Origin of the sequence: Winogradskyella costae (genome assembly GCF_013403865.1) — a bacterium.
GTDB classification, from domain to species: domain Bacteria; phylum Bacteroidota; class Bacteroidia; order Flavobacteriales; family Flavobacteriaceae; genus Winogradskyella; species Winogradskyella costae.
In genome coordinates this window covers 1-57,671 of the sequence record NZ_JABFDK010000005.1, presented here as the reverse complement: position 1 = coordinate 57,671, position 57,671 = coordinate 1, and the positions used below count along the sequence as shown (strand labels likewise).

The window sequence follows — 57,671 nt, the reverse complement described above, 5'->3', positions numbered from 1 at the left end:
GACATTCAGCAAAATTTCGACATTTTAAACAATAATAAATCACACCTATTTAAAATCGGTCTCGATTATTATTTAAATGATAAGAACACGATTTCAATTTTCACTAATCAAAACACATTCAATGGCAAACCGATTGTAAATTCTGAAATTCTTTATCTCACCAACCCAAGTCTAAATGAATCTCAATTTATGAATGGAGAGGTAGATAATGATTCACAACAATACAACTTTAATTACAAACATAGTTTTAATGAAGACGGTCATAATATAGAGCTTGAAGTTGACTATAATACTTACGAGGGCTTAGGTGACACCAACAATATATTTTACAATTCACAACGTCCGAATTTTATAGAAGACACTGATACAGACAGGACAAATACGACTATAAATTTAGATTATGTTAATCCCATATCAGAAACAACAAAATTAGAACTAGGTTTAGAGGCCCGCTTGTTTGACACTGGTATTTTTTATGAATCCGATAGTCGTGAAAGAAACATATTTGGCGCCTATATTCCAACCACCACACAATTTGATTACACGAGAGATATTTATTCTGCTTACGCGACGTATGGCAAAAAAATAGAAAAATGGAGTTATCAAGTAGGAGTTAGAGCCGAAACAGTAAACGTCACTTCTGAAGCCTTTAAAAAAGATTTAGATTCAAATGAAGACTTAACTATTCCTTTTGAAAATGACTACTTTGAGTTGTACCCTTCAGCCTTTATTACCTACACCTCTTCGGACAAAAACTCATATCAATTAAGTTATAGTAGGAGAATAGACCGACCTGGAATTGGACAAGTAAACCCCTTACCAGAATGGAGTACACCATTAATTTCGCAATTTGGAAATCAAGAATTGCGTCCACAATTCACTAATTCTGTTGAAACAAATTATACCAGACAATTTGAAAAAGGAAGCATAACTTCTGGAGTATTTTATAGAATCATTGAAGATGAAATTCAACAAGCCATTCTCATTGACAGAACAGACATCAATCGTTTGATTATGACGAATATGAATTTTGACAACAGTACCTCATATGGTGTGGAAGTGTCTTCAAATTATCGTTTCACAAAATGGTGGAGTGTTAATGCTAGTTTCGATTTATTCTCTCAAACCCAAAAAAGTATAGCAGAATCATTTGATGGCAACCAAGATATTGTTTTAAACACCGTAGAAGTTGATAACGTTGCCTGGAGTGCCAGAGCCTTTAACAATTTTAAAGTAAGTGAAAGTCTAAGCTTTTCTGCTTTTGGAATGTATAGAGCAAAAAGTAAAAATATTCAATTCGAAATGAGCGATATGCTTATGGTTAACCTAGGTCTTAACTATAGCTTTATGGAAAAGAAAGCTAATTTCAGCTTAAGTTATAATGACATCTTCAATACTATGTATGCAGAATTTACAAGTGAAAGACCTTATGCACAAGAGGGACGATTTAATTGGGAAAGTCAACAAATCTCAGCACGCTTATCTTACCGTTTTGGTGGGGGAAAATACAGAGCTAAATCTCGTAAACAGCGTGATAATGACGTTAAAGAAGGGGGCGGCATGTTTTAAATCAATTATTTAATAGTTAAATGAGCCTAGTGTTAATACGTAACTATTAAATAAGGAAAAACCGAAACGCAAATTTAAGGTTTTTGTTAAATGCACGTTAAAAGCCAAATCGGATGAAATATAATTGAACTTTTTACGTCTAGTATAGTATAAGTTTTAAGTAATAGTAATTATAAATTAATTTTTATAATAGTGTTAGTTAAGTTGGTTAATAGCTGAAAAGCCCAAACAGATTCTTGTTTGGGCTTTTTTTAATTTTGACTATAAATGATTAATTAAGGTTATTGAGGTATACTTTTCCATCCCTCATTACAAATACAACATCTTCTATGGTATTTATAAAATCGGTAGTTACATTTCCTTTGACCGCAATTATATCTGCTTTTGCACCAGACTTCAGTGTCCCTATTTCATTTTCTTTATTTAAACTAACCGCAGAAAGGTAAGTGGCCGATTGTAGAATATCTAAAGGTTTCATTCCTGCTTCAAAATAAGCACGAAACATATCTTTTGACGATTCGCCACGCGTACCACCAATATCTGTATAGTTATCCGAGCCGGCCACAATGGTGACACCCTTTTTGATAGCTCTTGTAAGTCTGCTTTTCATTCTATCTAAATAATTATCTACCCAACCTAAATCATCATTGTCATAACCTGCAAGTTTACTATATGTTTGCATATAGGCGTTACTATTTTCGGTAGGGACCAAAAACACCTTTTTATTAGCCATTAAAGTTAATGTAGAATCCGCTAAATTAAAACCATGTTCAATCCCATGGACACCAGCATGTATGGCATTCCATGCCGATTGATTGGTTATAGAATGTGCAACAACGGTAAGATCATATCCATAGGCCGTTTTTACAATAGCTTTCATTTCTGCAATAGATAAATGTGTATTGTTAGGAATGTTGTCTGCGCAGATCTTTATAAGATCAACCTTTTGATTCACGTGTTCTCTTACTGCAATTTTAGCATCTTCTACCCCATTTATAATCCGGTACTCTAAATCGATAAGGTCTTGATGTTTTGGAGACACACCATAAACTTGACCACCTGTTGCGGCCATAATTGGTCCTGACGCAAAAATTCGTGGGCCATCAATAGTCCCTTCATTAATCGCATCACGTAAAGCAACATCTAAAAACAATCCTGAATTACCAAGATCTTTCACTGTTGTGATGCCAACGTCTAAATAAGATTTCGCACGTTTTGAACCTCTGAGTGCCCTTATGGCATCACTTTCCATAGTGAGTGAGTGAATGCTATGTTCTGAAAAATCTTCGCTTGCATCTTGCGAAAAAAGCACATGGGTATGTGCATCAATAAGCCCCGGAAGCACCGTGTATTCAGTTAAATCTAAAATTTCAGCATGCTCTGGAATGGAATTAAGATCACCAATAGATATAATTGTATTGCCTTTAATATGAACTACTTTATCTTTTATAATAACATTTTGTTCACTGTCGTATAGAAGTCCGGCTTTAATGTAGACCTCATTTTGTTGGGCGCATAAACTTGCTAGTGAACAAAGGGCTAGGAATAATAAGAGGAATAATTTGTGCATTGAGAATGAGGTTTAGTTGTTGCTGTTCTTTTTACGTCCATAAAGCACAAAAGAAAACAATAAAATCCCGACGATTAACATAACATATGCCTTGTAATTATCTCCAAAATTTAGATTATCAAAATCTAAATACGTAATTCCAAAAGTCAAAAAAATGATTGCGATAAATCCGACAAATCCCAAGTTATTTTTCATAATTAATCTTTCTCGTTTTTATATAATATTTTCAACCAATAATTTTGATTTAAACTTCATAAGATCCCTTTTCTCAAAGGGATTTGTTTACCACTTCATAATTACACTTCCCCAAGTAAATCCGCTACCGAAAGCAGCTAATACAACAGTATCTCCTTCTTTTATTTTACCTTCTTCCCAAGCTTCAGTTAATGCAATTGGAATAGAGGCTGCTGTAGTGTTACCGTATTTCTGTATGTTATTAAATACTTGATCATCATTTAACTTGAACTTGCGTTGTATAAATTGTGAAATTCGTAAATTGGCTTGATGGGGAATTAACATATCGATATCAGAAACCTCAAGCTTATTTTTCATTAAACCTTCCATAATCACCTCACTAAAACGAACCACAGCATTTTTAAATACAAATTGTCCATTCATATGTGGAAAATAACTAACATCATCAGGATCATTATCAGCTAAAATATCACTTACCCAGCGTTTACCCATTCCTGGAGCAATGAGTACTAATTCTTCAGCATGTTCACCTTCTGAATGTAAATGTGTAGATAAAATTCCTTTTGAGTTATCCTCTTCTCTAGTTAAAATGGCAGCTCCTGCTCCGTCACCAAAAATCACAGATACTCCACGACCTCTCGTCGTTTTATCTAAACCAAAAGAATGCAATTCACTTCCTATAACTAGGATGTTTTTATACATTCCTGTTTTAATAAAATTATCGGCTACAGATATGGCATATACAAACCCAGAACACTGATTACGCACATCTAGCGCTCCAACCGTTTTTATATCTAAAGCATGTTGCACTTGTACACCTGGACCCGGAAAATACATATCAGGACTCAAGGTTGCAAAAATGATAAAGTCGATGTCATCTTTATCAATCCCCGCACGTTCAATAGCCATTTTAGCTGCTTTCACACCCATGGTTGCTGTAGTGTCTCCACTACCCTTTTCTACCCAACGACGCTCTTTTATACCTGTCCGCTCTTGTATCCATTCATCATTTGTATCCATGAGCTTAGATAAGTCATCATTAGTTACAATATTGTCTGGCACATATTTACCTAAGCCTATTATTTTAGAATTGTACATCGAAAATTTATTTTCGTTTCCGAAACATCGGAAAACTTATTATTTGGTTCAGCAATTTAAGATATAAGATACAATTTATTTTTAATAGAATTTAGATTCGTTATGCATGCATAATATAATTCAGAGTTTTACCTCTGCTAAAAGTGTCAAAACGTTTTCAACACTTTATCTGTCATCTTGTCACAAATATTTTATTGGTATTTTATTTGACTATATTTTATCATTCAAATTAATAATACAAAAAACTATATATCATGACAAAAGGAAGTATTAATGTATCGGTAGAGAATATCTTTCCGTTAATTAAAAAGTTCTTATACAGCGATCACGAAATCTTTTTACGTGAGCTTATTAGTAATGGTACAGATGCCACGCTAAAATTAAAACACCTTACAAGTATAGGTGAATCTAAATCTGACTATGGAGATCCACAAATTGAAGTAAAGATTGATAAAGAAGGCAAAAAACTTCACATCATTGATCAAGGTTTAGGAATGTCTGCTGAAGAGGTTGAAAAATACATTAACCAGGTCGCTTTTTCTGGTGCTGAAGAGTTCTTAGATAAGTACAAAGATTCTGCTAAAGATTCAGGAATTATTGGACACTTTGGTCTTGGTTTTTACTCTGCTTTTATGGTAGCAGAAAAAGTTGAAATTATCACAAAATCACATACTGGTGCAGATGCAGCACATTGGACTTGTGATGGGTCTCCAGAATTTACGCTAGAGCCTTCTGATAAAGCAGATAGAGGAACAGAAATTATTCTTCACATTGCTGAAGATTCTACTGAATTTTTAGAAGACAATAGAATCAGTGAGTTACTGAATAAGTATAATAAGTTTATGCCTATTCCAATTAAATTTGGAACAAAGGAAGTAAACGATCCAGAATTTACACCTGCAACGACTACTGATGCAGAAGGAAAAGAAACGATTGAGCCACACAAACAGATTACGGTTGATAACATCATCAATAATCCTAATCCGGCTTGGACAAAACAACCAACGGAATTAGAAGATGAAGATTACAAAAGCTTCTACAGAGAATTGTATCCAATGCAGTTTGAAGAGCCTTTATTCAACATTCACCTTAATGTAGATTATCCATTCAACTTAACAGGGATATTATATTTCCCTAAGATGACGAATGATATGAACATGCAAAAGGATAAGATTCAGTTGTATCAAAATCAAGTGTATGTAACGGATAATGTTGAAGGGATTGTACCTGAATTCTTAACGATGTTACGTGGTGTGATTGATTCTCCAGATATTCCATTAAACGTATCGCGTTCTTACTTACAAGCTGATGGAGCTGTAAAGAAAATTTCATCTTATATCACTCGTAAAGTAGCCGATAAGTTGAAATCATTATTCAACGCTAATCGTGAAGATTTTGAAGCGAAATGGGATGATATAAAAATCGTTATCGAATACGGAATGCTTTCTGAAGAGAAATTCTTTGAAAAAGCAGATGCCTTTGCTTTATACCCAACAGTTGACGGTAAATTTTATACGTATGAAGAGCTTTTCAACAAAACAAAAGCAACTCAAACTGATAAAGACGGTAAGTTAGTCGTTCTTTATGCTTCTAATAAAGACCAACAGCACAGCTATATTGAAGCTGCAAAAGCGAAAGGTTATGAAGTATTAATTTTAGACTCCCCTATTGTACCTCATTTAATTCAGAAGTTAGAATCTACTAAGGAAAATGTTTCTTTTGCTAGAGTTGATGGTGATCATATTGATAATTTAATCAAGAAAGACGAAACTGCAATTTCTAAATTATCAGAAGAGCAACAAACAGAATTAGATACCATTTTAAAAGAAGTAATTCCTTCTGAAAAGTTCTCTGTACAGTTGGAAGCTATGGATAGTGATGCGTCTCCATTTATCATTACGCAACCAGAATTTATGCGTCGTATGAAAGAGATGCAACAGACCGGTGGCGGTGGAATGCAGATGTTTGGTAATATGCCAGAGATGTACAATCTTATCGTGAATACAAACTCTCCTTTAGTTAATGAAATTTTAGAAACAGAAACTAAAGAGAATAAAGAACGATTAATTATACAAAGTTTAGATTTAGCACGTTTATCTCAAGGTCTTTTGAAGGGTGAAGAGTTGACAAACTTTATTAAACGTAGTTACGAATTATTGAAGTAAGTAATATTTGAAACGTCATTGCGAAGACGCAGGACGTGGCAATCTCCTCTATTTGAAACCACTTTGTTAATTCAAAGTGGTTTTTTATTTTCCACAAACTAACTGAAAGCTCTATTTTACTCATCGAAAAGAAGCGTTAGCTAAACCTTCGTTTTCTATTTTTTAATTGATACCTAAATTTGATGTACACTAACATTAAAACTTTATATCATGAAGAATCAATTTAACTTAGACATTAAAACACCATGTTCAGAAAACTTTAACCAATTTTCACCAACTGAGAAAGGTGGTTTTTGCAACTCATGCGAAAAAGAAGTCATAGACTTTACGCAAATGAATGCAGAAGAAATTATCGTTTTCTTTAAAAACAAGTCCTCTCAAAATACGTGTGGTCATTTTAATAAAAATCAGTTAACCGTATACAATAAAAAACCGAAAAATAATAAGCGATTAAGTTTTTTAAGAGGCATAGGATTAGCTTGTGTAACATTCCTCGCTAGCTTTACCTCACAGGCACAAGACACAACGAACACGATTGAACCAAAACAAAACACATCTGAACTTAAAGCCAATAAATTCGAAAAAAATATTATTATAAAAGGTAATGTAACAGAGGGAGATTCACCACTTCCTGGAGCAAATGTGGTTTTACAAGGTTCGACAGTTGGCATTGCTACTGATTTTGACGGAAATTTCACCTTTCCTGAAAAACTAAAAATAGGAGATGTTTTAGTCATTAGCTATCTTGGTTTTGAATCACAAAAAGTGGTCATAGAAAATAAAAATTCAGCTTCAAAAATTGAACTCAATATTGATATGAAAGTTGATTCTTGTATGATTTTGGGTAAAGTAGCTGTCAAAGATATTTACAAATCTAAAAGAGACTAATCTTTTGATGTTATGAAAAATTGGTTTGTCATCTTTTTAGTTGTGTTGTTTAATATTTCTAACGCTCAAGTATCAGATTTTAAAAACATAGATTTTACAAAAGCAGATAATACAGCCAAATTATATGAAGGTCATAGCTTAGAGAATTTATCTGTTTTAGCGCATAAATTAACATCCAATCTCACCACAGATGTTGAAAAATTTAGAGCTATTTATAATTGGGTTTGCACCAATATTAAAGGAGATTCTAATCAGCATAATAAAGTCAGTAAAGCGCGAAAAAAATTTAAAAGTGATAGTTTAGGTTATGTAGAATGGAATAATTACTACAAGAAAATAGCCTTCAAAAAACTACTAAATCAGAAAAAAACGATGTGTACGGGTTATGCGTATCTTATTAAGGAATTATGTTTTATTGCAGATATAGAATGTATAATTGTAGATGGCTACGGCAGATCTTTTGAAACTAACGTCGAAAAACTGGAAAACTTAAACCATTCTTGGAATGCCGTAAAATTAAACAACAAGTGGTATGTATGTGATGCCACTTGGTCTAGTGGTTATATGATTAACAAAAGCTATTTTATTTCGGATTATAATGATGGTTACTTTCTAACTGATCCAGTTTTATTTGCAAAAAACCATTTTCCACTTCAAAAAAAATGGTTTCTTAATGACACTTTAAAAACTACGAAGTTTGTAGCTGAACCCATAGTTTATGGAGAAACATTTGAGCACAAAATAATTCCTATTGGTCCTAAGAAATTGAATACAACAATTACAAAGAATAAAGACATCACCTTTCAGTTTAAATCATTAAAAGACATTTCTACGAATACTATTTCATTAGTTCGCATTATGAAAACAAAAAAGATACCTTATAAAATTTATGATGTTATAAGCAAAAATGGAATTGTAACATTTAAATACAATTTTAAACAGAAAGGTTCCTACGACGTTCACCTAAAAATAAAGAATGATATTGTTGCCACCTACACTATCGAAGTGATTTAAATTTTGGAAACAAATAGTAATCTTATTGTTTTATTTAAAGCTACCACAAAGCCAATAAAATTATATAATTTAAAAAAGTGCTTTTTTCCTACATAAAAAACCGCATCAACATTTTTTTAAATAGAGTACCGAATATAAACCACTCATTAAAAAGTATTTACATACATTACAGCACTAACATAAATTTTAAGTGCTAAACAACAAATCGATAATTAAGCAAATATTTAAAGGACTCTCATTTTCAGATGAAGAGCTAAACATGATTTCAAGCGTATTTAAAAAAATGGAGTTCAAAAAAGGAACTCATATATTTAAAGCGCATAGTGTTGTTGATGACATGTATTACATCCATGATGGTTGCTTAAGAACGTATTACATGGATGGCTCAGGAAAAGAACATACCGTTCAATTTGGGATAAAAGATTGGTGGATCACTGATTTTACAGCCTATTTTTCTACTTCAAAAGCCATCATGAACCTTGAAGTCATTGAAGATGCTACAGTGTACGCAATCTCTAGTGCTGACAAAGAATATTTATACTCAGCATTTCCTCAAACCGAAACTTTTATCAGAAAGAAATTAGAGGTTGCTTTTGCCGCTTTTCAAAAAAGAATACTAGTAAGTTTATCCCAATCCGCCAAGGAGAGATACCTTATATTCCTAATTACCCATCAACATATTGTGAAAAAATTAAAAAATTATCATATTTCATCATATTTAGGTATCACTACAGAAAGTTTAAGCAGGATAAAAAAAGAATTATATAATTCTTAAGCTTTGTATCATTTCTTAACATACATCAATTTTTAGGAGCTTAAAATCTTATAATTTTGCTGCAGTACAAATCCCTAACTAATTGTGCTAATTTATTCCCCCTAAGGATTAATAGCTAAAAAGCGCAAGTTGTACAACTTGCGCTTTTTTTTTTAACCAATATTCAAATTCCTAATACTGATTATAGAGAATGATTTTTTATTTAAATTAGCCCATGGAAGAAATTAAAATACTATTCTTTGTAGTAGGTACTTTTTTCGGTGTTCATCAAAGTAACATCATTTCAGAAAAGACAACAGTTACCGTAAACCCTCAAGAAAAAACGATTGTAATCCGCCAAGAAAACTTAGTTACTTTTATTAAAACTGAAAGTGATAGTTTAAATATTCAAAATGAACTGTCAAAGTTTGTACACCCTAATCAGTCATGGAGCTCTGAACTTAAAAACTTCTCCGTAAAAGAGAAGGAATTCTATAAGTCTGATGATCATAAATCGCTTCATTTAAAACTGAGCCTAACGTATTCAACCTTAAAAGATTTAAAAGTCTTTGGTATCGATATGAATAATGACGGAACGTTCTCTATGACGAACTTCCCAAAATCACATACAAAATCTACGGATGGTATATTAGAAGAACCGTACTGGAATTTTGAAGCTGATCAACCCTTCACGTTTACCGAGGAACCTTTAACTGATTTACCTGAAGCGTTCCAAAAACTTAAAACCAATGTATTACCGTTTTGGTTCGCTCTCAAATAAAAATAGTAAAAACAAAAAAAGACCATCTTCCGATGGTCTTTTTAATTATTAAGTAATTACTATTAATCCAAAATCAGCTTATGTGATACTCTTCCTTGTTCTGTAAATACATTAACAATATAAACTCCAGCAGACATCCCTCCAATGTCTATGGAATTTGTTCCATTCACTATCTTAACTTGCTTTACGATTCTACCAGATAACGCAGTAACCTCAGCTTTTATTTCACCCGACACCGAATTATCAATCACAATATTAAATTGTCCTTTTGTTGGATTTGGATAAAGATTTAAAACTGAAGCAGCATTAAAATCATCTACTGATAAAGCGACTTGCGCTTCTACAGATCCCATATCTCTAGCACTACCAAATACCATCTGACCAATTTGATCTACAAAAGTATCCGTTGCATCACCAGCATCATAAGCTGGAGAGTTATTTAATAACAGGTGTGTTAATGTTACTCCTCCATTGTCTTGTAATGGACCTAATAAAGGATCTACGCCTTCAAGATCATTTATCTGAGCTATAAATACTGACAAATCATCTGTTCCAATTAAATTAAAATCATTTGACGTTAATAGTCCAGATACATCAGTTCCGGTAGTCGCTGTATTTAAAGCTACAATTGTATTCTTTAAAGAAACGGTGTTAACCGCATCGATACCGCCACCAATTCCATCAGTTGAATTCATGGCAACCGTTACCGCATTTAGGTCTAAACTTGCACCATTATTTGTTAATCCACCACCAGAAACTGATGCTGTATTTCCTGAAATAGTACTCGTCATTACAGACGTCATTGATCCTGTGTTGTTATAAATTCCACCACCTTCAGCAGCTGTATTATTATCTATTGTAGACATCAAAACACTCATTGTTGTGCCACCTTGATTCCATAATCCACCACCTTCATTAGCAGCAGCGTTTCCTGTAATTGTACTTGTAGAAATGGTAATCATTCCTGACATTCCTGTTACATGAAAGCCTCCACCATTTCCTGGCGCAGCAGTTCCTGCTAAGCCGTTGACATCATTATTAGACATTGTTGAATTTGAAAACATCAAGTTCCCATCAATCAGTTCAATAGCACCACCTGCTCTGTTAGCTGCATTACCATCAAATGTCGAATCCATAACAGTAACATCTCCAGCCGTGCTCAATAATCCACCACCAGATGCAGAAGCTCCTGTTGCCATATTATTAGAAATTATACTACCATTGGTAATATTTAATGTTCCTCCATTATTGAAGATTCCTGCACCTCCATCATCAGCTCCTCCTCCTAAAGCATTATTAGAATCTACTAGTACATTGTCAGTTGTCATTATTCCTGAACCATTCCATAAACCACCACCTTCACGAGCAGCACTATTTCCATTTACAGTTCCACCTACAACATCAACACTGCTATCTCCACTGACGTGAAGTCCACCGCCATTTCCAGGTGCTCCTGTACCAGTTACAACTCCTGTTATATTATTATTCAAACTAACATCAGTCAATAGTACTGGTCCACTTCCATTAGTTTCAATACCACCACCTGCTCTATTCGATTCATTAAAAGCGATTGTAATTCCGTTCGCCATCAAAGTACCTGCGGCGTTTAAAATTCCGCCACCAGTAGATTGTGCTCCATCAGCTATATTATTTGTAATTTCAGTCATTCCTGAAATATCAAGTGTTCCTCCTTCATTATAAATTCCGCCTCCACCAGCAGCACCTGCAGTCATTGCATCATTTCCTGAGGCTGTATTTCCGTCTACGGTATGATCTACAATAGTCATGATTCCTGATCCATTCCATAAACCACCACCTTCATTAGCGGCTATATTACTATTTGTTGTACCACCTGTAATGTTCGTTGTCGCAGCACCAGATACATGAAGTCCACCACCAGATCCTGGAGCAGCCATTGCCGGAGAAACTCCTGCATTATTCATATCTAAAGTTGTATCTATAAGATTTAAAGTTCCACCTGCATGTTCAATACCTCCACCTGCTCTATTAGCCTGATTCATTGTAATTCTCGAACTCGTTACAGTAACATCACCACCAATAGTTAATATACCACCTCCAGAACCCGAAGCTCCATCTGCGCTGTTATTGCTTATTGTTGTATTGTTTTGAACGAATAAAGTTCCACCATTATTAAAAATTCCGGCACCACCATCATCTGCTGCTGGACCACTTGCTATATTTCCACTAATCATTGTACCATCAACGGTCATTGTCGCTGTGCTGTTCCATAATGCACCACCTTCTCTAGCAGCTACATTATCATTCATTGTACCACCTGTTAGTGTTGCTGTTCCTGATCCACTAATATGAAGTGCACCTCCATTTCCTGGACTTGCTACTGCTGGCGCAACACCTGTATTGTTACCACTAACATTGTAGTTTCCTGAGAAATCAATAGAACCATCTATAATTTCAATAGCACCACCTGCTCGATTAGATTGATTAAAAGCCAAAACAGCATCTGTAATTGTAACAGCACCATCTGTACTTAAAATTCCACCACCAGAACCAGAAGTTCCATCTGCGATATTATTTGTTATTGCTGCTGCATTTCCAACAACTAAAGTTCCACCATTATTAAAAATAGCACCACCACCATCAGTTGCCTCATCTCCTGACGCTATGTTAGCATCCAAAAATGTTAAGCTTACGTCCATAGTTCCTAAGTTATTCCATAATCCACCGCCTTCTTTAGCTGCATAATTATTAGAAACTGTTGAAAACCCAGAAATTGTTGCATTTGTTGTACCAGATAAATGTACAGCACCACCATTTCCAGGATTTGGTGTAATTGCATTTCCTAATCCAATATCTACACCTGCAGCGTTTCCTGTAAGTGTAACACCTGATAAAATTAAATTACCATTAGAGTTATCTTCAATGGCACCACCTGCTCTACTGGCGTAGTTTCCTGTAATTGCCAATCCATTTGCTAGATTTAGAACCCCATCTGTATTATTAAAAATAGCACCACCACGTCCTCCAGGTGTTGCTCCTGAAGCGATATTGCCTGATAATATTGTTCCTGCTGAAATATTTATAGTTCCGTTACCATTGTTATAAATACCACCTCCACCTGTAGCATCACCTACAGCTGAGTTTTCTGTTATCGTTACGTCAACCACATCTAAAACACCACTACCATTCCATAGGCCACCACCTTCTTTACCGGCTACATTTCCAGAAACTGTACCTCCAGTAACAATCGCACTTCCGGCACCAGTAATATGTAATCCACCTCCGTTTCCTGGAGCTGCAGTGGCAGGTGCGACACCTGCATTGTTATCATTTAAAGCGACATTTAATAATGTGATTGCTAATCCTGCTCCAGAATTATCCTCTATACCTCCACCTGCTCTATTTGCTGTATTGTTTGAAATTTCAGAATTATTAACGACTAGAACTCCACCTACATCATTAAAAATTCCACCACCAGAACCAGAGGCTCCGTTAGCTGTATTTCCTGTTATTGAAGAGTCGTTAATTGTGACAAGGGCATTAGAAATATACATAGCTCCTCCATCAACCTCTAAACCATTAATTAAAGCTAAGTCGTTTAATACAACTACTCCTGAGCTGATATTAAATATTCTTCCATTACTGCTAGCGTCAATAGTTATTGGAGTTATTGAATTCCCGCTAATAATTAAATCTTTATCAATAAGAAGTTCACTATTTAATGTTACTGTTGTCACTGAGAGGTCAAAAGTAATTATGCCACCAATTGGTGTATCTGCAATTTCATTTCGCAGTGTTCCGTCTGTTCCATCATCTGCTCCGCTTGTTACGACTTGAGCAAATGCACTTGTCGAAATAAATAATGTCATTGCTGCTGCAATAACGTAAGTAATTTTGTTTTTCATGTTGATTAGTATTTGATTAAACTGGTTAAAAACACTTCCATTTTGGAAAGCACAAATACCTACGAGATTATCTATGAGTGGGTTTTAAAATTTATTTGCTTTAACATTTTATTAACATAATTAACAAGATTTATATAATTTGACAGAACGTATGTACAATTAAAATACCCATTTTAAAACATCCTTCTAAGTGACTATTTTTTTTATACTTTTAAAGGATGAAAATTATCTCAACGAATATTGCACAACCCACCAAATTCCTATGGAATGGAAAAGAAATCACTACAGGTATCTATAAAAAACCTACGGATACTCCAATATTTTTAGGAAAAGAAGATGTGAAAGGAGATGAAGTTTCAGACCGAAAGGTACATGGAGGAGAATTTAAGGCTTGTTATTTATTTTCTGCAAATCAGTATCCATATTGGAAAGATTTATATCCACATTTAGACTGGACGTTTGGTATGTTAGGAGAAAACTTAACCGTTGAAGGCTTAGATGAACGACAACTTTTTATTGGAGACACCTACAAACTAGGAAACTCCTTAGTACAAATTACACAACCGAGAGAACCTTGTTTTAAATTCGCGCATAAGTTTGGTTCCGATATTGTTCTACAACAATTTATTACCCATGGTTACTCTGGTGCTTACGTCAAAGTTTTAAAAGAAGGAGACGTCAAAGTTGGAGATACTTTTGAATTGCAAGAACGCGGAAAAGATAGTATTTCTATTTTTCAATTGTTTCAATTACTCTATGCAGAACACAAAAATATAATGCATATTGACTTACTTTTAGATAATGATGCTTTACCAAAACGCTTCAGAAAACGCTTAAAGTTTTTTGCACGATAACATTAAAATCAAAATTTCAAAACCGTCTCACATGAGAGAAAAATATCAGGTTGAAATTAGTTTTCAATAAGGCTATGAATCTGCCATAAGCCTTTAAAAATCTGAATAGCGTTAAATAATATCATTTTTGCGCAAACGTTGTAGTTAATCTTTTAATACCTTTACATGGTCTGAATACAAATCAAATAAAGATATCCTTCCAATTATGAAAATCAAAAAAATTCTAGTTGCCAATCGAAGTGAAATTGCAATCCGTGTCTTAAGAGCATGCACAGAACTTAATATTGCAACAGTTGCGGTTTACACATATGAAGACCGGTATTCACAACACAGAAATAAAGCTGATGAATCCTATCAAATTGGAGAAGATAATGATCCTTTAAAGCCGTATCTCGATATTGAAGAAATTGTGGCTTTGGCCAAAGAAAAGAATGTTGATGCCATTCATCCAGGTTATGGTTTCTTATCTGAAAATTCAGAATTTGCAAGACGTTGTGCCGAAAATGATATCATTTTTATTGGTCCAGACCCTGAAGTTATGGATGCTTTGGGTGATAAAATTACAGCCAAGAAAATCGCAGTAAAGTGTAACGTTCCTATTATTGAAAGCAATAAAAAAAGCTTAACATCTTTAAAAATCGCGCTTTCTGAAGCCAATACCATTGGTTATCCGTTAATGCTAAAAGCCGCTTCTGGCGGAGGTGGACGTGGCATGCGTGTGGTGAGAAATGATAAAGATTTAGAGCAAAATTTTGATTCCGCGAGAAACGAATCTCTGAATGCTTTTGGTGATGACACGATGTTTTTAGAAAAATATGTTGAAAACCCAAAACATATTGAAGTACAAATTGTAGCTGACCGACATGGTAATATTCGTCATTTGTTTGAGCGCGATTGTTCCGTGCAGCGTCGACACCAAAAAGTAGTTGAAGTTGCTCCTTCTTACAATGTTTCTCAAAGTGTAAAAGATGCGCTTTACAAATATGCCGTTGCTATTACGTCTGAAGTCAATTACAATAACATCGGAACTGTTGAATTTCTAATCGACGAACAAGACAATATCTATTTCATCGAAGTTAATCCTCGAATTCAAGTAGAACATACCGTTACGGAAATGGTTACTGGAATCGACTTGGTAAAAACACAAATATTTATTGCTGGAGGTTATAAACTTTCTGATAAACAGATAAAAATATACGAACAAGACTCTTTAGAAACCTACGGTTTTGCATTACAATGTAGATTAACAACCGAAGATCCTGAAAATAATTTCACACCAGACTACGGAAACATTACCACGTACCGCAGTGCTTCCGGAATGGGAATCCGTTTGGATGCCGGTAGTATTTACCAAGGTTATAATGTGAGTCCGTTTTTCGATTCTATGTTAGTTAAAGTATCAGCCCACGGAAGAACACTCGATGGAGCCGTTCGGAAAATGACACGTGCTTTAAAAGAATTCCGAATTAGAGGTGTTAAAACTAATATTCATTTTCTTCAAAATGTGATTCAACATGATACGTTTAAAGATGGAAAAGTTACTGTCAATTTTATTCAGAATACTCCTGCTTTATTCGAAATAAAATTACCTCAAGATAGAACGACGAAAGCCGTCAATTTCTTAGCCGAAGTTATTGTTAATGGCAATTCTGATGTTAAAAATATTGATCAGACCAAAATTTTCAGAACGGCTAAAGTTCCTAAATACAATCGCTCTGAGGCGTTTCCAAAAGGCACCAAAGATCTATTAACAGAACTGGGTCCTGAAGCTTTTTGCGAATGGTTGAAAGACGATACTAAAATACATTACACTGATACAACGATGCGCGATGCACATCAATCACTTTTAGCCACGCGTATGAGAAGTTACGATATGCTTAAAGTGGCAGAAAGTTTCGCAAAAAACCATCCTAATACCTTCAGTATGGAAGTTTGGGGAGGTGCAACCTTTGATGTTTGCATGCGCTTTTTACACGAAAGTCCTTGGACACGGTTACGAGAATTACGGAAGGCGGTGCCTAACATTTTATTCCAAATGTTGCTGCGAGGTTCAAATGCTGTGGGTTATAAAGCTTATCCGGATAATTTAATTGAAAAATTTGTTGAAAAATCTTGGGAAAACGGAGTTGATATTTTTAGAATTTTTGACTCACTGAATTGGGTAAAAGCGATGGAACCTAGTATTAATTATGTTCGTGATAAAACAGGTGGCATCGCGCAAGCTGCCATTAGTTATACAGGCGATATTTTGGACCCAAAGCAAACCAAATACAACCTCAACTATTATACACAACTCGCTAAAGATTTAGAAAATGCAGGTGCACATATGATTGCAATTAAGGATATGGCTGGTTTACTAAAACCGTATGCAGCTACCGAATTGGTTGGTGCATTAAAAGACACCGTGAATATTCCTGTGCAGTTGCATACACACGATACCTCTTCATTACAAACTGCTACCTATTTAAAAGCTATTGAAGCCGGAGTTGATGTAGTTGATGTGGCATTGGGTGGACTTTCTGGCTTAACATCACAACCTAATTTTAATGCTGTTGTAGAAATGATGAAAGGTCAAGATCGCGCTCACGATTTTGATATGACAACATTGAATCAATTTTCAAATTATTGGGAAGATACACGCGAAATGTATTACCCATTTGAATCGGGATTAAAAGCAGGAACGGCAGAAGTATATCAACATGAAATTCCTGGCGGTCAATATTCAAATTTACGACCTCAAGCCATTGCTTTAGGTTTAGGAGATCGCTTTGATGACGTTAAGAAAATGTATGCGAAAGTCAACATGATGTTTGGAAACCTCATCAAAGTCACACCAAGTTCTAAAGTCGTTGGTGATATGGCGATTTTTATGGTGACTAACAATTTAACACCTGAAGACGTGATGGAACGCGGAGACAGTATTTCGTTTCCAGAATCAGTAATCAATTTCTTCAAAGGAGATTTAGGACAACCTGTTGGAGGTTTTCCTAAGGAACTTCAAAAAATTATACTACGAAATAAGGAAGCCTATACCGATCGCCCAAATGCGCATTTAAAACCTGTAGATTTCACAAAAGAATTTGCTGCTTTTAAAAAGAAATTCCAACAAGGGTTTACAAGACCTATTGAAATGGAAGATTTTCTTTCCTATATGTTATATCCAAAAGTATTTGAAAGTGCCCATGAAAATTATAAGACATATGGAAATATAGCACTCATCCCAACAAAAGATTTCTTTTTTGGTATGAAGCTTCAAGAAGAAACGAATATCACTTTAGAACCAGGAAAAACAATTATTGTAAAGTTACTATCGGTTAGTATTCCTAATGATGCTGGTGTAAGAACTGTATTTTTTAAAGTAAACGGTGAAAACCGATTTGTTGAAATTTTTGACACCTCTTTAAATATAAAAAAGGTTGAAAACGTAAAAATTGATAAAGAAGATACGAACCAAATTGGTGCACCATTACAGGGTTCGTTATACAAAGTTTTAGTGAAGAAAGGTACAACTGTTAAAGAAAATGATCCATTATTTGTGATTGAAGCCATGAAAATGGAAACAACCGTTACCGCACATAAATCTGGAAAAATAAAATCAGTGACTTTATCTGAAGGTAGCATGGTAAAACAAGATGATTTGATTGTTACCTTTGAGTGAGAAAATAGATTTATGTCAACAATATGCAACCAAATAGGAATCAACTATAACCAAACCCATCAAGCAGATCCGTATTTAACCGAACAACTCATTAAACATCTTAATCCTAAAAAAGAAGGTCTGTATTTAGATATTGGTTGCGGAACGGGCAATTATACAAATGCACTTTATGACAAAGGATTTCAATGTGTTGGTATGGATCCGTCTATTGAGATGCTAAAACAAGCACTATCTAAGAACAGAAATATATCATGGAAAATTGGCTTAGCAGAGAGAACGTACTTACCACAAAATAGTGTTGATGGTATTTTTTCAACCTTAACTATTCATCAATGGTCTAACCTAATGCAAGCGTTTTCGGAATTAGCATATGTTTTAAAACCTCAAGGTAAAATTGTAATCTTCACTTCTACTCCAGAACAAATGAAAGGCTACTGGTTAAATCATTATTTCCCAAAAATGATGGAAGATTTAATTGCACAGATGCCAACTTTGGAGCGCGTTGAAAAGGCTATTAGTTATTCAGGATTTAAAATTATAAAAACGGATTCATACACTATTCAACCCGATTTAGAAGATCATTTTTTTTACTGTGGCAAACTTAATCCAGAAGTATATTTTGACGACAGCTTAAGACATGGCATTTCTTCTTTTAGTGATTTAACTAACATGGAGGAGATAGAACTTGGCTTAGCAACATTGAAAAACGATATTGATGACAAAAAAATCAATGATGTAATGAAGTCTTATGAAAATGACTTAGGTGATTATCTCTTCATTATTGCTGGAAATTAAGGTAAAAACGCATTCTAATATTTTTTTAACATTTTATGAAACCCATTTGGCAAGACTTTTGAAATTCATAGTCTGAACAACTAAATCATAACAATGAAACTATTAAAAAACCTTCCAATTATTATACTAGCTACAGTTTTATCTTCTTGTGGATCTTCAAAAAAGACGACATCCACCTATTGGGTAAATAGCTCTAAAGTTGATTGTGATGCTGGCGCAGGAAAAACAACATGCTTGCAAGTAACCAAAGCAGACGATTACGACAATGCAGACTGGTCTAACTTTTATGCACCTATAAATGGTTTTACTTTTGAACCTGGTTACTTACAAAAAATTGAAGTAACTGAGACCGCATTAAACTCAGAAAATGTGCCTGCTGATGCCGCTTCCATTCAATACGATCTTGTAAACGTGATAGAGAAAAAACAAGATCCTAAATTAGAGATTCACGATATTTGGGCGGCAACACATATTAGTGGAGACCCTATTGAAATCGCGAATAACAATATTCCAACACTTGAAATCAACACAACAGAAATGCGCGCATTTGGCACTAATGGTTGCAATAGTTACAGTGGACAAATAAAAAATATCACTTCTGATGCTATTGAATTTGGTGCTATGGCTTCAACCCGAAAAATGTGTATGGATATGTTGATTCCAGATCGTTTTGATAAAGCATTTAACAGTATTTCAACTTATAAAAAAGAAGGACTAACCTTATCCTTTTACAATGAAGCTAGTGATGAAATTCTACGTTTCAAAAAAGTAGATTAATTTCATCGTTATTATTATACAAAATGAATTGGGTTATTTAGGCTAAGGTCTCAATAACCCAATTTCTTTTCCACTATCTTTGCCACCATAAATTATTAAGTATTGGAAAAGAAAAAATCACATCCCGAAGTAAAATCTGAACTTCACCCAAGAAATCAACATAGATCACGCTACAATTTTGATGCACTTATAAAAAGTTCACCAAAATTAAGTCCTTATGTTGCACCTAATAAATACGGTGACGATTCCATCGATTTTTTTAATCCTGCTGCTGTAAAAGCATTGAACAAGGCTTTACTAATTCACCATTACGGATTAGACTACTGGGATATTCCTGAGCATTATTTATGTCCTCCAATTCCAGGAAGAGCAGATTACATTCATAATATTGCCGACCTTTTAAAAGGTGAAGGCAGTGTTATTCCTAAAGGAAATCATATTAAAGGTATTGATATTGGTGTGGGTGCCAATTGTATTTACCCTATTATTGGTCATCATGAATATGGATGGTCATTTATAGGAAGTGATACCGATGAAGCCGCTATTATATCTGCTAAAGAAATTGAACAGAAAAATTATGACTTAAGATCTACTCTAGAAATTAGACGTCAAGACAAAGCGAACAACTTTTTTTATGACATTTTAAAACCTGAAGAAAAAGTAGATTTCTCTATTTGTAATCCACCGTTTCATGCGTCAGCAGAAGATGCTCAAAAAGCAAGTCTAAAAAAACAAAGGAATCTTAAAGGGAAAAGACCTAATAAATCGCTTTTAAATTTTGGCGGACAACATAACGAATTATGGACCAAAGGTGGTGAAGCACGTTTTGTAAAAGACATGATTTATGAAAGCAAGCATTTTGGCAAACAATGTTTTTGGTTTACAAGTTTAATTTCGAAAGAAGTGACGCTAAAACCAACTTATAAAGTTTTAGAAAAAGTAAATGCCACTGTTGTAAAAACAATTGAAATGGGCCAAGGTCATAAAATCAGTAGATTTATCGCATGGACCTTTTTAACAGAACAAGAACAAAAGGACTGGATAAAGGAACGTTGGTAGAACCGTTTTCTTCATTTTAAGTATTCCACTTTTTGTTGGAATTTATTGAGATGTCATTGAATTTGTATAGTTCTCGATACTATTTGCTCATACTACACAAATCACTCGAACTGACGTGGTTTGTAATTTTAATATTTTTATATCAAAGTTTGAATTAACAATTATTCTACCTTTGTTACCTTATTTGCCATTCCTGCGAAGGCAGGAATCTACAATCTACGATTAACAAAGTGGATTCCTGCTCTCGCAGGAATGACAAACTTAATAAATACAAAATCATATGTCATTTAAAGACTTAAGCTTAATAAAACCGATACTTAAAGCTGTTGAAGCTTCAGGTTATGTTGAACCAACCTTGGTACAACAGCGTGCTATTCCTTTTATTATAGAAGGTAAAGATGTTATTGTCTCTGCACAAACTGGAACCGGAAAAACAGCTGCTTTTGCATTACCTATTTTACAAAAATTGTACGATAAACAAGACGCACCAAAAAAGGGTAAAAAGATAAGAGCGCTGATAATAAGTCCGACGAGAGAATTAGCCATTCAGATTCAAAAGAACTTTAAGACTTATGCTGAGTTTACAACGTTGAAATCTTTGGTGGTTTTTGGTGGTGCATCTATAGAACCACAAATTGATGTTTTAAAGAAAGGTATAGATATTTTAGTGGCTACACCTGGTCGTTTACTCGATTTACATAAACAAGATTATATAAATCTCGATTTCATTGAAACTCTAGTTTTAGATGAAGCCGATTTAATGCTTGCCATGGGCTTTATCGATGACGTTAAAAAGATTGAACGTCTTTGCCCTGAAGACAAACAGACCTTATTGTTCTCAGCAACGATTCCTTATAAAATTGAAGAATTAGCAAATACGTTACTAAAAGATCCTGAACGTATTGATGTGACGCCAACAAAATCTGTCACTAAAAATGTGAGTCAGACCTTGTACTATGTTCCTAAGCAAAATAAAATTGAATTGTGTTTACATTTAATGCGTAACACTATAGAAGGTAATGTTCTTATTTTTAGACGCACTAGAAATGGTGTGGATAAGCTTGAAGAAACCTTATTAAAAAATGGGTTCTCTGTAAATAGTATTCATGGTGATAAACCACAAAGTGAAAGACAGACGGCTTTAAATAAATTTAAAAACGGTTACGTTAAAATCCTTATTGCAACAGATGTTGCAGCACGTGGTATTGATATTAACGAGCTAGATAACGTTCTTAATTTTGATATGCCAGGCATACCTGAAACGTATGTCCATAGAATTGGTAGAACTGGTAGAGCCGGACATACAGGTAATGCGTATTCCCTATGTTCTGCCGATGAGAAAAATTATGTAAAAAAGATACAACAAGCTATTAATGTTCAGATTCCGGTAGAAACGGAACATCCTTATCCTTTGGATCCTAAAGCAGAACCTATTGTGCACAAAAGACAAGGAAGTAAGTATAAAAAAGGGAGAAAAAGTGAAGCTTCTAAGAAGAAGAAGAAACGTTGGTATTAGAATAGCTGTTGGCTGTTGGCTGTTGGCTGTTGGCTGTTGGCTGTTGGCTGTTGGCTGTTGGCAAAAAAACAAAAAAGCACTTAGTTAACCTAAGTGCTTTTTGTTTATATCATAATGAAATTACTCAAATTTTATTTCGAAAAGCAGATAATGTTTTATGCCGAACTTCTCTCCCCATTCTTCAACCTTATCTCCAGAGGTACCAACATCGCACCACGATAATGAACCATCTTCTCTTTCGTAAGGTATAATATAAGCTAACAAATAGAATGACTTATCATAGCCTATTTCTAAGTTACTTTCGTCTACTAGATTTCTTAAACTGTAATTATCAGAGTCGATAGCATCATATTTTTTAGTGATACTAAACCTAGGAAATTTAAAAGTCATTTTTAGTTGGTTATCATTGGTTCGTTTTGATATCACTTTCATTTTAAAAACGGTATCACTCAACGTTTCAAACTGTTTAACACCTATACTCTTACTATCAATAACTGTGGTATCAGACACTATTTTACCGTCCCAAATTTCCTTGACTGAGAGCTGATAACTTTTCCCTTTAAGTTGTTCTCCTGAAAATTTCAACTTCATATAATCAATGCCTTCAAAACTTAAAAGATCACTTATCTCTTCAATATCTGATGCATATTCAGTTGTCATTTTTAAATCTGAATCCGTTTTAGAATCAGCTTCTTTTTGTTGTGCTAGCAACCCACTGAAACAATTTAATGCAGCAGCCATAATTAGAATTCTCTTCATAAATTAATTGTTTGTTTTTTTGAATGAATCGTCGTAAGAATATATAATACCATGTATAATATCAAAGAAAATTTCACCTGAAAACTCACCATTCCCTTGTGATTTTCGTTCCATCATATTAAACTTCTCCCCTTTCTTGGTAGGCTGCATTTCAATTTTATATTTACCAATAAAATTCTTAGTGTTATTACCTATCACTTTAAAACTATAATCTAATTTGGGATAAAAGAAATGTATCTTAGAATATTCTGAATACAGATTAAAACGCTTAAAATCTTTAGCCCAATTATAAAAATAATACTCACTATTAAAGTCCGTTATTGTCACATTCTTTTGAATTTCTCCTATTTCAAGCTTTGAGAATTCTGATGTAATTTTAGTATTTTGAATACTTCCTATTTTACTGTTTTTTAAATTAATAAATTCAAAATCACCGCCATCGATCGCTAAGGCTTCCATTGTTGCATTCTCGATTTTAAGCTTATTATAGGGATTTGAGATTTCTTTGGTTTTTAAAGTCCCACCAATTAGCGTTCCTGTCAATTCATTTCTTAGATGTTGTCTTATGTATAATCCTGATTCTTTCGCATTAACTGTTAATTTTAAATACGGTGGAATTTTAATTGTAAAACGACTTCTCATCATTTTTATACCTCCTTTTTTAAAATTAGTCACCTTACCATTTTTGTCGACTTTTTTAAAACGATCGTTAATATATTTCAAAGAATTACCTTGTATACTGTGATTATTCTGTTCTATTTCTAAACGTAATGTGTCTAATGATTTACGACTGACAGAATCCTTTTTAGACTCAAAAAATGATTGGTTTACAGTAATAGCATCTGTTGTTTTAAATTCATAAGTTTCGATTGAAATTTTATTTTTACTACTAGCACTAAGCGTAATATGATTATCAAATTTACCGACCTCTACTTTAATTTCTTCTAAAAACGTATTGATTTCCGTCTTAGAATACCCATCAAATTCCATAATATAATCCACATGGAGTTTTCCATCTGTAGACTCCTCCAACGCAACTGTAATGTTATCTAAATTAAAAATGGCTGTGGTATTTCTATCGGCCGTAAAAGACTCCGTATGAATCTTGTGTTGCTGTGCATTTAGCATAACTGATGTGATGAGCATCAGGGCTAAAAGTTTAAATGGTGTTTTCATACTGTTCGTTTTTTTGATTTAATATGTTGATGTGCTTTTGAATGTCTTTTAAAATTTGAAGTCGCGTTTGAAGATTTTCAACGAGTGCTTCAATGACTAAAATATTATTAGAATCCTCTTTAAACTGAACAGAAATAGCTTGGTAATCTTCATCTAAATCTTTCAGCTTTTTTCTGAAACGTTCTACCAAAACAGAGTCGTCTGCGATAGCTATAAAACTCTGCCATTCGGTTTCAATATCTTTAAGATATGCTGCTTCAACAGCTTCAACTTGTGCTATAATTGGTGACACTTGATTGAGATCTGGTTTTGATTCCATTTCCATAACATTAAACCCTATAGTTAATGCAATAATTAAAATAGCTGCAGCACTTAACCAAGCATAAGGACTTGGTTTTGGTTTGGATTGCTTCTTAAGTTTATCTGCAAATTCACTTCTATGGTTTTCCGGAAGCGTTTTTAAATCATCTTCCTCATTAAATAGGTTTCTAATATCTTGCTTCATTGTACTTTTGTTTTAATAGGTCTTGTAATTTTAATTTTCCGCGTCTTAAATGTGTTCGAGATGTTTTTACGGGAATTTCTAAAATCTCTGAAATCTCTTCATGATCATAGCCTTCCAATAAATAAAGCTTTACTACAATTCTATGTTTTTCTTTAATCTGCTCAATGGCAAATAAAATATCTTGTTTCGTAATTGAAATATCAAATTGCCAATCATCTTCATTTGTAATTTGTAGTTCTGACACCTCAACCGCTTCAAACTCTAATTTATTTTTCTTTAAAACGTCCAAACACTGGTTAATGATAATACGCTTTAACCAAGCTCCAAAAGTGGCTTCGGGTTTATAACTATCAATATGTCTAAAGGCTTTTAAAAAGCCTTCTTGCATCGCATCTTTTGCATCTTCTTCACTTAGATATCGACAGGCAATGGTGAACATAGCTTGACTATACTTATCATAAACTTGCATTTGCGCAACTTGATTTCCTTTTTTGCAAAGCTTAATAAGTTTAGTCTCTAATTTCTGCATTGGGTTGGTTAGCGGTTTTAAGAACTCATATTGACTTTTTCTATTTCCAAAAAATGTCCGAAATTCACACATTCTTCATCTATTTTTTTACGCGTAGCTATGCTATCTCTTTCATAAATAGACTCGTCTGAATAAATTTCTTCTCATTTTCGGCTTAAAATAAAAAATCAAGATGAGTTCTATTATAAAAACGATGGAATTTGGAAAGGGTTTCAAAATAGGATAAAAAAGATTGATTTTAATTGAATATGTCTAAATTTAACCTGAATTTCAATCTACCAATATAAAGATGAGCGACGATTACAAGAAACCTGCGTTTAAAAAATTATTAGATCGATTACAAGAAGAAAGCTGGCAATTAGAATTGCTGATTTCTGGTTTTGCTATTTTTGGACTATTCTCAGCCTATCCAGCTTTAGAAATGAAAATGGCCTATCACCAGTCTCAAAACGATAATAATCTGTTTTTTACGTTGATTTTAATTCTTGCTCTTTCTGCGTGTTCCATATTAATTTTCAACTTACTCCTCCATGTGCTTTTACGAGGCTTATGGATTGGTGCCTTAGGATTGCGGTATGTTTCTGGAGACATTGAATACGACACTTTAAATTACACCAAACGATTTAGCAATTATCTAAAAATAAAAGTAGGCTCGTTTGATAGGTATATTGCAAGATTAGAAGACTACTGTAGCATCATTTTCGCAATCACGTTTTTACTCATCTTTTATTTACTCGCTCTTGTTCTAATCATAGGATCAATTGCTACAATAATTTCAGTGTTTTTTAATGGTCATACCTTTCGTGATTTTTCTACGTACGTTGGTATTATACTTTTAGCATTTGTAGTTATTGGTATGCTACTAACTTTTATTGACTTTATTACGCTCGGTTATTTAAAAAAGAAAAAATGGCTTAGCAAAGTATATTTTCCTTTCTACTGGGTTTTTAGCATTATCACACTTTCCTTTTTATATCGACCATTAATTTATAATTTTCTAGACAATAAATTTGGAAAACGCCTGAGTCTTTTTTTAGTTCCTATTTATATTTTATTGATATGGATGACTTCTTTATATTACAATCAATCTAATTATTTTAATTTTATTGAGGACTCGAGTAATAACATTTCTAATTCTTTAAATTACGAAGATATGTTAGTTGAGGAATCTGATTTTATTAAAAATATTGCTATTAATAGTAAAGTTATAAGCGATCCGTACGTTAAAGTTTTTATAGCTTTTGATAAATATATAGAAGATGAAATTTACCTCTTCAACCCAAGCTTAAAAGTTGAAGAAGATACTAGAGGTATTACATCAGAAATAGGTTCCATGAATTCTGGCTCCAATAATAATTCATTAAAAAGTGACTATTTAGCCACTTTTAATTCAATCTATTCTATTGAAATTGATTCTACACTTTATATAACTGATTTTGTCCTTGGTAAAACTATAAAAAAGCAAAATGGGTTCGAAACTTATATAGGTATTAAAAACATAGAAGAAGGTAAACACATGCTTTATGTAAAACGAAGAGAACTAAAAGAATCAGATACAATATCTAAAATTGAAGCTTCTATACCGTTTTGGTATTATCCAAATTAACATACTGTATAAATAATGTATCTTTAGAATCTATAAACTTAACCATGTATAAAATTTTATTTAGTCTATTATTTATTGGACAAATCACATTTGCCCAAATCACAATTAAAGATAGTATCACAACCTATCCTGTTAGTTATGCCACTATATCCTTTGGAAATGGTAATGGCCTTTTTGCGGATGATGAAGGTCAATTTATGTTTACTAAAAAATTATATCCAGATATAGATTCGTTATTTATATCCGCTTTAGGTTTTAAGGACCTCAATGTTGCAACAAACAATTTACCGCAATATTTATTAATGCAACCAGAAGCACATCAATTAGATGCCGTTATAATTGCGAATAAAATAGATCGAAAATTTAAAGAAGAAGAACTGAAACCCTATTTAGATGATGACTATTATAATTGTTGGTTACCAACGATAGAATCTGAGATTGCTGTTTATTTTTCTAAAACCACAAACAAAGATCAACAACTTTCTGAAGTACTATTCCCTATAGCCTTAGAATCAAAAGATTGGAAACAAAGAAACCGCTCTAATAGTGACAAAAAAAAGTTCTCAACCTTATTTAAGGTGAAATTTTACGAAAATGAAAAAGGGAAGCCTGGTAAGGTTTTAACTTATGAAACGACTGTCTTTAGAGCCACTGAAAAAGATGGGGATGTTTACACTTTAAATGTTGAAGATTATAATCTCTTCATTCCTGAAAATGGTTTTTTTGTATCCTTACAGGTATTAGGCTACACTAATGATGAAGGCAAATTATTACCAAATAAAAAATATAAAGAAATTAAATCTAGACAAGGAGACGTTGTAAAAATACCAACCAATTTTAGACCATTATTGCCTTTTACTGATCAGATGGAAACTAAAAACACTTTTATAAAACGGGTATTCATCAATGAAAATAATTGGGTAAAATTTGATAATGGCAATCAATTTAAATCTAGCTTATTAGATAAAAATCTATTTAACTATGGTATTGGATTGACCTTTAAAACGTATAAAGATGAATGAACCTATGGGACTTTATATCATGGCTGCAATGTACATATTTGCAGGGCTCATACATTTCATAAAGCCCAAAATGTATATGCGGATTATGCCAAAATATATTCCAAATCATAAAGTAATGGTTTATTTAAGTGGTACTGCAGAAATCGTATTAGGGATTGGTTTATGTGTTCCTGTTTTAAAAGCAATTTCTATTTATGGTATTATTGCTATGCTAGCGGTATTCCTTTTAGTGCATTTTTATATGCTTTCTAGTAAAAGAGCATCTGCAGGTATTCCGAAATGGCTATTATTACTACGTCTTCCTCTTCAATTTGGTTTGATGTATTGGGCTTGGATCTATCTAAACTAAGTTACTTTTGAAAAATCAGACTACGATTTCAAAATGGGTGCTCCCCATAATTATCTTTTCTCAATTTTGTTGTACTTCCTTATGGTTTGCAGGCAACGCTGTTGTTAATGATTTAATTGCATTCTTTAATATTAGTCCTGAGTCACTTGGCTATATGAGTTCTTCTGTGCAATTTGGGTTTATTATAGGCACATTTGTTTTTGCAATTCTAACACTTAGTGATCGGTTTTCTCCGTCTCGTGTATTCTTTATCTGTGCTATTTTTGGGGCTGTATTTAATCTCGGCATCTTGTATTCTAGTAATACTATTTTTACGCTATTGGTATTTAGATTTCTCACTGGTTTTAGTTTAGCAGGTATTTATCCTGTAGGCATGAAGATCGCTGCAGATTATTTTGAAAAAGGATTGGGAAAATCCCTAAGTTTCTTAATTGCAGCCTTAGTTTTAGGCACAGCTTTCCCGTATCTTATTCAGTCTTTTGAATTTAATCTTAAATGGCAATCTGTTATATGGGCGACTTCCGCACTAGCATTATTAGGCGGCTTTTTAATTGTTATATTTGTCCCCAATGGACCTTATCAAAGACGCGCTGCCAAATTTGATATATCTAAAATTTTAAAGGTTTTTAAAAATTCTAATTTTCGATCTGCGGCATTTGGTTATTTTGGACATATGTGGGAGCTATATGCTTTTTGGACTTTTGTGCCCATCTTATTAATGATGCACCAAAAGCTTCATAATGTTGCTTTAAATATTCCTTTAATTTCCTTTATCATCATAGCGTCAGGAACGCTATCTTGTATTATAGGAGGTTTTATAGCTCATAAATTTGGGGTTAAAAAAACTGCCGTTTGGGCTTTAACACTATCCGGATTGTGCTGTGTCGTGTCACCACTATTCTTTATGATTGGTTCTACTCCGATATTTATTATGTTTCTTATAATTTGGGGCATGGTAGTTATAGCAGATTCCCCTTTATTCTCAACCATGGTTGCTCAAAATTGCGAAGTACAGTCCATCGGAACTGCCTTAACTATTGTAAATTGTATTGGATTTAGCCTAACAATTATTAGCATTCAATTATTGAATTACTTAATAACAGATATCGCTTTTGCACCTTATGCTTTTGTTGTGTTAGCATTGGGTCCTATAATTGGATTAATATATTTAAAGCGGACTTAATTTATTCTACCTCAAAATCGAAATAAGTCTTAGGAAAAGGCTCCCATCGCAATGTAAAATGCCACCATTCTTTTGAGTAGTTTCTAAAATTATGTTTCAACATAACCGTTTGTAATAACTGTCTATTTTTCTTTTGCTCATCAGTTAAAGCTGCGTAAGCAATCCAAGAAGCTTCGCCAAAAAAGTCATAAGGACTCCCCATATCTAAAGGCTCTCCCGTTTCACCATCGGCAATAGTTAGATCTATGGTACTTCCTCTACTGTGACCAGAACGCGTTGCGATATAGCCAGATTTAAACAGATTTTTCTTTTTGACTTCAGGATAAAAAACAGCTTTATTGACGGTATCGCTAAGCTTGCGTGCCCAAGTTATGAAATGATTCACTGCACGTTGTGGTCGGTATCCATCGTAGACCTTAAGACACAGATTTTGCTGGTATAGCTCATCTTGCACTAGTTTTAATTTTTCAACTGTACCTTTAGTTAGGATTAAGCGATTTGCCTTATAACCATCAATGGTGTCTCCAACAAAATTATTTTGAGAGAAGTATCTCAACTCCACATCTAAATCCGGAATCACTGATTTAGCATACACAAAACCATTTGGCAATGTTTGCTTTTCTTGAAATCCTAAAGTAAAAAGGATCAAACTACCTATATATAGAAGTGTTTTATAATTCATATCGAAGGACTAAATTAATAAAAAATACAGTATAAACTTACTTTAGAGAAGCAACATTTTACGTTACCAAATGTGAAATCAATCTAAAAGGCTATTTTTTTTGAGATATAAGGAATTCTTATTAGTGCGTGTGGAGACCGAACGTAACTGAAGCTGCAAAAACAAAAAACCGAGATCCCTCAATCTCGGTTTTCGTTTATTTGCTTTTTTTATGCTAGTAGATTTAGGGTCTCTAAGTCAACAAAACACAAGGCAAATATTAATTAATTAATCCATTGAACTAAAAACTAAATCTTAGTACGAGTCAAATATATAATTCATTTTGAATTACAACGCTTAAAAACACATTTAATCGATGTAATGCATGTAATTTTAACATTTACAGACGAAATGTTGTATTTCAACGATGAAATACAACACTAAACTTTAACAAATTCTATTAAATAGCATAGTAAATTTCGCATAAAATTTAAAACAATGTAGAATTCAATTCAATATGGAGTAACTTTATACTTCGTAAAAAAATAAAAAAATGAAATACTATTTTATTCTCGTTCTGTGTTTGATTAGCACTTTAGGGTTTTGCCAAGATAAAACTTATAATGAAGAAGAATTATCAATCTCAAAATGGATAGATGGCACACTATTGATTCCTACAACTACAGATAAGCCAGATTTAGCTATTATAATTGCAGGCTCTGGTCCGACTAATAGAAATGGCAATCAGAACTTTCTTAAGAACAACTCCTTAAAAAAATTAGCAGAAGGACTTACAAACAATGGTATTGCAACATTTAGATATGATAAACGTATCGTAAAACAAATTCGTGAAAACAACGTCGATAAAAACATGATGTTTGATGACTTTGTTAGTGATGCCTCAGCTGTTTTGGATTACTTTAAAGAGAAAGGCACGTATAATAAGATTTATATCATTGGCCATAGCCAAGGTAGTTTAGTTGGTATGTTAATTGCAAAAGATAAAGCTGATGGCTTTATTTCGCTTGCTGGTGCCGGAAACAATATCGGAGACGTTATTATAGAACAAGTAGCCAAAACAGCCCCTATGTTTAATAAAGAAACCGAAAGGGTTATAGCGAGTTTAAAAGAGGGTAAAACCACTACAGATTATCCTATTGCTCTAGCTTCTATATTTAATATAGACTTACAACCATTTATGATTAATTGGATATCTCACAATCCTTCTGAAATTATTAAAGAATTAAAAATGCCAGTCCTTATAATAAATGGCACAAAAGACCTTCAAGTTTCAGTGGATGAAGCCAAAGTATTAAAAGAAGCCAATGAAAAAGCCGAAATATTACTTATAGAAAACATGAATCACGTACTATTTGAAATTGAAGGTGGAGATTTAGAAAACTCAAAATCATACAACGAATCGTTTAGAGCAATTTCTCCAAAACTTCTAACTAGCATAACGGCATTTATGAAGTCTTAACCTTTTTTATTCTTTCTACATAACATAAAAAAAGCATCTCAACTGATAATTTTCAGAAACGAGATGCTTTTTTAACTTAACTCACCTAAATAAAATGAAAAGCATCCCAACCACGAGATGCTTTTTCTAACTAACCAACCAATGTAATGTTACGACTTTGTAGTTGCGTTACCTATTGATAACAGCTGTAATAATCATTACAATTACTAAGTTGCAAACCTCGTGCCAAACTTTAATTTTACTTTTATTATTTAAAAAAGTGTAACAAAAAGAAATAGTTGCACACTTATATATTAAACAATATCTTTATGATATCATTTTAATATCATATTGAATAAAAAAAAAGTGATTAACCACCTAAATTCTAAACTTATGAAAGAAGAAAAAATCATCGTTCCAGCCAATGGCTACCTAATGCTATTTTTATTTTTAATATTATTCTTTGGTAGTATAGCACTTATTCTTATAACAAAAACAGGCTGGTCTACACTTGGTATTATAGCAGCTTTAATATTAGCCTTTGGATTTTTAATGGTACAACCTAATGGTTCTAGAGTTTTACTTTTATTTGGAAAATATGTCGGAACAATCAAGCAGAATGGTTTTTATTGGGTAAATCCCTTTTTTACCAAAAAGAAAATTTCATTAAGAGCAAGTAACTTTGATAGCGAACGTCTTAAGGTAAATGATAAATTAGGAAACCCTATAATGATTAGTACCATCTTAGTTTGGCGTGTTCATAATACTTATAAAGCAGCGTTCGATGTAGATAATTACGAAAATTTTGTACGTGTTCAAACTGATGCAGCTGTTCGTAAATTAGCAAGTATGTATCCTTATGATAATTTTGCAGATGAAGGTGTAGACGAAGATATTACTTTACGCTCTAGTGTTAATGAAGTGAGCAATGCTCTAGAAAAAGAAATAGATGAACGTTTATCTATTGCGGGCATCGAAGTTTTAGAAGCACGTATTGGTTACTTAGCGTATGCACAAGAAATAGCAAACGCCATGTTAAAGCGTCAGCAAGCCACAGCAATTGTTGCTGCTCGTCATAAAATCGTAGAAGGTGCCGTAAGTATGGTAGAAATGGCTATAGAACAACTTAGCAAAAAAAATGTTGTAGATTTAGATGAAGAACGTAAAGCTGCAATGGTTAGTAATCTAATGGTGGTGCTCTGTGGAGATAAGGATGCATCTCCAGTATTAAATACAGGCACTTTAAACCATTAAAAAAATGAAAGAATATAAAGTAATAACCCCTAAACTAGGTTTTAGAAATCGCATACAAAATTTTGAAGATCTGCTTAATCAGTATGCGCGAGAAGGATGGGTCGTTAAGAATATAGCCGTTAATTGGGCAACTGTAGTTTTTGAACGCGATAAAAATAGATAATGAGAATCTTTAAAGAAGAACAACGCTTTAACCAAGTATGGGTAATTGTACTTTTAATAGTAACTGCCATAGTTCCTATTTCAGTTTATGTAAAGGAGTATTTAGAGGATCCATCTAAAACTTCTGTTTTAGAATTATTTGGATTAATACTTGCGGTACTATTAGCTACAGGATTGATATTTTTCTTTAAACTAACAACACGTATTGATGAAGAAGGAATTCATTACAAGTTTTTTCCATTTCACTGGAGTTTTCAACTATTAAAATGGGCAGAAATAAAAGAGGCATATCTAAGAACTTATGACCCCTTAAGCGAATATGGAGGTTGGGGATTAAAAGGAGGTATTCTTTGGAATAAATCCAAAGGAAAAGCCGTAAATGTCTCTGGAGATATCGGTATTCAGTTGATCTTAAAAAACGGAAAAAAACTTCTAATCGGAACACAAAAGAAAGACGACGCTACAAGCGTGTTAGCGACTTATAAATCGAAATTAAATTAATTAAACTATAATGTCTAAAAAGAAAGCCTTTGCATTACGAATGAATGAAGATATGCTGAAAGCCATTGAAAAATGGGCTTCGGATGAGTTTCGTAGTACTAACGGTCAGATAGAATGGATGCTAATGCAGCATCTAAAAGAACACAATAGGCAACCCAAGCCAAAAGATAATTCTACAGAAAAAAAGTGAAGGGAACGGTCACTTCTTTCGTTTTAAATTTTTGTATTTTGCGACTAAATAAAGCTAGAATATGAAATCAATATTTAAAACACTATTAATACTATTCTTATTTTGCATCAATTTTTCATTTGCTCAGACATTAACTTTTGAAAAATCGAATACAAATCATTCCGAAGAATTTATTATCCCGGTAAAAATAGATTCTATTAGTTTTAATGCCTTTAAAATTAAATTCACTATTTCTGACGATTTAGCTGATGTTGTTCAATTTATACCTAGTAAAAAAATAGTTGAAGGTACTTATCTGTATAATAAAAACAATAATATTCACACTATTGAATATATAAGTTTATCAGATGTAACTTTTGAAAAAAAAGCATCTTTATTCGACTTAAAAATGCGAACAGTAAGTCGCTTCAAGGAAAGAGAATTAATAAATGTAATATCTACTAACTTTATTGTTGATGGAACTAATGTTCCATTAAAAAAACAAAAGATTGAAAAGTCTACAGCCAATCAGTGGGTTCTATTTAAAAACGATGCTATCGTCTTTGGTTTATTAATGATTGCTTTAGGATTTGTTTTTTTTACAGAATCTAAAAAAACTGGTTTTTGGTACAAATTCTATCGCATCGTACCTGCCTTACTAATGTGTTATTTAGTTCCTGCCATATTTAATTCATTTGGTTTAATTTCAGATGAAATTTCGGAAACCTATTTTATTGCTAGCCGCTATTTATTACCAGCTTCACTTGTACTTTTAACATTAAGTATCGACTTAAAGGCCATTTTTAATTTAGGATGGAAAGCACTAGTAATGTTCTTTACGGGCACTATAGGAATCGTTATAGGAGGACCAATAGCTATTTTATTAATTTCATCCTTCTCTCCCGAAACTGTTGGTGGGGCAGGGTTTGATGCCACGTGGAGAGGATTAGCAACACTAGCCGGAAGTTGGATTGGAGGTGGTGCAAACCAGGCTGCAATGTTAGAGATCTATGAGTTTAACCAAGAGCTTTATGGCGGCATGGTTTTAGTTGATATTGTTGTAGCTAATATTTGGATGGCCATAATATTATTAGGAATTGGTAAACGAAAAAAGATAGATAATTGGTTGAACGCAGATAACACCGCAATTGATGAACTTCAAAATAAAGTACAAGCTTTTAGTGATAAAATCACACGTAATCCATCACTAACGGATATTCTTGTGATTCTAGCATTTGCTTTTGGTGCCGTTGGCATTGCCCATTTCGGAGCCGACAATATATCTGTTTATCTAAAAAATAACTTTGAAGCAGTTAGTAATCCTAAAAGCCCCTTATCATCTTTCGGTAGTGGTTTCTTCTGGCTCATATCTATTGCCACACTAATTGGTGTATTATTATCATTCACAAAAGCTAAAAATTATGAAGGAGCAGGTGCTAGTAAAATAGGAAGCGTTTTTATATATATTCTTGTTGCAACCATCGGAATGAAAATGGACTTAGGTAAAATATTTGAAAACCCTGGACTTATATTAATTGGATTAGTTTGGATGACCATCCATGCTTTATTATTAATTCTAGTTGCAAAACTTATTAAAGCACCATTCTTCTTCTTAGCCGTTGGAAGCCAAGCTAATGTTGGAGGAGCTGCTTCTGCTCCAGTTGTTGCTGCTGCTTTTCATCCTTCTTTAGCTACCGTTGGAGCTTTATTAGCTGTCTTTGGTTATGTTGTTGGAACTTATGGAGCAATTCTATGTGCAGAACTTATGAAATTAGCAGCTGCAGGTTAGTATTTATTAAACTATTATAAGATATTTGCGCACCTAATTATTTAGCAAACATGACAAAATTAAACAAAGTATTTAGTCTCATTATATTAATAGCATTAGCGGTTTCTTGTGGAAAAAACAATGATGCTAACTTTACCCTAAAGGGAAGTATTAAAGGCTTAAAAAAGGGCGTGGTGTATCTTCAAAAAGATGGAGATTCTAGTATCGTTGATTTGGATTCTATGACTATTACAGGTCAATCTGAATTTACACTACATACGCAATTAGACGAACCTATACTTCTCTATTTAAAACTTTTTAAAAATGATGGTGAAGAACATTACATTCCATTTTTCGCAGATAAAGGAATTACTGAAATAACTTCTACATTGAAAGGCTTTAGTTATGATTCTGAAATTAAAGGCTCTAAGCAACAAGATCTTCTAAAGGAATACCTCGACGTTTTATCTCGTTATAATGACAGAAATCTAGATATCATTGAAGCCAGTTTTAAGGTTAAAGAAAAAAAGGACAGTATTGCCTTAGATTCGTTGAATAGATTAGCCGACAACTTAATAAAGCGAAAGTATGCCTACACTATTCAATTTGCTATGAATAATAAGGATAGTGAAATTGCACCTTATTTAGCGTTGTATGGGACACAAAACACGAATCCGATATATATAGATTCAATTTATAATAATCTTAATCCTGAAATTAAGAATTCGCTATACGGTAAAAAGCTAGGTGAATTTATAGCAAATAGAACCTCTGCTAAATAATACGTTATAAGAACACTGTATATTTTGGCATAGAACATGCAATTACAATTTTAAAATCCAGTCATAACCATGATTGGATTTTTTATTTAATAAAGGTTAGATAAGCGGAATAACTTTTATCGTGCCCCATCTAATCAACCCACACACCTATACACCATTTCATAGGACAAAAAAAAAACTCCAACGACTTTACAGTAATTGAAGTTTTAATTAAGAGCCGATGGAGGGACTCGAACCCACGACCTGCTGATTACAAATCAGCTGCTCTAGCCAGCTGAGCTACATCGGCAAAAACATGCTTACCTTATTTCGGTAAGCGAGCGCAAATTTAAAATAGATTTTCAAATTTGCAAATCAATTTACTTTAATTTATTGATTTTTTCGATAAGTGCTCTTCCTTTAGTTTCAAGGTCTGCGCTAATTGCCTTAAAATGAGCTTTTTTATTTTCTGCACCTCTATCGTTAACACGAGCAATTAACTCATCAAACGTTACGATAGCTTCATCTATAACAGCTTCACTTTCTTTTGTTGGCTTTTCTGCATTCGCTAATTCCCAAACGTAAACTGCTTCAATGATATCTCCTAATACGTAATTGATATCTTTTTTTAAATCTCTTTTATTCGACATGATAATTATTTTTATAATAACCGCAAAAGTACTAAATCCTTTTAGTTATTTGATTCTCATTATTATTTTTTATCGTAAGTTTTAAACGTACACTTCTAGAAGTTTACCATAACCCGATTTCAATTTAAAATTTTTAATTTCAGCAGGAATCAGAATGGTTTCACCTTTAGAAATATGTTCTTTAGAATCTTCAGTAGAAACCTCAACATCTCCATCGATACACATATATATTAAAAATGAATCGTGTGTGTTTTCAATTTCAATATCAGACGTTATCTCTATAAAATTTGTAGTAAAAAAAGGGCAACTTACCACTTCATTAGATACATTTTTCTGCTTTAGATAATCGATTTTAAAATTATTTTCCATTTCAAAATCAAAAGCATCAATAGCGATATCGTTATGCAATTCGCGTGTATTACCGTTACTATCAACACGATCCCAATCATAAACACGATAGGTAACATCACTAGTTTGTTGAATTTCTGCTAATAATACTCCTGCTCCAATAGCATGGACTCTTCCGGCTTCTATAAAATAGGTATCCCCTTCTTTTACCTTATCAAAATTTAAAATTTCAGTAAGCGTATTATTTTCTAAATTCTTTAAGTAAGTCTCTTTATCGACCTCTCCTTTAAATCCAACAATAAGATTAGCGTCTTTGTCTGCTTGCATTATATACCACATCTCAGTTTTACCAAAGGAATTGTGTCGTTTTTTTGCCAATTCATCATTGGGATGTAACTGAATACTTAAATCTTCTTTGGCATCAATAAATTTGATGAGCAATGGAAACTCGTTGCCAAAACGTTTCCAATTTTTATCTCCTAACAACTTAGACTTATGAGCATTGACAAGGTTTTGTAGTGACTGACCTTTTAATTCTCCATTACAAACCACGGAAATATCATTTGGAACAGTACTAACCTCCCAACTCTCACCTAGATTTTTTGAATCCGAATCTTTATTGAAATGGAGATTCAGTTTTTCTCCTCCCCAAATTTTATCTTTAAGAATCGGTTGAAATTTTAGCGGATATAGCATGCTTCTTAATTAATTTCCTGAATAAGTCACAAAGTTACGAGGTGTCTCGTATAATGTGATTTCGAGATGAAACTTCGGGTCGAGCTTCGTTTTAATTTTATTATAGATAACTACAACAATATTCTCTGCCGTAGGATTTAGGTTTTTAAATTCAGGAACTTCCACATTTAAATTCTTATGATCAAAGGCATCTTCGACTTCTGATTTAATTATATCCTTCAATATCTTAATATCAATTACGTAACCAGTCTCAGGATCAATTTCTCCTGTAACGCTTGCAATTAACTCATAATTATGCCCATGAAAATTAGGATTATTACATAAGCCAAAAACAACATCATTCTTCTCAAAACTCCAGTCTTTTCTATAAAGCCGGTGTGCCGCATTAAAATGTGCTTTTCTATGAACTGTAACTCGCATTATTTATTAACGTTTATAAATTCATAAAATTTCTCAAAAATTATTTTGAACCAAGCCGTATAAAGTTGTGGATTCTGAGCGATATCAGCCTTTACAGCTTCTAATGTCATCCATTTCCAACGCTCCACTTCATCTGGATTAATATTTGGCTTGTCATTGTAGTAGCCTACCATAATGTGGTCGAACTCATGTTCTGTTAACCCGTTATCAAAAGGAGCTTTATAAATAAATGAGGTCTTCTCTTCTAAGTCTGTTACAAAACCCATTTCTTCTTGCAAACGGCGCTTTCCTGCCTGCAGGTTCGTTTCTCCATCACGTTGATGACTGCAACATGTATTAGTCCATAAACCTGGGGTATGATATTTATGCATAGCACGTTGCTGAAGCATCAGTTCGTTCTTATCATTAAATATAAACACAGAAAATGCTCGATGTAAAAGCGCCTTTTCATGCGCTTCCATTTTTGGCATTAAACCAACTTTATTATCATTTTCATCTACTAAGATGACTTGTTCTTCGATCATATCACAAAAATACCAAGTAAAATTTTAAAATCCATCAATGTTTTCACAAAAAGGAATTGAAATACTACAAAATACCTTGACTATAAAAAATAGCCAAGGTCTTTTATAATGAATCAATTTAGATTTTATTCTTTTATAATAAACATGGATCTGCGATTTAATTGATGTTCTACTTCGCTACACTCTACATTGTTAATACACTTATTAATCAATTGCGATTCCCCATAACCTTTTGCTGACAATCTGTTTTTAGTAATTCCTTTATCTAATAACCACTGTAAGCTAGATTTAGCTCTACGTTGTGATAATTTTAGATTATAAGCAGCTCTACCTCTTGAATCTGTATGAGATTCTATATGTATTTTTAAGTGCGGATATTCCTTTAGTGCCGCTAATATCTTAGCTAATTCTATCTCTGCATCTAAGCGAACATTGGACTGGTCATAATCAAAATAAATAGGCTGAAGAGTTAGTTTACAACCTAAATCATTAGGTGGACATGGATCTGAAACCTTTAGCATCAATGGCATATTTAAAACAATAGGCATTTCAATTGTTTTCGGATTCTTAGGTGTTTCAAAAATCTCTTCTTTCGGATTATACCCCTCTTTTTTTGCTCTAATAACATACCGTTCGTTACAATCTAAATTAAATGTAAATAGTGCATCACCACTTGTAACTAGTTTCTGAATTTCGACATTATTACTATCTAGCAGTGTAACCTCAGCATTGGGTATTAATTCACCTGTATCTTCATCTGTAACCGGTCCTTGAATTGTTATTTCACACCGCTCCCAAATTTGATAGATATCATCACTTTTACTTCCTTCATCACCATCTCGATTTGACGTAAAATAACCGATTCGTCCTTCTTTAATTATAAAACTAAAATCATCTTTTACACTATTAATAGGCGCACCAAAGGTGGCTATTTCACCAAAATCATCTTCGTTTAGTTTTGTTACAAAAATATCTAAACCGCCATAACCTTTATGACCATCACTAGAGAAGTATAAATTATTTTCTGTACTTATAAATGGAAATGTTTCTCTAGCAGCTGTGTTAATTTTACCCCCCATATTTACGGGTTTGGTATAACTGTCGCTTTCTAATACATCAACATACCATAAGTCAGACATCCCAAATGTACCAGGCATATCAGAAGCAAAGTAAAGTCTATCTTCGTCAATACTTAATGCTGGGTGACCAATAGAATAGCTATCACTATTAAAAGGAAGCTCTTTTACATCTCCCCATGAATCTCCCGTTTTAGTCGCCTTGTAGATCTTAAGTCTTATCACAAAATCTTTATCTCGCCTTTTCTTTCCATCTAAAAAATTATTCCGGGTAAAATACATAGTATTTCCATCTTTAGAAAAAACAGCAGTAGACTCATGATATTTTGTATTAATCTCACCTTTTAAAAGCTCTACTTCTTTTAGATTCAAGTCTTCATCTACCACAACCTGATATAAATCTAAAAAAGGCTGTTTATCCCACCCTGCAAGATCAACAGATTTTTCTTTAAATGTATCTACAGATTTATCACTCGATGCAAAAACAATTTTATCACCATAAAATGCGGGACCGAAATCTGAATACTCAGTATTTACAGTTATTTTATCGAGTTCAAATAATTTATCATTCACTCCTTTTTCAAAAAGCGTATCCGCTACATTTTTATAAGAATCTATAGTAAGAGCTGTGCCACCTTTAGCTTTATAAATTTTCATTAGTCGGTCAGCTTCTCTCGGTTCTCCTGAACTTTTTAAACATTGTGCTGCTCTAAAATAATCCGTCACAACCAAATCATCTGGAAACTCATTTAGCAATTTATAATACCATTTAGAAGCTCCGGAATATTCACTATTAAAATAATAGGTCTCGCTCAACTTCCTATAAATTTCGGCAGACTGATAACCATTAGCAACTACCTTCAAATAAATCTCTCGAGCATCTATATAATGATATTTATCGTATTTGACATTTGCCTTTTCTAATGTTCCTGTTTGAGCAAAAGAACTCATAAAGAAAATGACTGATAAAAAACATAGTAATAATTTATATGTATGTGTATTCATAATCTTAAAAATTTAGAAAAATCTAGGGGTTAGTATGCGTTCGACATTTTTAAAAACATCAAATTTTAAGAATACCTCATAGGAGCCATCACTGTAAGTTTCAATATCTGTGGTTTGGTAATCATACCCCATACCTACAAACAATTTATTGGTTATTTGAAATCCTGCCATGGCAGTAATCGCAGCATCAAAGCGATATGCTGCACCTAACGTAAATTTTTCATTAATTAGAAAGTTTCCAGAAATATCAACTTGAAGCGGAGACCCATCAACCATCTTAATCATCGTTGCTGGTTTAAATTTTAAATTCTTATTAATGTCAAAAACATAACCTGCAATCAAAAAGTAATGTAAGCGTTCAATGGCAAGAGCATCAGCACTAATATCATCTATACTATCCGCATTATAATGTTTTGAATTTAAAAGGTTAGGAACCGACAAACCTAAGTACAGTTTATCTGTATTATAATATATTCCAGCCCCTATTTGTGGATAAAGCCTATTATTTATATTTTCTTCAAACTGAAAATCATTATCATCATAAATGTTGAGCTTAGTATAATCGACGTCTAAGAAATTCACTCCTGCTTTTACACCAAATGACAATCTTGATACATCGGAAAACATTAGAGAATATGAATAATCAGCAACAATGCTTGTTTCTGTAGCAGGCCCAATTTGATCGTTCACAATAGAAAGTCCTATTCCCATTTTTTTAGTATCGCCTATTGGAGAACTTATTGTGAATGTTCCTGTTTTTGGGGCGCCTTCAAACCCTACCCACTGCGATCTATATAATAGTCCAAAACTGAGTACATCTTTAGACCCTATATAGCCAGGATTAATGACTTGTGTGTTATACATATATTGAGTGTATTGCGAATCTTGTTGAGAAAAACTCAAACTAACACTCATAAAAATTAGTAGTAATAAAAAATAATGTTTCATAAGATTTTTGGGGTTTAGTTATTTTTTATATATAAATATCCTTCATTAGTTAAAGTTTGGCTTCCGATAAACCTTCTTAGTATATAGAAATAAGTTCCGGTAGGTAATTCCTCATCTCTATTAACAGTGCTCCGTCCATCTGAGAACCCTCTAAATACTCTACCATTTATACCATAGCCATCCATTTCATAAATTAAAATTCCCCAACGATTAAATATTTTAAGATTATTGTTAGGAAAATCTTCTATCCCAACTATTCTAAAGAAATCATTTTCACCATTACCATCTGGCGTAACTGCATTAAATATTTCAAAATCCGTACCGAGTGTTTCAGGTAAGTCTGTAACTGTAGGGTCATCTGGTTCATCATCATTGTTATTATCCACATCATCAAAATTATTTGGATCATCAGATGTATCAGAATAGGTTTCTCCATCCGCCCCAGTACTAGTAACAATAGCTTGATTTGTTATTTTTCCATTGTCAATATCCTCTTGCGTGAGTGTATATGTAGCTGTAAAAGTGAAGTCATCTATTTCACCAGGTGCTAAAGAAGCAAGCGGACCACCTTCAATTACTATACCCGGAAGAGGATCTTCTATACTAATATTCGTGAGGGTGACTGATCCTGTATTATAAATAGTAAATGTGTAAGTTAAAGTCTCACCTACCTCAGCAATGTCGTTTCTATTCTCATCGTTAAATACTCCTACTTTTTCGAGAGATATCGATCCGGATTGACATAGTATAGTCGTTGTTACGTCATCTTCCATCACGTTATCATCATCTGATAAATCTGTTAACATGGTGCCATCCATCATATTCATTCCCGTAAGAGTAGCTTGATTATTTACAACACCTGCATCAACATCAGACTGCGTTAAAACATACTCTGCCATATACCACCATGTTTCATCAACATCTAACTCATTATCAATATCATCATCTCCGGATGCTAAGATCATAACTCCTCCCAACATACTATCCCATAACTCCACCGCAGGCACACTTAAATTGCCTTCATTAGTAACTTGAAACGTATAGCTGATTGTTTCACCTATATCTCCACATCCATCTAAATTATCGTCATTAAACACTCCTGTTTTTAACACTGCAATAGCTGGTCTCTGACATAGAAACACATCAGTAATATCATTTTCTAAGGCACTATTATCATCCGACAAATCAGTTAACACAGCTCCGTTAATACTACTTACTCCTGAAACAGTCGCTTGATTATTTACAAACCCAATATCAATATCTGCTTGTGTTATTATATAATCTGCTGTATAGAACCAAACCTCATCGACGTCTAATTCATTATCCGTATCATCATCACCATAAGACATGTCCATTATCCCACCTAACATAGTGTCAGTTAACTCTACCGAAGTAATACTTGAATTCCCTTCATTAGTTACCGTAAAATTATAAGTAATTGTTTCACCCGCATTAGCGCAACCATCAGTATTTAAGTCATTATAAACACCTGTTTTCACCACTGCTATGACTGCTGTTTGACATAGTAATGTTTGAGTAATATCATCTTCAGAAACACTATCATCATCTGAAAGATCTGTTACGATAGAGCCATCTATACTATCTAAACCTGTAACCGTAGCTTGGTTAGTTACAACACCAGCATCAATATCGGATTGCGTAAGTGTATAATCTGCGGTATAAATCCATGTTTCATCAACATCTAACTCGTTATCTGCATCTGTATCTCCAGACGCTATAGCGATTATCCCACCTAACATCAAATCTGATAACTCGACTGAAGTGATAGTCGTATTTCCTTCATTAGTTACCGTAAAGGTATACGTAATAGTTTCGTTTACATTACCACAGCCATCATTATCCTCGTCATTAACTTCCGCTGTTTTGATTACTGCAATTTCAGCTGTTTGACATATTGATGTTTCAGTGATATCGTCTTCAGAAACACTATCATCATCTGATAGGTCCGTTACGATAGCGCCATCTATACTATTTAAACCTGTGACAGTTGCCTGATTTGTTACAACACCAGAATCAATATCAGATTGGGTAAGTATATAATTTGCGGTATAGATCCAGGTTTCATCAACATCTAACTCGTTATCTGCATCTGTATCTCCAGACGCTATAGCGATTATCCCACCTAACATCAAATCTGATAACTCGACTGAAGTGATAGTCGTATTTCCTTCATTAGTTACCGTAAAGGTATACGTAATAGTTTCGTTTACATTACCACAGCCATCATTATCCTCGTCATTAACTTCCGCTGTTTTGATTACTGCAATTTCAGCTGTTTGACATATTGATGTTTCAGTGATATCGTCTTCAGAAACACTATCATCATCTGATAGGTCCGTTACGATAGCGCCATCTATACTATTTAAACCTGTGACAGTTGCCTGATTTGTTACAACACCAGAATCAATATCAGATTGGGTAAGTATATAATTTGCGGTATAGATCCAGGTTTCATCAACATCTAACTCGTTATCTGCATCTGTATCTCCAGACGCTATAGTAATAACTCCACCTAACATCAAATCTGATAACTCGACTGAAGTGATAGTCGTATTTCCTTCATTAGTTACCGTAAATGTGTACGTAATTGTTTCATCTACGTTACCACAACCATCGTTATTAGCCTCGTTAAGGTCTCCCGTTTTTATTAAGGCGATTTCAGTTGTTTGACATAAAAGTGTTTCAGTAACACCATCTTCCAAAACGCTATCATCATCTGATAAATCCGTTAATACTGAATTATCTATAATATTGATTCCTGTTACAGTCGCTTGGTTGTTTACAGCACCTGCATCAATATCAGATTGTGTCAGTGTGTACGCTGCTGTATAAATCCAAGTTTCATTAGCATCTAATTCATTATCTGCATCTGCATCGCCAGACGCTAAAGCGATTATTCCACCTAACATTGTGTCTGTTAATTCTACAGAAATAATACTTGAATTCCCTTCGTTAGTTACGTTAAACGTATACGTAATCGTTTCACCTGCATCGCTACAACTATCATTGTTCTCATCATTTAATACACCCGTTTTAATGACTGCAATTTCTGCAGATTGACATAAGTCAGTTTCAGTTGCATCATCTTCCAAAACACTATTATCATCTGAAAGATCTGTTACCGTTGAACCATCAATACTATCTACTCCTGTTACGGTTGCTTGATTATTGACAACACCAGCATCAATATCTGTTTGTAATAACGTATAATCTGCTGTATAGATCCAAGTTTCATCAACATCTAATTCATTATCTGTATCATCGTCTCCTGATGCTAACGCGATTATTCCTCCTAGCATCGTATCTGTTAACTCTACTGTAGTTATGCTCGTATTTCCTTCGTTAGTAACCGAAAATGTATACGTAATAGTTTCACCTTCATTTCCGCAACCGTCTACGTTATCATCGTTATAAATACCTGTTTTGATTACGGCAATTTCTGCTGTTTGACATAAATCTGTTTCAGTTGCTTCATCTTCTAAAACACTATTGTCATCAGAAAGATCGGTTACCTCTGAACCATCTATACTATCTATTCCGGTAACAGTCGCTTGATTACTGACAATACCAGCATCAATATCAGATTGCACTACTGTATAATTCGCCGTATAGATCCAAGTTTCGTCAACATCTAATTCATTATCTGCATCATCATCTCCAGATGCTAAAGCGATAATTCCACCTAACATAGTATCAGTTAATTCTACCGCAGTAATACTTGTATTTCCTTCGTTAGTTACATTAAATGTATAGGTTATAGTTTCTCCAGAATCCGTACAATTATCATTATTCTCGTCGTTAAAAACAGCTGTTTTAATTACTGCGATATCTGCTGATTGACATAAATTTGTTTCGGTTGGATGATCTTCTAGAACACTATTATCATCAGAAAGATCTGTTACCTCTGAACCATCGATACTATCTATTCCTGTAACCGTGGCTTGATTATTTAAAATACCCGAATCAATATCAGATTGTACTAATGTATAATCTTCGGTATAGACCCAAGTTTCGTCAACATCTAATTCATTATCTGCATCATCATCTCCAGATGCTAAAGCGATAATTCCACCTAACATGTCATCCGTTAACACTACTGAAGTAACACTTGTATTTCCTTCGTTAGTAACATTAAATGTATACGTTATAGTTTCTCCAGAATCACTACAACTATCATTATTCTCATCGTTAAAAACAGCTGTTTTAATTACTGCGATATCGGCTGATTGACATAGAATTGTTTCGGTTGGATTATCTTCAAAAACACTGTCATCATCTGAAAGGTCTGTTTCCATTGTACCATCGATAACATTTACAGCTTCAACTGTAGCTTGATTACTTACCATACCAATATCTATATCAGATGGAGTTATTGTATAATCTGCTGTATATAGCCACGTTTCATCAACATCTAACTCATTATCATCATCTACATCTCCCGAAACCAAAGTAAGTACTCCACCTACCATTAGGTCTGTCAATTCTACTGAAGCAAAATCAACAATTCCTTCATTAGTCACACTGAAATTATAAGTGATCGTTTCACCAGAATCGCTACAGCTATCACTATTCTCATCATTAAATACTCCTGTTTTAATAACAGCAATTTTAGCTGTATCACATAAAATTGAATTTGTGGCATCGATATAACCACCATACACTTCAATTGAATTGATAATACCTGCCAGTGATGCGATGGTAATTTGTATTTCATCAAAGCTTAAGGCAGCATTAAAAGCAACAATGTATAAACCATCAGTAGTTAATGGAGTAATATTTATTAAACCCAATGCTTCTAAAGCTAGTAAATTACCTGCTGTTCTTTGCTCTTGTTGAAGACCATCAAGATAAGTTGTCAGTGTTATTGAGTTTAATAAATCAACTTCTAATAAATCATTGGTATCTCTTATAATAAAACCTGCTCTTGTACCAATCGGATAATCTAAAAGTACATCTTGTACAGAAATTGAAGCTGTACTTGCAACTCCCGCTACAACATTAATTAGAGCAAAATCACTTCCTTCTTGAGAAATTACATTTTGCGAATTATCAACTTCACAAGCCACACAAGCTATGCCTTCGGTTCCTGTTTTGTATGAATTGATAATTACAGAATCGTTTGGATTAGATAATACATAAGGCTCATCACAGTTTATCGTTCCAGGACAAAAAGATTCTAAAACCATACTATAGACGCGTGTACTTCCTAAATTTAAAGACACAAGCTGAGAGAGCGTGATTTGCACTTCATCAAAAGGAGCTGTTGAAACAAACCCCACTCTTAAAGCTTCGTTACTAGTTAGTAATAAACCTGAATTTACAGGAACAAGCTCAGTTGACCCTGTGCGCGACTCAACAAATGTGCCGTCTAGATAGGTCGAAACGGTTATAGCATCGAACAATTGTGTATTTAAAAGCGTTGCATTTTCAATATCAAATCCTGCATAAGTCATCGCCGGATAATCCGTTATTTCATCTTTAACCGCTAATGAAGCAGTTCCCGCAACACTTGCTAACAGATCGATTGTTGCATAATTACCCGTATTTGAATCAAAAAGACGATTTGTATTATTAACACTTCCAACACTTAATACCCCACCTGTACCTGTGTGTTCGTCCACAATTCTTACCGGAAAATCTGGTTTTGTTAATGCTGTTGGTGTATTACATATTAAATCTGGACCTTCACAAAAACTGTTGGTCACAGCATGGTAAACATTAGTAGTAGAAAGCACATTCAATAAACTTGAAATTGATATTTCAACGGCATCATAATCCATGGTTGTATAAAACCCTACATAATATTTATCAGTTCCTAATAATGTGCTATTCACTACAGCTAAAGCTGTATTTGTTTCTGATTCTTGTTCTACACCATCTAAATAGGTTGTGATTACAATGGCTTCCAATAAATCTGCTTGTAGAACAGAATTGTTTTCTATTAACATACCAGCATAACCACCTCCTGTAAAAAATTCATCAACCGTTTCGTCTGTTACTGTTAACGAATGTGTTACACCTAAACCAACGACTGTTGCTATGGTTGCGTAGTTGTTATTATCTTCATCTAATAGATTCCCTTCATTATCAACACCACATCCTATAGCACAGATCCCTGTCGTATTTTTAAACACTGATAAATCCGTAAAACCCATTGATGTAATTTCTACGGGATCGAGAGTATTACAAGGTACAGGATATTGAACACCATCTGTATAAACAATAAATTCAACCGTATCTACACAGCCTAAAGCATCCGTAACCGCTACTGTATAAGTTCCTGGAGATAAACCGCTAATTGAATTTGAAGTTTCGCCTCCTGGACTCCACTGATACGCATACGGTGGAGTACCACCTGTTACAGATACAGATATACTACCATCCGAGACTCCAAGAACAGTTTCATTGATAATCGTTTCTTCAATTTTAATTGAAGTGTCTACATAACTTCCATAAACCTCTATACTATTAATAACTGCTGCCAAAGCACTAACTGATATTCTTACTTCATCATAGGGAAGACTCGTTTCAAATCCTACTAAATAAAATCCATCCGTATATGAAGGTGTTATATTTACTAATCCTAAAGCCTCGAGTGCTAGTAAACTACTCGACGTTTCAGACTCTTGTTCTATACCGTCTAAATACGTGGTTAGTTTTAAAGAATTTAATAAATCTAGTTCTAATAAATCATTGGTATCTCTAATTATAAATCCTGCCGTACTTCCTAAAGGAAAAGCACTTAATACATTTTCTACTGAAATGGAAGCTGAATTAGCAACACCTGCAATAACATTTATCATTGCAAAATCTGAATTGCTTTCGCTGATTACATTTATAGCATTATCCACTTCACAACCAACACAAGCTAAGCCGTCTACTCCTGTATTGCTATTATTAATAATTACCGGTTGCGATGGATTGCTTAATACTGTTGCCGTATTACAATCTAATTCCCCTTCACAAAATGATTCTAAAACTAATCCGTAAACTCTTGTACTTCCTAAGTTTACTGAAGCGGTTTGATTAATACTGATTTGAACTTCATCAAAGGGTAACGTTGAGACAAAACCTACCCGAGAGCGCTCTGTACCTGTTAATAGTAAAGCACTATTTATAGCTATGAGTTCTGAGCTCCCTGTTTGACTTTCTTGAAACGAACCATCCAAATATGTTGTAATAGTAACACTATCAAATAAATCTAAATTTAGTACGGATGAATTTTCGATATCAAAACCAGCATATGTATTTGCTGGATAGTTTATAAATTCATCTTTTATAGCCAAACTTCCTGTTGCTAAGACACCTAAAACAATATTTATACTCGCATAATTATTTGTATTAGAATCTACAGCTGCTTCAACATCAATAACATTTCCAACACTTAAAAATCCGCCCATCCCAGTGTGTTCCTCCACGATTCGTGCAGGAAATTCTGGTTTGGTAAACATGGTTGGAGTATTACATATTAATTCTGGTCCTGCACAAAAATTTTCAGTGACAGCAGCATATACTTTTGTTCTAGAAAAAACACCCGCAATACTTGATATCGAAATTTCAATAGCATCAAAATCTAGCGTTGTTTCAAATCCGACATAAAATTGATTACTCGATAATAAGTCACTATTTACAGCAGCTAACGAACTACTTTCCTTTAACTCTTGTACTACTCCATCTAAAAATGTTGTAATCACCATTTTATTGAGTAGATCAACTCGTACCACAGAGGTGTTTTCAATTAAAAAACCTGCAAAACCACCTGCAGTATAAAATTCATCCGTAGTAGTATCAGTCACCCTTAAAGTATGAGTGACCCCTAAACCAACAAGCGTAGTTAAAGTGGTATAATTACTGTCATTTGAATCAATTAAATAATCTTCATCACCTATACCACAACCTAAAATACAGATACCGTCAGTATCAGATGTAACCGATAAATCATCATAATTTAATGCTGTAATAGGTGTAGGAAAATCTGTATTACATGGATTGGTGATTGGGACGACATATTCGCTAAGTATTTCGTAAGTATCTAAATCTTTTGGGTGTATAAAAGAAAGTAGCATAAATGCTAAACCTAATAAGGATAATATTGATTTTGTACGAAAAAAGAACTGTTTAATAATTATGCATGAGTAAGTAGGTGTTTTCATAATTTATAAGTATATAATAGTTAGTTAGTATATATTATTCAACAACTAATAATAAATGAATCACTATCAGTAAACTTGTTAATCAAAAAAAACACAAAGACTCTTAAGCTAACCTATGAGATTCTAATACTGGGAAATATTAATTATGTCTTACTAACAATGTTTCGTAGGGGAAAGATCATTAAAAATGGAAATGTATTGAGGATGAAATAAGAGTTAAGAAAACGTTAATTTTATCTTAATTTTTTAAATGAAATAACCATTTATTGAATTAAATTCAATAAAAAACAGCTTACATTATCAATACTCAATAAAATTAACATTAATTAACTAAGGATTGTTTATTGGTAGTTTTTTTCGCTGAAATACATGTTTTTTTAACATTTAACATGATATACCCTCTAATAATCAAGAAAAAAACACAATTACTAAGTACTTTAGATGCTATCGTAACTCATAGAAAATCAGCATACCAACAGATCAATCTGTTTATAATTGATAAATCTCAAGAAGAAGAAGAAGAAGAAGACAACAAATAAAAACAGTCTACAATTAACTTAACCGTATCATAGTTTAAAAAAACTTGAGATATAAAGCCGTTAATATTATTACTTGATGCACTAAAACGAAATAGGACAAAAAAAAGCCGCTTATAAAATAAGCGACTTTTTGAAATTATTATTTAAGTATATGTTTTTTTACTAATCGTCACATGTTTTTCCATCAATGCTTGTGATAATAAATTCACTACGTCTGTTTAATTGGTGCTCCTCTTCTGAACAAGAAGATTCACTAGTCGGTTCGCAACCACAATCATTTACTAATCGTGATTCGCCATAACCTTTAGCAGTTAAACGGTCTATTGGAATACCCTTATCTATTAAATATTGACGTGTAGATTTAGCACGTCGTTCTGATAATTTTTCATTATAGGAAGCCGTTCCTCTACAATCTGTATGAGAGCGAATATCAATATGCATTGTAGGGTATTTATTTAATACCGCTAGTACTTTTTGTAATTCAATCTCTGCGTCGTATCTAACGTTAGATTTATCAAAATCAAAATAGATGATTGGAATATCCAAAACCTTAGCTAAATCATCACAAGGTTCTATTTGTTGCTCATCAATCTCTAATAGTAACTGCAATTGTAATTTTTGTTGCTTTGACGGAGTTGTAAAACGTTTTTCATCTGAAGCGTATTTATCTTTTTCTCCTCTAATTAAGTATTCTGTTCGACAACCTAAATCAAATTCAAATGTAGCATCGTCATCTATTATTTTTCGTTCGATTTCATTCCCTTCACCATCATATAAAACCACCGTTGCATTAGGTATTAATGCGTTTGTATTTTTATCTTGAACAGTCCCTGTAACTAATTGATTACATTCTGTGATATTGAACGTATAAATATCGTCGCTTCCTTTTCCTCCTTCTCTATTAGAACTAAAATAAACACGCTTGGTTACTAAGTTTTCGTAGTACCCAAAATCATCAGCCTCACTGTTAACAGGTTTTCCTGCGTTTTCTATTTTGAAACTTCTTTTTAAACTTATACTAAGTTGACTATCTAAATCTTCTGATTTAAAAACATCAAAACCACCTAAACCAGGATAACCATTTGATGAAAAATATAAATCACCATTAGTGTTCATAAAAGGAAATGACTCTTTTCCTTCGGTATTAATAGTAGGTCCTAAATTTGAAGGTTCTCCTAAAGTCCCATCATCGTTTACATCTACTACAAATATATCTGACTGACCAAAAGTTCCTGGCATATCAGATACAAAGTATAGCTTAGACCCTGTTACATTTAATGTTGGATGCGCTACACTATAATCTTCACTATTAAAATGTATCTTGTGAATATTTACCCATTCCCCATCTTCATTTAATGCTGCTCTGTACAATTGTAATCTATTGATTCCTGAATCATCTTCTTTATATCTTGAATTGAAATAATTATTCCTTGTAAAAAAAACATACTTTCCATTCGGAGAAAACACAGCACTCGATTCGTGAAACTTAGTATTAACCTCTCCTTTAAGTTCCTTTACCTCACCAAAAGTGCCATCGTCTTTATATTCTACTGCATACAAATCTAAATAAGGTTGCTCATTCCATCTGTATTTACGACCACCACCTCTAGCAGAGGCAAAAACAATTGTATTTTCATATTCTGTTGTCCCAAAATCTGAGAGCTCCGTATTGATATCTAAATTTACAAGTTCTATATCATCTCTACTTAAATCTTCAATAGTCGTTTTGTAATCTACTTTAGACATAAAAGCTTTTCCTCTTAAATCTTCAGGCTTTAATTCATTAAATTTCTGCATCCACTTATCAGAATCTTCATAATCTCCATTGCCTTTGAGTGCTAATGCGTATCTAAAATAATATTCAGGTTCAATAACTTCTTTAAGCGCAATTAATTCCGCATACCATTTAGCGGCATCTTTCATTTCATTTCTGAAATAAAAAGAGTTACCTAATTTCTGAAATAATTCTACAGATTTATAGCCTTTATTTGCTACTTCTAATAAAACTTCACTTGTCTTTACGTAAGCAAAATCTTCATAATCATCTTTAACGCTTTGAATTTTTCCATTTTGCGCAAATGCCAAGGTTGATACTAAAAGTGCTACAATTAACAGTGCGTACGTAGATTTGTTTTTCATTTTCATATTTTTAAAAGAAACGTGGGGATAATATTCTACCTAATCTTTTTACTTCAAATCTTAGGGTAATTTCGTGGCTTCCGCTATTGTAATTATTTAATCCTGTAGTTGTCATATCATAACTATAACCAACAAACATTCCTGGTGTTACTTGAAATCCTGCTAGCGCACTAACTGAATCATCCCATCTCCAAGCTAAGCCTGCTGTTAATTTTTTCTGAAACCAAAAGTTAGCAGAAACATCTGCTATAATAGGTGCACCAGAAACCCCTTTAACTAAAAAGGCGGGTTTAAATTCTGTTGTCTCACTAAGATTAAACACATACCCTCCTATAAGGTAGAAGTGCATGCGCTCTGTTGCTACAGATTCTATATAGTCATCATAATGATCGGTTTGCAAGAAATTAGGAACAGCAGCACCGAAATACCACTTTCTAGTGTGTAAATACAAACCTGCACCTACTATTGGTGATGTTCTATTTATATTATCATCAAATACAACATCTGGATTTTGAAAACGTCCTTTACTCCAATCTGTATCTAAAATATGTAGCCCACCTTTTACTCCAAACGACAATTTTAAATCATTTACATTTAAGGGAATAGTATAGGAGAAATTAGCATCTACAAAAGTCTCTTTTGCTGGTCCTAATGCATCACTTACAACATTTAAACCTAGACCAATACGTTCATTACGTAAAGGTGAGTGAATACCTAATGATTGCGTTTGTGGAGCTCCGTCTATACCAACCCATTGACTTCTATGTATACCTACAACACTCAGCGTTTCCCTTTGACCTGCATAGGCTGGATTAACACTCAAGGTATTAAACATATAGTGTGTGTATTGTGGATCTTGTTGAGCCATACTATGAGCACTAACAAGTACAAATACTAAAACTACTAATCTTTTTATTATTGATGATTTATGTATCATTCTAATATATTTTATAATTCCGTGTTAATTAGTTTATCTATTAAGGTATACCCATCCAACTCTTGGATCTGAACCATCACCTAAATCAAGTACATAATAGTAAGTTCCTACTGGCAATTCATCAGATTTATTAATTACAGAACGACCGTTAGAACTTCCATTCCAGTCGTTTAAATAACCTCTCTTACTGTAAACTAAATTACCCCAACGGTTATAAATTTCTAGTTTGTTATCAGTATATCTTTCTAAACAATCTATTACAAATGTTTCATTAACATTATCACCGTTTGGTGAAAATTCATTGTAGATTGTTAAACATATTGGGTCTACTTCGGCACTACTCTCATCATTAACTTCATTAACATCAATACCGCCTACTGAGCTATCTATATATGCTATATTTAGATAATCACCAAATCCTAATACTTCAACTGTAATCTCTAAAATTTCAACTTGGTCTGGATCTAATTGTACTAATATCCATTCACCTGTAATATCTGAATAACTAATGTTTCCAGTTGTTGAGATATGCGACACATAATCATAACCACTTGGTATTTGCTCACTGATAATGACATCCGTAGCAGTGACATTACCAATATTAGCAACCTCTATAGTAAATATGACTTGCGAACCGATCACAGGCTCTAGTACATCTACAATTTTAGTAACTTCTAAATCATATAATGAATTAACAATGGTTACTGTTGGGTCATCTGGATTACCATCACCATTTGCATCAATATTATCAAGATTATTTGGATCGTCACTAGTGTCAACAATATCATCTGAAGGATTTCCTAAATCACCTCTAGGACCTTCACTACTTACTGTTGCTGAATTGGTAACATTGCCTTCATCTAAATCAGCCTGTGTAATCTCGTACGTTGCTGTAAATGTTGTGCTATCAATTTCACCAGGTAGTAATTGACCAATTGATCCACCTACTAAATTTAAACCAGGTAGATTATCTACAACTACAATATCTGTTAGTGTAACATTTCCTGTATTCTCTACAGTAAATACGTATGAAATTAAGTCTCCTAAGCCTCCCGCTGTACCATCTCCATTAGTATCTTCTAACTCTAAAGTGGTTTTTATTAAACTAATACTTGGGTTTGATGCTATCGTTGCTACTGTGGCATCATCTTCTGTATTGCCATCACTATCATCATCATCATCACTTGTATCATCAACTGTTGTTCCCGCTGGACTATCGCCTTCAACTAAAACACTGTTGCTAAAACCACCTGCGTCTATTGCATCTTGTTCTATAACATAAGTTGCTGTATATGTTGCCGTTTCTCCTACTGCTAATAAACCTTCTGCACTTCCGGCATCTGAACTATTAAATGTTGGGCCTGTTAATAAAGTTAAAGTATTACCATTAGCATCTACAAAGGTATCCGTGATAGCTACATTATCTAAGCTTACGTTTCCGGTGTTTTCTACAGTTATCGTATAGGTCATTGTATCTCCTAAACTTAAGCCCGTTGGTAATACATCATTACTGATTGCTACTGTTTTAACAGCTTCTAGACTTGGTGATGCTGTAATTGTTGTTACTGTAGCATCATCTTCTGTATTGCCATCAGCGTCATCGTCATCATCACTGGTATCATCAACTGTTGTTCCTGCTGGACTATCGCCTTCAACTAAAACACTGTTGCTAAAACCACCTGCGTCTATTGCATCTTGTTCTATAACATAAGTTGCTGTATATGTTGCCGTTTCTCCTACTGCTAATAAACCTTCTGCACTTCCGGCATCTGAACTATTAAATGTTGGGCCTGTTAATAAAGTTAAAGTATTACCATTAGCATCTACAAAGGTATCCGTGATAGCTACATTATCTAAGCTTACGTTTCCGGTGTTTTCTACAGTAATTGTATAGGTCATGGTATCTCCTAAACTTAAGCCCGTTGGTAATACATCTGTTGTAAGTGCTACCGTCTTAACGGCTTCTAGACTTGGTAATGCTACAATTGGTGTTACTGTTGGATCATTTGTTGGATCCGTATCTGCATCGGGGCCATCTGCTAATTCATCACCATTATCACTCACATCACTTACATCATCTGTTCCACTTGGACTATCGCCTGTTGCGGTAGCACTGTTAGTGATTGATCCTAAATCTACATCATCTTGATCAATCGTATAAGTTACTGTTGCTGTTCCTGTTGCACCTGGCACTAAACTTGATGGACTAATGGCCAATCCTGTTGTTCCTGTGAAAGCATCAGCAATAGTAATATTGTCTACCGTTACGTTTCCTGTGTTTGTTACACTAAATGTATACGTTAATACATCGCCTAGACTTGTCCCTGCTGGTGAAGCATCAGTTGTGATAGCTACCGTTTTAGTTAAAGTTAATGCTGCATCTTGAACAATTGGTGTTACTGTTGGATCATTTGTTGGATCCGTATCTACATCTGGACCATCTACTGTTTCATCACCATTATCACTCACATCACTTACATCATCTGTTCCACTTGGACTATCGCCTGTTGCGGTAGCACTGTTAGTGATTGATCCTAAATCTACATCGTCTTGATCAATTGTATAAGTTACTGTTGCTGTTCCTGTTGCACCTGGTACTAAACTTGATGGACTAATGGCCAATCCTGTTGTTCCTGTGAAAGCATCAGCAATAGTAATATTGTCTACCGTTACGTTTCCTGTGTTTGTTACGCTAAACGTATACGTTAATACATCTCCTAAACTTGTCCCTGTTGGTGAAGCATCAGTTGTGATGGCTACCGTTTTAGTTAAAGTTAATGCTGCATCTTGAACAATTGGTGTTACTGTTGGATCATTTGTTGGATCCGTATCTGCATCGGGGCCATCTGCTAATTCATCACCATTATCACTCACATCACTTACATCATCTGTTCCACTTGGACTATCGCCTGTTGCGGTAGCACTGTTAGTGATTGATCCTAAATCTACATCATCTTGATCAATTGTATAAGTTACTGTTGCTGTTCCTGTTGCACCTGGTACTAAACTTGATGGACTAATGACCAATCCTGTTGTTCCTGTGAAAGCATCAGCAATAGTAATATTGTCTACCGTTACGTTTCCTGTGTTTGTTACGCTAAATGTATACGTTAATACATCTCCTAAACTTGTCCCTGTTGGTGAAGCATCAGTTGTGATAGCTACCGTTTTAGTTAAAGTTAATGCTGCATCTTGAACAATTGGTGTTATTGTTGGATCATTTGTTGGATCCGTATCTACATCTGGACCATCTACTGTTTCATCGCCATTATCACTCACATCACTTACATCATCTGTTCCACTTGGACTATCGCCTGTTGCGGTGGCACTGTTAGTGATTGATCCTAAATCTACATCGTCTTGATCAATTGTATAAGTTACTGTTGCTGTTCCTGTTGCACCTGGTACTAAACTTGATGGACTAATGGCCAATCCTGTTGTTCCTGTGAAAGCATCAGCAATAGTAATATTGTCTACCGTTACGTTTCCTGTGTTTGTTACACTAAATGTATACGTTAATACATCGCCTAGACTTGTCCCTGCTGGTGAAGCATCAGTTGTGATAGCTACCGTTTTAGTTAAAGTTAATGCTGCATCTTGAACAATTGGTGTTATTGTTGGATCATTTGTTGGATCCGTATCTACATCTGGACCATCTACTGTTTCATCACCATTATCACTCACATCACTTACATCATCTGTTCCACTTGGACTATCGCCTGTTGCGGTAGCACTGTTAGTGATTGATCCTAAATCTACATCGTCTTGATCAAT

Annotated in this window: 43 protein-coding genes and 1 tRNA gene (1 of these 44 running past the window's edge); 24 read left to right on the top strand and 20 right to left on the bottom strand. The window is 33.7% G+C overall.

The annotated features are described in order from the left end of the window. Positions 1-1,569, top strand: the 3' portion of a protein-coding gene (locus HM986_RS11665; RefSeq protein ID WP_179335272.1) for an outer membrane beta-barrel family protein. 876 nt of this gene lie to the left of the window's left edge; the window shows 1,569 of its 2,445 coding nt (coding positions 877-2,445); the start codon falls outside the window, past its left edge; the stop codon is at positions 1,567-1,569. A gap of 271 nt (positions 1,570-1,840) precedes the next feature. Here HM986_RS11665 and HM986_RS11660 read toward each other — a convergent pair whose 3' ends face one another. From HM986_RS11660 to HM986_RS11650, 3 genes are all read right to left on the bottom strand, one after another. Continuing rightward, positions 1,841-3,139: a metal-dependent hydrolase family protein gene (locus HM986_RS11660; protein WP_179335271.1), complete on the bottom strand. Its 1,299-nt coding sequence runs from the start codon at positions 3,137-3,139 to the stop codon at positions 1,841-1,843. Positions 3,140-3,151: 12 nt separating this feature from the next. Beyond that, positions 3,152-3,334: a hypothetical protein gene (locus HM986_RS11655; RefSeq protein ID WP_179335270.1), complete on the bottom strand. Its 183-nt coding sequence runs from the start codon at positions 3,332-3,334 to the stop codon at positions 3,152-3,154. An 87-nt stretch (positions 3,335-3,421) separates the two neighbouring features. Further along, positions 3,422-4,432, bottom strand: coding sequence for a 3-oxoacyl-ACP synthase III family protein (locus HM986_RS11650; protein ID WP_179335269.1), 1,011 nt, complete (start codon positions 4,430-4,432; stop codon positions 3,422-3,424). 254 nt (positions 4,433-4,686) lie between these two features. Between HM986_RS11650 and htpG the strand changes: the two genes are divergently transcribed. From htpG to HM986_RS11625, 5 genes are all read left to right on the top strand, one after another. Further along, the gene (htpG, locus tag HM986_RS11645; protein WP_179335268.1) at positions 4,687-6,597 is read left to right on the top strand and encodes a molecular chaperone HtpG; all 1,911 of its coding nucleotides are present in this window, start codon (positions 4,687-4,689) and stop codon (positions 6,595-6,597) included. A 210-nt stretch (positions 6,598-6,807) separates the two neighbouring features. After that, on the top strand, positions 6,808-7,485 hold the full coding sequence (locus HM986_RS11640; RefSeq protein ID WP_179335267.1) for a carboxypeptidase-like regulatory domain-containing protein: 678 nt from the start codon (positions 6,808-6,810) through the stop codon (positions 7,483-7,485). 12 nt (positions 7,486-7,497) lie between these two features. Then, a complete protein-coding gene (locus HM986_RS11635) occupies positions 7,498-8,499 on the top strand; it encodes a transglutaminase domain-containing protein (RefSeq protein WP_179335266.1) in 1,002 nt (333 codons plus the stop codon). A 283-nt stretch (positions 8,500-8,782) separates the two neighbouring features. Continuing rightward, positions 8,783-9,274, top strand: coding sequence for a Crp/Fnr family transcriptional regulator (locus HM986_RS11630; RefSeq protein ID WP_179335265.1), 492 nt, complete (start codon positions 8,783-8,785; stop codon positions 9,272-9,274). A gap of 214 nt (positions 9,275-9,488) precedes the next feature. Beyond that, complete coding sequence (locus HM986_RS11625; RefSeq protein ID WP_179335264.1) at positions 9,489-10,034, top strand: hypothetical protein; 546 nt, start codon at positions 9,489-9,491, stop codon at positions 10,032-10,034. A 62-nt stretch (positions 10,035-10,096) separates the two neighbouring features. On the opposite strand, the gene HM986_RS11620 is transcribed toward HM986_RS11625, so the two are convergent. Then, entirely contained in the window at positions 10,097-13,918 is a 3,822-nt protein-coding gene (locus HM986_RS11620) for a beta strand repeat-containing protein (RefSeq protein ID WP_179335263.1), read from the bottom strand. A gap of 218 nt (positions 13,919-14,136) precedes the next feature. On the opposite strand from HM986_RS11620, the gene HM986_RS11615 reads away from it, so the two are divergent. The 6 genes from HM986_RS11615 to HM986_RS11590 all read left to right on the top strand — a co-directional run bounded on the left by HM986_RS11615 (position 14,137) and on the right by HM986_RS11590 (position 22,577). Beyond that, the gene (locus tag HM986_RS11615) at positions 14,137-14,772 is read left to right on the top strand and encodes an MOSC domain-containing protein (RefSeq protein WP_178984616.1); all 636 of its coding nucleotides are present in this window, start codon (positions 14,137-14,139) and stop codon (positions 14,770-14,772) included. A gap of 205 nt (positions 14,773-14,977) precedes the next feature. Next, positions 14,978-18,430, top strand: a complete 3,453-nt coding sequence (locus HM986_RS11610; RefSeq protein ID WP_179335262.1) for a pyruvate carboxylase — start codon at positions 14,978-14,980, stop codon at positions 18,428-18,430. A gap of 12 nt (positions 18,431-18,442) precedes the next feature. Further along, positions 18,443-19,225, top strand: coding sequence for a class I SAM-dependent methyltransferase (locus HM986_RS11605; RefSeq protein ID WP_179335261.1), 783 nt, complete (start codon positions 18,443-18,445; stop codon positions 19,223-19,225). Between the two features lie 93 nt (positions 19,226-19,318). Next, a complete protein-coding gene (locus tag HM986_RS11600) occupies positions 19,319-20,002 on the top strand; it encodes a DUF4377 domain-containing protein (RefSeq protein WP_179335260.1) in 684 nt (227 codons plus the stop codon). A gap of 102 nt (positions 20,003-20,104) precedes the next feature. After that, positions 20,105-21,061 carry a 23S rRNA (adenine(1618)-N(6))-methyltransferase RlmF gene (gene rlmF, locus HM986_RS11595; protein ID WP_179335259.1) on the top strand — a complete coding sequence of 319 codons (957 nt, stop codon included), beginning with the start codon at positions 20,105-20,107 and terminating at the stop codon, positions 21,059-21,061. A gap of 280 nt (positions 21,062-21,341) precedes the next feature. After that, positions 21,342-22,577, top strand: coding sequence for a DEAD/DEAH box helicase (locus HM986_RS11590; RefSeq protein ID WP_179335258.1), 1,236 nt, complete (start codon positions 21,342-21,344; stop codon positions 22,575-22,577). 120 nt (positions 22,578-22,697) lie between these two features. On the opposite strand, the gene HM986_RS11585 is transcribed toward HM986_RS11590, so the two are convergent. Genes HM986_RS11585 through HM986_RS11570 form a run of 4 tightly spaced genes read right to left on the bottom strand, consistent with a single transcriptional unit; the run spans position 22,698 to position 25,618 of the window. Continuing rightward, the gene (locus HM986_RS11585; protein WP_179335257.1) at positions 22,698-23,336 is read right to left on the bottom strand and encodes a hypothetical protein; all 639 of its coding nucleotides are present in this window, start codon (positions 23,334-23,336) and stop codon (positions 22,698-22,700) included. Positions 23,337-23,339: 3 nt separating this feature from the next. Continuing rightward, entirely contained in the window at positions 23,340-24,512 is a 1,173-nt protein-coding gene (locus HM986_RS11580) for a hypothetical protein (protein ID WP_179335256.1), read from the bottom strand. Next, complete coding sequence (locus tag HM986_RS11575; RefSeq protein ID WP_179335255.1) at positions 24,496-25,017, bottom strand: hypothetical protein; 522 nt, start codon at positions 25,015-25,017, stop codon at positions 24,496-24,498. The genes HM986_RS11580 and HM986_RS11575 overlap by 17 nt, the downstream gene beginning before the upstream one ends. Continuing rightward, on the bottom strand, positions 25,001-25,618 hold the full coding sequence (locus HM986_RS11570) for an RNA polymerase sigma factor (RefSeq protein WP_246288499.1): 618 nt from the start codon (positions 25,616-25,618) through the stop codon (positions 25,001-25,003). Before HM986_RS11570 ends, HM986_RS11575 begins: the two co-directional genes overlap by 17 nt. A gap of 217 nt (positions 25,619-25,835) precedes the next feature. On the opposite strand from HM986_RS11570, the gene HM986_RS11565 reads away from it, so the two are divergent. Genes HM986_RS11565 through HM986_RS11550 form a run of 4 tightly spaced genes read left to right on the top strand, consistent with a single transcriptional unit; the run spans position 25,836 to position 29,706 of the window. Continuing rightward, positions 25,836-27,152 carry a hypothetical protein gene (locus tag HM986_RS11565; RefSeq protein WP_179335254.1) on the top strand — a complete coding sequence of 439 codons (1,317 nt, stop codon included), beginning with the start codon at positions 25,836-25,838 and terminating at the stop codon, positions 27,150-27,152. A 44-nt stretch (positions 27,153-27,196) separates the two neighbouring features. Continuing rightward, a complete protein-coding gene (locus tag HM986_RS11560) occupies positions 27,197-28,174 on the top strand; it encodes a hypothetical protein (protein WP_179335253.1) in 978 nt (325 codons plus the stop codon). Further along, the gene (locus tag HM986_RS11555; RefSeq protein ID WP_179335252.1) at positions 28,167-28,523 is read left to right on the top strand and encodes a DoxX family protein; all 357 of its coding nucleotides are present in this window, start codon (positions 28,167-28,169) and stop codon (positions 28,521-28,523) included. Before HM986_RS11560 ends, HM986_RS11555 begins: the two co-directional genes overlap by 8 nt. A gap of 7 nt (positions 28,524-28,530) precedes the next feature. Continuing rightward, positions 28,531-29,706 carry an MFS transporter gene (locus HM986_RS11550; protein ID WP_218841432.1) on the top strand — a complete coding sequence of 392 codons (1,176 nt, stop codon included), beginning with the start codon at positions 28,531-28,533 and terminating at the stop codon, positions 29,704-29,706. A 1-nt stretch (position 29,707) separates the two neighbouring features. Here HM986_RS11550 and HM986_RS11545 read toward each other — a convergent pair whose 3' ends face one another. Next, positions 29,708-30,388 carry a M15 family metallopeptidase gene (locus HM986_RS11545; RefSeq protein WP_179335251.1) on the bottom strand — a complete coding sequence of 227 codons (681 nt, stop codon included), beginning with the start codon at positions 30,386-30,388 and terminating at the stop codon, positions 29,708-29,710. Positions 30,389-30,920: 532 nt separating this feature from the next. Here HM986_RS11545 and HM986_RS11540 point away from each other — a divergent pair. From HM986_RS11540 to HM986_RS11510, 7 genes are all read left to right on the top strand, one after another. Next, a complete protein-coding gene (locus tag HM986_RS11540; RefSeq protein ID WP_179335250.1) occupies positions 30,921-31,847 on the top strand; it encodes an alpha/beta hydrolase family protein in 927 nt (308 codons plus the stop codon). Between the two features lie 372 nt (positions 31,848-32,219). Beyond that, on the top strand, positions 32,220-33,080 hold the full coding sequence (locus tag HM986_RS11535; RefSeq protein WP_179335249.1) for an SPFH domain-containing protein: 861 nt from the start codon (positions 32,220-32,222) through the stop codon (positions 33,078-33,080). Between the two features lie 4 nt (positions 33,081-33,084). Then, complete coding sequence (locus HM986_RS11530) at positions 33,085-33,243, top strand: DUF4177 domain-containing protein (protein WP_179335248.1); 159 nt, start codon at positions 33,085-33,087, stop codon at positions 33,241-33,243. Continuing rightward, positions 33,243-33,743, top strand: a complete 501-nt coding sequence (locus HM986_RS11525; RefSeq protein WP_179335247.1) for a hypothetical protein — start codon at positions 33,243-33,245, stop codon at positions 33,741-33,743. Before HM986_RS11530 ends, HM986_RS11525 begins: the two co-directional genes overlap by 1 nt. A 10-nt stretch (positions 33,744-33,753) precedes the next feature. Further along, positions 33,754-33,933 (top strand): Arc family DNA-binding protein, encoded by a 180-nt coding sequence (locus HM986_RS11520; protein ID WP_179335246.1) that lies wholly within the window; start codon positions 33,754-33,756, stop codon positions 33,931-33,933. A 553-nt stretch (positions 33,934-34,486) separates the two neighbouring features. Further along, on the top strand, positions 34,487-35,701 hold the full coding sequence (locus HM986_RS11515; protein ID WP_246288501.1) for a DUF819 family protein: 1,215 nt from the start codon (positions 34,487-34,489) through the stop codon (positions 35,699-35,701). A 50-nt stretch (positions 35,702-35,751) separates the two neighbouring features. Continuing rightward, complete coding sequence (locus HM986_RS11510) at positions 35,752-36,462, top strand: DUF4369 domain-containing protein (RefSeq protein WP_179335244.1); 711 nt, start codon at positions 35,752-35,754, stop codon at positions 36,460-36,462. A 215-nt stretch (positions 36,463-36,677) separates the two neighbouring features. On the opposite strand, the gene HM986_RS11505 is transcribed toward HM986_RS11510, so the two are convergent. The 8 genes from HM986_RS11505 to HM986_RS11470 form a co-directional block, all read right to left on the bottom strand. Further along, a tRNA-Thr gene (locus HM986_RS11505) sits at positions 36,678-36,751 on the bottom strand. Positions 36,752-36,821: 70 nt separating this feature from the next. Continuing rightward, on the bottom strand, positions 36,822-37,091 hold the full coding sequence (locus tag HM986_RS11500; protein WP_020896681.1) for a hypothetical protein: 270 nt from the start codon (positions 37,089-37,091) through the stop codon (positions 36,822-36,824). Positions 37,092-37,172: 81 nt separating this feature from the next. Continuing rightward, positions 37,173-38,135, bottom strand: coding sequence for a type I phosphomannose isomerase catalytic subunit (locus HM986_RS11495; RefSeq protein WP_179335243.1), 963 nt, complete (start codon positions 38,133-38,135; stop codon positions 37,173-37,175). A gap of 9 nt (positions 38,136-38,144) precedes the next feature. After that, a complete protein-coding gene (locus tag HM986_RS11490; RefSeq protein ID WP_179335242.1) occupies positions 38,145-38,555 on the bottom strand; it encodes a 6-pyruvoyl trahydropterin synthase family protein in 411 nt (136 codons plus the stop codon). Continuing rightward, the gene (gene idi / locus HM986_RS11485; protein ID WP_179335241.1) at positions 38,555-39,079 is read right to left on the bottom strand and encodes an isopentenyl-diphosphate Delta-isomerase; all 525 of its coding nucleotides are present in this window, start codon (positions 39,077-39,079) and stop codon (positions 38,555-38,557) included. Before idi ends, HM986_RS11490 begins: the two co-directional genes overlap by 1 nt. A gap of 125 nt (positions 39,080-39,204) precedes the next feature. Further along, positions 39,205-41,160: an OmpA family protein gene (locus tag HM986_RS11480; protein ID WP_179335240.1), complete on the bottom strand. Its 1,956-nt coding sequence runs from the start codon at positions 41,158-41,160 to the stop codon at positions 39,205-39,207. 12 nt (positions 41,161-41,172) lie between these two features. Continuing rightward, on the bottom strand, positions 41,173-42,108 hold the full coding sequence (locus HM986_RS11475; protein ID WP_179335239.1) for a PorP/SprF family type IX secretion system membrane protein: 936 nt from the start codon (positions 42,106-42,108) through the stop codon (positions 41,173-41,175). 14 nt (positions 42,109-42,122) lie between these two features. Continuing rightward, positions 42,123-50,282 (bottom strand): DUF7507 domain-containing protein, encoded by an 8,160-nt coding sequence (locus HM986_RS11470; RefSeq protein WP_179335238.1) that lies wholly within the window; start codon positions 50,280-50,282, stop codon positions 42,123-42,125. Between the two features lie 389 nt (positions 50,283-50,671). Between HM986_RS11470 and HM986_RS11465 the strand changes: the two genes are divergently transcribed. Continuing rightward, positions 50,672-50,821, top strand: coding sequence for a hypothetical protein (locus tag HM986_RS11465; protein ID WP_179335237.1), 150 nt, complete (start codon positions 50,672-50,674; stop codon positions 50,819-50,821). 162 nt (positions 50,822-50,983) lie between these two features. On the opposite strand, the gene HM986_RS11460 is transcribed toward HM986_RS11465, so the two are convergent. The 3 genes from HM986_RS11460 to HM986_RS11450 form a co-directional block, all read right to left on the bottom strand. Beyond that, a complete protein-coding gene (locus HM986_RS11460; RefSeq protein WP_179335236.1) occupies positions 50,984-52,960 on the bottom strand; it encodes an OmpA family protein in 1,977 nt (658 codons plus the stop codon). Between the two features lie 10 nt (positions 52,961-52,970). After that, positions 52,971-53,897: a PorP/SprF family type IX secretion system membrane protein gene (locus HM986_RS11455; protein ID WP_179335235.1), complete on the bottom strand. Its 927-nt coding sequence runs from the start codon at positions 53,895-53,897 to the stop codon at positions 52,971-52,973. A 33-nt stretch (positions 53,898-53,930) separates the two neighbouring features. After that, positions 53,931-57,671, bottom strand: a 3,741-nt coding sequence (locus HM986_RS11450; RefSeq protein WP_179335234.1) for a DUF7507 domain-containing protein, incomplete at its 5' end; no start/stop codon positions are given.

Coding starts and splice junctions, on each gene's coding strand:
- HM986_RS11660 (WP_179335271.1), bottom strand. CDS start 3,139: ATGCACAAATTATTCCTCTTATTATTCCTAGCCCTTTGTTCACTAGCA.
- HM986_RS11655 (WP_179335270.1), bottom strand. CDS start 3,334: ATGAAAAATAACTTGGGATTTGTCGGATTTATCGCAATCATTTTTTTG.
- HM986_RS11650 (WP_179335269.1), bottom strand. CDS start 4,432: ATGTACAATTCTAAAATAATAGGCTTAGGTAAATATGTGCCAGACAAT.
- htpG (WP_179335268.1), top strand. CDS start 4,687: ATGACAAAAGGAAGTATTAATGTATCGGTAGAGAATATCTTTCCGTTA.
- HM986_RS11640 (WP_179335267.1), top strand. CDS start 6,808: ATGAAGAATCAATTTAACTTAGACATTAAAACACCATGTTCAGAAAAC.
- HM986_RS11635 (WP_179335266.1), top strand. CDS start 7,498: ATGAAAAATTGGTTTGTCATCTTTTTAGTTGTGTTGTTTAATATTTCT.
- HM986_RS11630 (WP_179335265.1), top strand. CDS start 8,783: ATGGAGTTCAAAAAAGGAACTCATATATTTAAAGCGCATAGTGTTGTT.
- HM986_RS11625 (WP_179335264.1), top strand. CDS start 9,489: ATGGAAGAAATTAAAATACTATTCTTTGTAGTAGGTACTTTTTTCGGT.
- HM986_RS11620 (WP_179335263.1), bottom strand. CDS start 13,918: ATGAAAAACAAAATTACTTACGTTATTGCAGCAGCAATGACATTATTT.
- HM986_RS11615 (WP_178984616.1), top strand. CDS start 14,137: ATGAAAATTATCTCAACGAATATTGCACAACCCACCAAATTCCTATGG.
- HM986_RS11610 (WP_179335262.1), top strand. CDS start 14,978: ATGAAAATCAAAAAAATTCTAGTTGCCAATCGAAGTGAAATTGCAATC.
- HM986_RS11605 (WP_179335261.1), top strand. CDS start 18,443: ATGTCAACAATATGCAACCAAATAGGAATCAACTATAACCAAACCCAT.
- HM986_RS11600 (WP_179335260.1), top strand. CDS start 19,319: ATGAAACTATTAAAAAACCTTCCAATTATTATACTAGCTACAGTTTTA.
- HM986_RS11590 (WP_179335258.1), top strand. CDS start 21,342: ATGTCATTTAAAGACTTAAGCTTAATAAAACCGATACTTAAAGCTGTT.
- HM986_RS11585 (WP_179335257.1), bottom strand. CDS start 23,336: ATGAAGAGAATTCTAATTATGGCTGCTGCATTAAATTGTTTCAGTGGG.
- HM986_RS11580 (WP_179335256.1), bottom strand. CDS start 24,512: ATGAAAACACCATTTAAACTTTTAGCCCTGATGCTCATCACATCAGTT.
- HM986_RS11575 (WP_179335255.1), bottom strand. CDS start 25,017: ATGAAGCAAGATATTAGAAACCTATTTAATGAGGAAGATGATTTAAAA.
- HM986_RS11570 (WP_246288499.1), bottom strand. CDS start 25,618: ATGTGTGAATTTCGGACATTTTTTGGAAATAGAAAAAGTCAATATGAG.
- HM986_RS11565 (WP_179335254.1), top strand. CDS start 25,836: ATGAGCGACGATTACAAGAAACCTGCGTTTAAAAAATTATTAGATCGA.
- HM986_RS11560 (WP_179335253.1), top strand. CDS start 27,197: ATGTATAAAATTTTATTTAGTCTATTATTTATTGGACAAATCACATTT.
- HM986_RS11555 (WP_179335252.1), top strand. CDS start 28,167: ATGAATGAACCTATGGGACTTTATATCATGGCTGCAATGTACATATTT.
- HM986_RS11545 (WP_179335251.1), bottom strand. CDS start 30,388: ATGAATTATAAAACACTTCTATATATAGGTAGTTTGATCCTTTTTACT.
- HM986_RS11540 (WP_179335250.1), top strand. CDS start 30,921: ATGAAATACTATTTTATTCTCGTTCTGTGTTTGATTAGCACTTTAGGG.
- HM986_RS11535 (WP_179335249.1), top strand. CDS start 32,220: ATGAAAGAAGAAAAAATCATCGTTCCAGCCAATGGCTACCTAATGCTA.
- HM986_RS11530 (WP_179335248.1), top strand. CDS start 33,085: ATGAAAGAATATAAAGTAATAACCCCTAAACTAGGTTTTAGAAATCGC.
- HM986_RS11525 (WP_179335247.1), top strand. CDS start 33,243: ATGAGAATCTTTAAAGAAGAACAACGCTTTAACCAAGTATGGGTAATT.
- HM986_RS11520 (WP_179335246.1), top strand. CDS start 33,754: ATGTCTAAAAAGAAAGCCTTTGCATTACGAATGAATGAAGATATGCTG.
- HM986_RS11515 (WP_246288501.1), top strand. CDS start 34,487: ATGATTGCTTTAGGATTTGTTTTTTTTACAGAATCTAAAAAAACTGGT.
- HM986_RS11510 (WP_179335244.1), top strand. CDS start 35,752: ATGACAAAATTAAACAAAGTATTTAGTCTCATTATATTAATAGCATTA.
- HM986_RS11500 (WP_020896681.1), bottom strand. CDS start 37,091: ATGTCGAATAAAAGAGATTTAAAAAAAGATATCAATTACGTATTAGGA.
- HM986_RS11495 (WP_179335243.1), bottom strand. CDS start 38,135: ATGCTATATCCGCTAAAATTTCAACCGATTCTTAAAGATAAAATTTGG.
- HM986_RS11490 (WP_179335242.1), bottom strand. CDS start 38,555: ATGCGAGTTACAGTTCATAGAAAAGCACATTTTAATGCGGCACACCGG.
- idi (WP_179335241.1), bottom strand. CDS start 39,079: ATGATCGAAGAACAAGTCATCTTAGTAGATGAAAATGATAATAAAGTT.
- HM986_RS11480 (WP_179335240.1), bottom strand. CDS start 41,160: ATGAATACACATACATATAAATTATTACTATGTTTTTTATCAGTCATT.
- HM986_RS11475 (WP_179335239.1), bottom strand. CDS start 42,108: ATGAAACATTATTTTTTATTACTACTAATTTTTATGAGTGTTAGTTTG.
- HM986_RS11470 (WP_179335238.1), bottom strand. CDS start 50,282: ATGAAAACACCTACTTACTCATGCATAATTATTAAACAGTTCTTTTTT.
- HM986_RS11465 (WP_179335237.1), top strand. CDS start 50,672: ATGATATACCCTCTAATAATCAAGAAAAAAACACAATTACTAAGTACT.
- HM986_RS11460 (WP_179335236.1), bottom strand. CDS start 52,960: ATGAAAAACAAATCTACGTACGCACTGTTAATTGTAGCACTTTTAGTA.
- HM986_RS11455 (WP_179335235.1), bottom strand. CDS start 53,897: ATGATACATAAATCATCAATAATAAAAAGATTAGTAGTTTTAGTATTT.